Source organism: Hydrococcus rivularis NIES-593, assembly GCF_001904635.1.
In the GTDB taxonomy this organism is placed as follows: Bacteria; Cyanobacteriota; Cyanobacteriia; order Cyanobacteriales; family Microcystaceae; genus Hydrococcus; species Hydrococcus rivularis.
This window is the reverse complement of sequence record NZ_MRCB01000030.1, coordinates 1-55813: the sequence shown is the minus strand read 5'-3', so window position 1 is coordinate 55813 and position 55813 is coordinate 1. Positions and strand designations below refer to the sequence as shown.

Sequence of the window (55813 nt, the reverse complement as noted above, 5' to 3'; positions counted from 1 at the left end):
ACCCACTGCCGCCTTCCCTCTCATCATCGCTGTCCTTGCTGATGCAAAGGCGATCGCAAGGAATCGTATCTGAGAGAATGGCGCTTGCCATCATTCCCGTGTGGATTTCTAGCAAAGCTTCTGGTAGCGCTTCAAATACTAAGCGTTGTCCGGGAAAAACTACTCGTTCGAAATACCAATTTTCAACATTAGCGATGCGGGCTACTTGAATATGGCTGGTAGCGTTCACGTAGCAACAAAGGATGCTATTCCTATGTCCGTTGGGTATGGAATCGAGGATTTGAGCCATAGCAATCGGAAAAATTTTATTATTGGGTTTGTTATGTCCCCACTAAGCTAACACTCCGCGATCCCCGTTAGCTGTAATGATTATTACAATCGATCTCCATCTCAAGGTTAATTTTCAGCTCTCTCTACAATTCCACTAGATTTTAAATTATTTTTAGATTTTGCCAAATCTACAGCAACTTTATTCATTCAGGCTCTTGTTAGCTAACGATCGATCGCCATCAGACCATTCTTAACTTTTTCTTATCGACTGCCTTGATTTTTACTCATTGGTAGCTTTGGTAGATAGATCGACTAGATGACAGCCTTTACTTGTCCTATGGTTAAGTTATATTAAAATTATTATCGATAACATAACGCTTAACCCGGCGACTCCTTAAAAAAAACAACAATAGAAGCAAATATAAATAGAACTTATAAAAAGCTGTTTTGTTTTTAGCGATTCCAAACCTCTATAACAAATTTATAGAACCATGACACAGCGAATTCTCTATGTTCGTCTTCCTTGCAACCCGATTTTTCCCATCGGAGTCGTTTATCTAGCCGATCGCGTTCATAAGGTTTTTCCAGCGATCGAACAAAAAATCTTCGATTTGGGAACCGTACCGCCGCTAGATTTTAAAGGCGCTTTAGATAGCTGTATCGATGAATTTAAACCTACCTTACTCGTTTTTTCCTGGCGAGACATCCAAATCTATGCCCCAGTCGGCGGAAGAGGCGGCAACCCCCTACAAAATGCTTTTGAATTTTATTATGCCAAAAATCCTCTTATCAGATTGCGAGGCGCATTGGGAGGACTCAAAGTCACAACGGCTTACTACGGAGAACTCTGGCGCAATTTGGGCTTGATTAAGCGCGGATTCAAGCGGGCGAAAAGGTATAATAATGATGCTCGCGTCGTTGTTGGCGGCGGTGCCGTCAGCGTATTTTACGAGCAACTGGAAACGCAGTTGCCTCAAGGAACGATCGTTTCGGTAGGCGAAGGAGAAGCCCTTCTAGAAAAATTATTGCGGGGGCAAGATTTCTCAGACGAACGCTGTTATGTCGTAGGAGAAACCAAACCGCGATCGCGCATGATCCACGAAAATCCGACTCCCTTCGAGAAAACTGCGTGCGACTACGACTATATCGAAAAGATCTGGTCGGAATTTAATTATTACCTGCAAGAAAATGACTTTTACATCGGCGTACAAACCAAGCGCGGCTGTCCCCACAATTGTTGCTATTGCATTTATACTGTTGTAGAAGGAAAACAGGTACGCATCAATCCCGCCGACGAGGTAGTCAAGGAGATGCGGCAACTCTACGATCGCGGCATTCGCAATTTCTGGTTTACCGACGCACAATTTATCCCGGCGCGAAAATTTATCGACGACGCGATCGAACTCCTGCAAAAAATCGTCGATGCCCGGATGAAGGATATTCACTGGGCAGCTTATATTCGCGCCGACAATCTCACTCCCCAATTGTGCGATCTGATGGTGAAAACCGGAATGAACTATTTTGAAATCGGGATCACTAGCGGTTCGCAAGAATTAGTCCGCAAGATGCGCATGGGATACAACCTTCGCACCGTCTTGCAAAATTGTCGAGATTTAAAGGCGGCTGGATTTAACGATCTCGTCTCGGTGAATTATTCCTTTAACGTCATCGATGAAACCTTCGATACCATCCGCCAAACCATCGCTTATCATCGTGAATTAGAGCGAATTTTTGGGGTAGATAAAGTCGAACCTGCCATCTTCTTTATTGGGTTGCAACCCCATACCCATTTAGAAGACTATGCATTCAAGAATAATATTCTCAAACCGGGCTACAATCCCATGAGTTTGATGCCTTGGACGGCGAAGAAATTACTTTGGAATCCAGAACCTCTGGGTTCTTTCTTTGGCGAAGTTTGCTTGCAAGCTTGGCAACACAATCCTAATGATTTCGGGCGAGAAGTGATGAAAATTCTCGAACAAAGGTTGGGTTGCGCCGATCTAGAAGAGGCATTAACTGCACCAATAGAAGATCGGGAAAAAGCGTTAGTTGCCGTTTAATTTTTCTCTATGGTTTTGTTGAGTGGGTTGCGATCGCAAACCCACTCTTTCATCTTTCCACCTCCCTCACTGCCCCGACTGAGTGCCAATAGCGTTAACATGATAGAACAAGGGGAATCCCCTCCATTCTCATCGAGCGAAAGTTATAGTGAGAATAGAGAGGAATATAAGTTCAGTTACCTTGGAGTGCTAATGATCTTTAATTTTGACTTCTTCTCTTCCGAATCAGAGCAAGCCGAACAACAGGAATCTAATTCATTGATGCAATACCTTCAGAGACAGAATCCTGAAGTTTTAGAACGGGTTGCTCAATCGGCTAGTCCAGAAATTAAACAAATGATCGCCCAAAATGTACAAGGGCTAGTTGGGATGTTGCCTTCGGAAGATTTTCAGGTTCAAATTACGACAGATCGAGAAAATCTGGCAAATCTTCTTGCCTCAGCCATGATGACAGGTTACTTTCTCTCTCAAATAGAACAACGCCGAAATCTAGAGGCAGCTTGGTCGAATTCCGAATCTTTCAATTCTAAGCCACCCAAAAATATCTAAGGCTAGCTTCCCATCTATCTGCATTTCTACAACTCGCTTTCCCCTAGTTGCTAGTTTTAGGAGTTAGATAACCCGTCTCTCGCTCGAAAGTCGGGTTCTTTGCCCGCGTTTAAGCTTCGATCTTTTCTAGAATTAATTTGGAACGCTTGACATTTTCTGGAACGGGAATCGGATAGTCTCCCGTAAAACAAGCCGAACAAAAACTATTGGGATCTTCGCCGGTGACTTCTAACATTCCTTTCCAGCTAAGATAAGCAAGCGAATCGACCCTTAGTTGTTGAGCGATCTCTTCTACCGATTTGGTTGCCGCAATCAGTTGATCTTGCGTGTCGGTATCGATGCCATAAAAGCAGGGGTGAGTCACTGGAGGAGAAGAAATTCGCATATGGACTTCTTTGGCTCCTGCTTCCCTTAACGCTTTAACGATTTTGCGGCTAGTCGTTCCTCGCACGATCGAATCATCGACGATAATCACTCGTTTTCCGGCTAAAACATCTTTGAGAGGATTGAGTTTCATGCGAATGCCGGATTCTCTCATGTGCTGCGTCGGTTGAATAAAGGTGCGGCCGACATAGCGGTTTTTAATCAAGCCTTCGCCGTAGGGAATTCCAGAAACCTGAGAAAACCCAATCGCCGCAGGAACTCCGGAATCGGGCACTCCCATAACTAGATCGGCTTCTACATAAGACTCTCTGGCTAGTTGTTGACCCAATCGCACCCGATAGGTGTAGAGGGTTTCGTCGTGCATAATGCTATCGGGTCTGGCAAAATAAATCATTTCAAAGATACATAGCTTTCTCTCCGGTTTTGGCGACCAGTGGAAAGAAGCCAATCCCTTTTCGGTAATCCAGACCAATTCCCCAGGTTCTACATCCCGCAGGTAGTCTGCCCCGATAATATCTAAGCCGCAGGTTTCTGAGGACAAAACGTAACGCACCGGATCTTCGCCAATGGTTCCGACGACCAAGGGACGAATGCCGTTGGGATCTCGCGCGCCCATTAACCCAACAGGCGTGCCAATTACCAAACTGTACGCGCCCGAACACAATTGAAACGCACTAATTGCCGCTTCTAGCCACTCTTTACCGCGATCGACTTCTTGAGCGATCGCGACGGCAATCATCTCTGAATCTGTGGTTGTATTAAAATTACCCCCGCGCTTTTCTAACTCCTGGCGCAGCTCTGGAGTATTGACAAGATTACCATTGTGTGCCAAGGCAAGCGAACCCAAGCGCGTCTCAACGACGGCGGGTTGTGCATTTGCCCTGCGGCTCGAACCCGTAGTTGAATAGCGAGTATGTCCTACTGCCAGGATTCCAGGCATTTTGTTTAAGATAGATTCCTTAAATACTTGAGAGACAAGCCCCATGTCTTTATAGAGATGAACTTGGTCTTCCTCAAAAGTAGCGATGCCTGCCGATTCTTGTCCTCTGTGCTGTAGCGCATATAAACCAAAATAAGTTAGCTTAGCAACCTCTTCTTCTGGCGCATAGACGCCGAATACTCCGCAAGCTTCCTCGGGTTTATCGGCGGGCTGACTTTCGCAACAATGAGCGCTAGAAAGAGATTCGTCAGGGTTAGGAAGTTCTTGGGCGATCATCTGATAGTTTAGCTCCTGGTAATGGCAGTCAATCGTTGGGCAATTGGAATAGAGAGCAACTAGCAAGCCATCGATAAATGATTCAGCTCGCTTAACATTTCTTTAACCCTACCTTAGCAGGAATATAGTCAAGATTTTGAGGGATTTAGTATCAGTTTTTTTAATAAATCGCCGCTGGCTTAAATCTGTTTTAAGCGACGCTCTATAGCAGTAGCCCAACATTCCATCATGTTACTAATTGTAACGTCGATCGCCCGATGGTTATCATCCGTAGTAACCCTAAAATTATTGTCTTGGCTCGTTACCACGCCAATTTGCTGCCAATTATTGCCCAACTGTTCGTTCAGATAGGACTCCCATCCGTCTTTACATTGAGGATTGACCGAAACCACAATTCTACTAGCCGCTTCTCCAAATAAAATTTCATCAAATCGGCGATCGCTTTCTGGGAGATGAATGTCTGCCCCCAATCGACCGCTAATACAACATTCCGCCAGCGCCACGGCTAGACCGCCTTCGGCACAATCGTGCGCCGAATTTATCCATCCTTGACGAATTCCATAACGACAAGCTTCCTGGACGCGACGTTCTAGCTCAAAATCCACCACGGGCGGCTGGCCAGCAACGATTCCATGGACGGTTGCTAAATATTCCGAACCTCCTAGCGATAAATTCCAGACTCCTAATAAATAGATCGAATCTCCTTGTGCCTTCCACCCTTGCCCGCAGACCTTGGTAATGTCGGGGATGAGTCCTACCATGCCAATAACGGGAGTAGGATAGATCGGTTGGGGTTTTCCGTCTGAATCCAAGGTTTCGTTGTAGAGAGAGACATTTCCCCCTGTAACTGGCGTTTTTAGTTCTCGACAAGCTTCAGAAATTCCTCGACAAGCCGAGGCTAACTGCCAGTAGCCGATGGGATTTTCTGGGCTGCCGAAATTGAGGTTATCCGTAACGGCTAGCGGTTCGGCACCGACGCAGCTTAGATTTCGGGCGGCTTCTGCTACAGCCGCTTTTGCTCCCTCAAAGGGATCGAGATAGACATAGCGGGCGTTACAATCCGTTGTAGCTGCCACGCCAATTCTTGACGCATCCGGTTTCCCATCGACGGGACGAACTCGGATAACTGCCGCATCTGCGCCGCCAGGAACGATAACGGTATTATTCTGAACTTGATGGTCGTATTGCCGATATACCCGACGTTTCGAGGCAATGGTAGGAGTATCTAGCAGTTGCAATAAAATCTCATTCCAAGATTTTTGTCTCCAATTGGAGACAATTCCTTGGGCGTTACAGGGAGGAAGAGAATCCGCCGTCCACTCCCAAGCTTTTCTGGCATATTCTGGCGGTTCTTGTAAGAGTTCCCGATGGTAGATAGGAGTATTTTCTGCCAAAGCGGTTGCTGGGATTTCGGCAGCGACCTCTCCTTTAAAAAGAATGCGGACAATCGGTTCTTCTATCACGATTCCCGCGACGACAGCATGCAGTCCCCAGCGGTGGAAAATATCGATTAACTCCCCCTCTCGTCCTTTGTGGGCTACGAAAAGCATTCTTTCCTGGGATTCCGAGAGGAGATATTCATAGGGAATCATACCCGTTTCTCGGACGGGGATTTTATCCAAATCCAGTTCGATACCTACGCCGCCTTTGGCTGCCATTTCCGAGGTAGAACAGGTAATTCCTGCCGCACCCATATCTTGTGCGGCAACGACTGCACCTGTTTTAAAAGCTTCCAAACAAGCTTCGATGAGGGATTTTTCCAGGAAAGGATCGCCGACTTGTACCGCAGGGCGATCGTCGATAGACCGATCTGATAGTTCCGCACTGGCGAAGCTAGCCCCTCCCATGCCGTCCCTACCCGTAGTAGAACCGACGTATAAAACCGGATTGCCAACACCTGACGCGCCAGATTTGATGATTTCCGGCGTTTCCATCAATCCGAGTGCCATGGCATTGACAAGGGGATTGCCAGAGTAAGCGGGATCGAAATAAACTTCGCCGCCAACAGTGGGAACTCCCACGCAGTTACCATAGTGTGCTATCCCTTCAACTACGCCAGCAAATAGTCTGCGAGTTTTGGCATCGTCTAGGGAACCAAAGCGTAAGGAGTTCAAAATCGCAATGGGGCGCGCCCCCATGGTAAAGATATCTCTGAGAATGCCGCCGACTCCGGTTGCTGCGCCTTGGAAGGGTTCGACGGCGGAGGGGTGATTGTGGGATTCAATCTTGAAAGCTAATCTGAGTCCGTCTCCTAAGTCTACTACGCCTGCATTTTCTCCGGGTCCGACGAGAATGCGTTCGCCCGTTGTGGGAAATTGCTTCAATAGGGGTCGGGAATTTTTGTAGCAACAGTGTTCCGACCACATTACGCCAAACATTCCCAATTCAGCTTTATTGGGATGGCGACCTAAGCGTTTGACAATTTCTTCGTATTCTTCGGGCTTAATACCTTCGTCGGCGATTTCTCGATCGGAAAAGGGAGCGGACATGAGAGATTTTGACTGATGGAACAGATTTAATTGTATCTGTTTTGAAGTTTAACAAGATAAGACCGAGGTCCTTGTCCCGTCGCCTTTTGTCGTTAGATAGGCGACGGGAGGAGGAAATGGTGAGGGGTTTAAGAATTTCCTTGTGTCATTATTCTCAGACGTACCGCGCGATCGCCGGCTTCGTCTAATGAGACTTCAATGACTTCGCTAGTGAGGACTTCTAGGGTAGTAAGGAGCGATCGCAAATTTGGATTGCTTGCTCCCGTATCTACGTATAATCGGTCTGAGAGGCTGCCGAGACGCTTCCAAGTCGTGTAGAGTTTGGCTACCGTTTGTTCGAGTTGGGTTGCCTGTTTGACTAAGTCGGCTGTTGTATTCAAGCAATCTAGCCGCAACGCCTCTTCTAGTGCCATTTCCAAATCGATAGGAGAGTTTTTCAGGGTTTGGACTTGTGCCGCCGCATCGAGATATTTGGCTAAACTTCTTGCCGATGAAGTCATATGCTTGACTGTATCGAGATCGGGACTCTCGGCAATTTCTTTTTGAATGGGTTTGAGATGAATATCGGGTAACTTTTCCATCTCTTTGACGAGAGGGGCGAGGTGTCGAGGAGGAAGCGATCCTTGCGCGGCTTTCTCCTTGACTTCCTCTGGTAATAATTCCGAACTCATCGCCGTCCATTCATCGGAAAGTTGCTTCACTTCTCGACGAGTAATACGATCGCCTTTTTGTGCGGCTTCGCCGATCAGTCTTTGTACCTCTGGGGCAGATTTCGCCGTTTCTAAAAAGGCACGCTTGCTAAAGTTATTAATCGACTTAGGATCTAGCGTTCCTTCTGCCAAGAGAGTATCGGCACTATTGGCTAGTTGAATTAAGGCATATGCCTGACTTTTGGTAATTTCTCGCGCCTTTAACCAATTGAGAAACCCCGTCCCCCGTCCGTCGCCGCCTTTTTTCTCGCGATCGCGCACTGCCCGTAAAATCCGTCCTCGCCAAATGTCGGTTTGCAGATCGAAGCGATCGCAGAGTTTCCAAATCGCATCCAACTGCTGTTGAAACTCAGCTTCTTGTATCTCCTCATCTTCCGGATCGGGTAGCTGAAAGTCAAAGTCTACCGGAGTTTCTAAGGCAGCAACAATTTCGTCGGGAGAAGGAGGAGTCGCAGTCATGACAGGATGAGTTGAATCGAACAGATGAAAAAAATCGGCTCATTAATCATACCATTCGGGTTTTACGTTCATGGTGGTTGTGCCTGGGAGCTACTTCGTAAGGGACAAGCCGATTGTTAATCGCCCAAACAAATGCCTAAGCCTCTCGCTGTTTTAACTAAAGTATCTTCGGGATCGACAACCCGGTAATTTTGAATGGCTTGTGCGATTGGCACGCTTATGATTTGTCGGTTTTGCCAAGTCACGATATGGTCGTACTTGCCCTCGGCGATGAGTTCTACAGCAGCAACCCCAAAAGAAGAGGCTAAGATTCTATCGAGGGGAGAAGCGATGCCGCCTCGCTGAGTATGTCCTAAAACGGTGACTCTGGTTTCCGCACCCGTTCCTTTGGCAATGCGATCGGCTAGATACTGACCGATTCCTCCCAATCGACATTCGCCCAATGACTTGGTCTGCTCGATCGTCTCTCCCGCCTCCGTACAAACTGCTTCTGAAACGACGACAATGGAGTAATCTAGTCCTTGGGCTTGGCGTTTTTTGACATAGCGGCAGACATTTTCTATCTTATAAGCAATTTCTGGGATCAGAATAATGTGAGCGCCGCCCGCGATGCCGGCGTTGAGAGCAATATGTCCGGCATCGCGTCCCATGACTTCGACGATCATGACGCGATCGTGACTTGCCGCCGTGAAGTGCAGGCGATCGATCGCTTCTGTGGCAATATTGACGGCGGTATCAAAGCCAATGGATCGTTCGGTTATGCCGACATCGTTGTCGATGGTTTTGGGAATGCCGACGAGTTTGATGCCTCCCTGTTGTGCTAGTTTGCGAAGAATGGCTAAACTGCCGTCGCCGCCAATGCCAATGAGGGCATCTAAGTCTAGCAAATGATAGCCTTCGATAATCTCTGGAGAGCGATCGCGCACGCTACCGTCGGGCATGGAAAAGGCAAAGGGATCGCCTTTGTTTGTCGTGCCCAAGATCGTACCTCCCATCATGAGGATGGGATCGACTTTGTGTGGTTCTAGGCGCATTACCTGCGGAGGACGACTCATCAAGCCCTGAGTTGCCCTACAAATCCCGAGCACTTCCCATCCGTGAACGTCAACAGCACAGCGGGTAACGGCTCTAATAACGGCATTTAAACCAGCGCAATCGCCTCCGCTGGTGAGAATCCCTATTCGTTTTCGCTCGCCCATATCATTGCTTTTCGTGACCGACTAATCTATTGTTAGGCTCGCCGGGCGCGATCGAGTCATCGTTAAGAAATTCTCTAGAAATTTACAAAAAATAAGTATCGTGAGATCGAGGAGCATTCGGACGAGTAAAAAAAACTGAGATAGCGCTCGGTACGCCCAGCGGTTTTCCTGAAAAGTTTACACGAGCTTCATAAAGAACAACTGCATTTTTACTGAGGCTTCATGTTTGGAAAGCTCTAAATATCTAGGATGGTATTATCTTTCAAGAAAAACCCATGAGAAATCGCTTGAAAATAAACCAACAATTATTGTTGTTTTTTGCTTCAATCGTAACTGGCTCTACTGTCGCTACATTGCCCGGTTATGCTGCTATTTTTAGCGCTTCTCAAACTTATTTAAAACTCGATAATTTTAATCAAATTCCTCAAGATATTGGGGTTTTTTATGAGGATTTTAACTCAAAAACCATTTCTGATAAGGGGAAAGGAGCGGTCCAAGCCAAGCTTGATGTCGATAGTATTTTTAAGGCGGAAAATTCCCTAGTTTTTGCACAATCGAATATTCAATCTCAAGTTTTGGGATCGGGTAGCGATTACTTGGGAGATTTAAAAATATCATCCAGATTTGTCGGTCAATTCTTTATAGCAGCAGATCGGCAATTTAGCTTTGATTTTACTGCTCTTTTAGGCTTAGTTAACGCGATCGAGCGAGGACAAGATGAAGCTGCTAGTACGTATGCAGATATATCTATTCTTTTAATCGACAGCCTTAACCTGAAAGCTTTCGACTCTTTTAACCTTTTTGCTAATTTAAATACGGATTTAACCGAAATTAGCGATTCTGATTTTTTTAGCCTCACACCGGGAAATAACTTCAGATTGAATCAAGTATCTGAATTGCCCTTTTTAGGAGGGATTCAAGAATCTTATCAAGTTTTAGTTCAAGGGTCATTTCAACGTTACTTTCCAGAAAGTACCCAACTCACTTTAGTAGCTGTAACGAGGAACAAATCCTGTGGTGAGTCTTCTAAAAAGTTAAATATTTGCGTGAAAGTGCCCGAGCCCTCAAATCAGTTTGCTTTAATAGGCTTATTGGGCTTGAGTAGCGTATTGTTGCTCAGAAGAATTATGAAGTAGATAGTTTAATTCGCTCGCCAACCATTCTGCAAACATCTTGTCGATGATTTCTTGATAGATTTCAGGGGTTAGTTCGGCAGGAATGAATTCTTCTACTAAGAGTAAGTGATATCCTTGCTCGGTTTTTATGGGGTTAATGACTTCTCTGGCACGAGCATTGAATATGACAGCAGCAAGATCGGGTTTGAGGCTCCAACGATAGAGCTTTCCTTCATAACCGCACTGATGCCTGCGTCTTTCGTCTATGTCATAGAGATGAGCTGCTTGATAAAAGCTCATTTCCTCCTCTTCAATTTGATAAAAGATTTCCCAGGCAAGTCTTTCGTAGGGAACGACGAGCTGATAGAGTAAAACCTGCTCGAAATTCAGACGATTTTGGGCAAAAAGTTTCTCGACTTCCTTTGAGAAAAGAGATTCTGCTAACTTTTTAGTAAGAATGCGATCGCGAATTCCGGCTTCCCAATCTTCGGGGGTAATTTTTTCTTCCGTCAGCCACGCAAAGGTGTCAGCAGCTTTCTCCAAACGCTTTTCGCGACGTTGGCGGTTCGCCTCGGCTTGAATCTCTTCTGGCGTAACCACTAGATTTCGCTCTCGTGCAGCCCGATTAACGATCCTTTGATAAAGAATTTTATTGCAGGCTTCTTTAAGCTGGATATTTTTTTTGAGGTGATCGACAATCTCTATGAGTTCGATTGATGCTGTCAGATCGTTAGCCATAATAAACACAAAATCTCCCCGATTCGATCGTACCTAAAAAAGTAGACAAACTTCTGGGGAGCCTGAATTAGTGGATGAATTTTTATTTTTTACCCTTACTAATCAGCATCTGCCAATGAGTTTACTTTTCACCACTAAGTCCACCCTGAATTATCTCCCCTAATTCATCCCCTCCCGTGCTTTTGAGTAACGGACTCTTAAATAAAATTTTCATTTTCCCTTACGATTGGGGAAGGTGAAAAACTAGCTGGGTGTCTCCTTATTGTTTTCTTTTGACAGAAGACACCACAACTAAATGTTAGTTTAGCGGGTGTGTCTCTGTTTGAGTCTAGCCCGATGCGGTTCCAGTGCCCACTCCTATGTTGAATGAGTGACCGCCAATCGCTAGGGCGATTGCTATAGCCGAACCAGCAGCAGCTTCCCCAGATGGCTTAAAAGCAAAATCCTTAGCGAAATCAAAAGCAAATCCAAAGAAAGAGGCACTATTAATACCGCTACCTTGAATGTGTTCTTGTTCGGGCAATTCCCTTTGGCAGAAATTGAGATCTTCAATAATTAAATGACTCATTAGCTGTCTCCCTATTGTTACGAATTATGTTAAGATCCAAAACCGAAAGCGGGGAAGCTGGGTGCTAGAGCGATCGCCACAGTCTTAACATTAACGATACTTCCAGCAAAGCTCTGCCCTTGAGCGAGACTAAAGCCGAATGCGGCTATCTGAATCAAGCCACCATTAACTTGGTTGAGTTCGTCAGGCTCGGCTTTTTGTGATACAACTTCTAAATGTTCTAAATCGGAAATAATCATGCTTTGTTTACCTACCTTCAACTTGCAAGAATAACTGAGGAAGCATACGTGCAGACTACCTCCTCAGGTTTAGTAACATTGTCTGAGTCTACATTCCAAACTTTACTCGGCTTGTGCCAAGAATGAGAATTTAAGACCAGCAATATTGCTTCCTGGCGAGCTAACGGCAAGAGGCTCAAACACTGGAAACACCATAGCAGCATTATTAAATCCCAGGGCTAGACCTGTAAAACTCCCAATTCCTACGATTGCGGCTCCACCTTCAACTTCTTTTGTTTCGGCAACAACTTCTAAATGCTCTAAATCAGAAATAATCATTGTGGTTTCTCCGTGAATTTCAATAACAATCTATGTTCTTATAATATAAACAGGAAACTAGAGATAAGGTTGCCATTTTGGCATTAAATCAACTTTCGATTGTTTACTTCCCTGAAAAATTTAAATTAACCAGCCAATGAGGAAGAAGATACAAAAACTTGAGAAACCTTAATTTCAGGAAATGAAAAGACAAAGGCTTTGCTTTCAACATTGCTAAGGGATAGATTGGCTCCCCTAGCCAAAGCATTGACAGATATTTGAGCTATAGAAATTCCTCCTGATACATCGATCTGGCGATCGAGTTCTTCCCAATAGTCTAAGTTAGCAATTATCATTCTTTGCTCCTAAGCTTAATACAGGTTTATTTTATTCTAGTAGCTAGATAATTTATTCTTTATCTAAGTAGCTAAATTCCATTTCAGAAGACTGAATATTTGCATTTGTCCTCTAATATTTGGAAATACTAATTTGATTCAAAAAGAGAGCCTCTGCATTTGAGACAATAATTTAAAAATATTATTATTGTCATCTTTGCAGAGTCCTCTCTAAAATTTCTATCGAATAGAAACTATCGATCATCTAGCAATTGACATAGAAGTTGAAGATGAGCCAGATGCACTCCCAGTTTCACTCACAACTATATAGCTGTTATTTGTACCCGTTGCTGAAGCAGCTTTACTACCTATCGCCGAGGCGCCGTATAAGATACCAGAAGTACCTAAAATACTTCCTCCTAAGGCTTCGGTGTAAAATAGCATACCTGCTGCGTTAGCAACTATCATTCCTCCCCGCAAATTGGTATTTTTGGGAATGCTTTCTACGTATTCTAAATCGAAAATAATCACAGCTACCTCTCTAAGTGTTCAGAGTTTTAATTAGATTTAAAAAATGCTGGAAATCTTTTATCTCGTTAAGATTTCCAGCCTTTGCTTGGCTTTTGTCGAATAAACCTAGCGATATTCAATTGTGCAATAACCTCTAGGTTTAAGCCGCCTTCTCGACTGGTTATACGGTGGCTCCGGCGATTCCGGCAACTTGAGAACCAGAGAATTTGTAGTTGGGGAGAGCAACGCTGTCGGTTTTCAATTTGATGTCGGTGAAGCTCAACGCGGTTCCAAAAGCGGTTGAAGCGCCATTTCCAAGAGCTAAGGCAGTGAAGGTAGGAACAGTAGGAAGAGCGCCTCCTTGAACTTCGTTAGCTTCGACTGCTTCGATGTAGTTAAGATCGTTGATAATCATCGTTTTTTCTCCTTCTATTTTTGGGTTTTGAGTTCGGAAAACTCTTTAGATTTGACAATTATTTTTAGGAATGAATCCAGTCACTAATTAGTTGCCAATTTGGCACAATTATCTAGCTAACCTAGAGATTAATGTTCGAGAAATTCTTTGGTTTCATCTGTGCAATAACCTCTAGGTTTAAGCCGCCTTCTCGACTGGTTATACGGTGGCTCCGGCGATTCCAGCAACTTGGGAACCAGAGAATTTGTAGTTGGGGAGAGCAACGCTGTCGGTTTTCAACTTGATGTCGGTGAAGCTCAACGCGGTTCCAAAAGCGGTTGAAGCGCCATTTCCAAGAGCTAGGGCAGTGAAGGTAGGAACAGTAGGAAGAGCGCCTCCTTGAACTTCGTTAGCTTCGACTGCTTCGATGTAGTTAAGATCGTTGATAATCATCGTTTTTTCTCCTTTTATTTTTGGGGTTTGAGTTCTGGCAACTCGTTTGTTTTCACAATATCTAATGTAATTAATCGGATTAATAGTTAGTTGCCAATTTGGCAGAAATATCTAGCCAACTTAAAGATTAATGTTCGAGGAATGCTTTAAGTTGCATCTGTGCAATAATTTCCAGGTTGAAGAAGATTTTTCGATTGGTTACACGATTACGCTTGAAACTGCTCCAACAATAGAAGCAGAATATTTGTGATTGGGTAGAGCATAGCTTTTGGTAACTTTTTGGATATCGGTAAAGTCCCAAGCCGTTCCAAAAGCTGTTGACATACCCATACCAGTAGATAGTAAAGTAAAGATAGAAGTAGCAAGAAGGATCGAGTTTTGTTTAACTTCGTTGGCTTCAACTACTTCTATGTAGTTAAGGAAACTTTTTAGCTTTGGTAGTAGAGGCAACTAGCTCAATTAATGGTTAGTTGCCTTTTTGCTTAAGAATACCCAGCCAACCTAGAGATTGACGTTTGAGAAATTTTGCTCTTCATCTGTTCTCGCCTCTAGGTTTGGGCAGCTTTCTCGACTGGTTATACGGTTGCGCCAGCGATCGCTACAACACCAGAAGCAGACATTTTGTGATTGGGCAGAGCAAGGCTATTAGTGAGTACTGCAACATTGGTAAAGCTTAAAGCAGTGCCAAAAGCTGTTGACGTACCCGTACCATTAGCCAGTGCGGTATAGAAAGGAGGCAGAATCAAAGAACCTCCTTGAACTTCGTTAGTTTCAATAGCTTCGATGTAGTTGATATCGGCAATAATCATTGTTTTTCTCCTTCTAGTTTTTAGGTTTTGAGTTGAGGAAACTTTTTAGCTTTGACAATAAAGAGAACTAATCCAGTTAATGGTTAGTTGTTAATTTGGTAAGAATACCCAGCCAACCTAGAGATTAACGTTTGAGAAATTTTGCTCTTCATCTGTTCTCGCCTCTAGGTTTGGGCAGCTTTCTCGACTGGTTATACGGTTGCGCCGGCGATCGCTACAACACCAGAAGCAGACATTTTGTGATTGGGCAGAGCAAGGCTATTAGTGAGTACTGCAACATTGGTAAAGCTTAAAGCAGTGCCAAAAGCTGTTGACGTACCCGCACCATTAGCCAGTGCGGTATAGAAAGGAGGCAGAATCAAAGAACCTCCTTGAACTTCGTTAGTTTCAATAGCTTCGATGTAGTTGATATCGGCAATAATCATTGTTTTTTCTCCTTTTATTTTTTTGGTTTCGGGTGCAAATCCCTTTTGTTTTGACAATATCTAATGTAAACTAATCGAATAATGATTAGATGCCAAATTGGCAAAAATATTTAATTTGACGCAAGAAAACGGCAAAAATTACCAACTAAATTATTGATTATTGTTAATTAAATTTTTGATTTTTGTGTAAAGTTTTGATGCTAAATAGAATGCAGCTAGCATCAAACTACATTTGATACAGTGTGGGGAATAGGTAAGGCGATCGCAGGCAGGCGATGTTGGCGAGTCGAGCGAAAATCCTCAATTCTCCGCCACAATAGAGGAGAGTAACGATATTATTGCTAGTATGCCCAAGCTCAATCTGACTCAGGTTCTTGCTAGTGAGTTTTCTTACTCACCCCAACAGGTTGCCAATGTTCTTGACTTGTTAGCCGAAGGAGCAACCATACCCTTTATTGCTCGCTATCGAAAAGAACGGACGGGTTCTCTCGATGAAGTGCAACTGCGAAATCTATGCGATCGCTTTAATTATCTAAGCGAGTTAGAAGATCGCAAAGCCACTATCTTAGACGCGATCGCAGCGCAAAACCAGCTTACTGACGTGCTTAAGAGCAAGATAGAAGCCTGCTTGAATAAAACCGAACTAGAAGATCTCTATCTGCCTTACAAGCCGAAACGCCGAACCAGAGCCACAGTAGCGCGAGAACAAGGATTAGAACCACTCGCCGCCTTCATCGAGTCGCTCAACCGTCCAGACGCTATTATTAAAGCGCTAGAACCAGAAGCTACTCAATACTTATCTAAAGACAAAGGACTAGAGACAGTAGCAGATGTCCTCAGAGGCGCTGCCGACATCCTAGCCGAGAAAGTTGCCGAAAAAGCCGAATTACGTGCTTACTTGCGCGATTATATCCTCAAATCGGGCATGTTTGTTTCGCGCATCAAAGCCGATTATCCCGAAGGCAGCACTAAGTTTGAGCTATACCGAGATTACCAAAATAGCGTTAGTAAAATTGCCCCTCACAATCTGCTGGCGCTGTTTCGGGGAGAAGCGGAAGGAATTCTCTCGCTAGAGATTGCCTTCGATGAAGCGACAGCGTTGTCCTACTTGGAGGCGCAAGAAATTCGCACTAAAAATCCCGTTATTCGAGATTTTTACCGAGGAATGCTCAAAGATGCTTTTAATCGCTTGTTAAAGCCGTCTCTCATTCGAGAAGTGCGATCGGAACGCAAACAATGGGCAGATCTCGAATCGATTAAAACCTTTGAGGTGAATTTACGCCATCTCTTATTGTCTTCTCCTGCCGGAATGAAGCCAACACTGGCGATCGATCCCGGATTCCGCACGGGTTGCAAAGTCGCTATTCTCTCGGCAACCGGACAATTTTTGGGATATCAAACCATTTTTCCCCATTCTGGCCCGGGCGAGCGAACTAAAGCCAGTGAAGCTATCAAACAGCTTCTGAGGAAGTACCGCATCGAGTTAATCGCCATTGGCAATGGCACTGCTTCGCGGGAAACCGACGAGTTTGTTGCAGAAGTTTTGAAAACAATAGAAGAGAAGCCGATTAAAGTCATCGTTAATGAATCGGGAGCATCCGTTTATTCGGCCAGTGAAGTAGCAAGGGCGGAATTTCCCGATCTCGACGTAACCGTCCGAGGAGCAATCAGTATTGGCAGACGGTTGCAAGATCCCCTTGCCGAGTTGGTCAAAATCGAGCCTAAGTCAATCGGTGTCGGGCAGTACCAGCACGATGTCGAGCAAAAGCTCCTCAAGCAAAAATTAGCCGAGACGGTAGAAAGCTGCGTTAACTATGTGGGAGTGGATCTCAATACGGCTTCCAAAGAACTGCTGACTTATGTATCTGGGATTACGCCAACCATTGCCAACAATATTATTGCCTATCGCGATCGCAATGGTGCCTTTCGCGATCGCCAAGAACTTTTAAAAGTCTCGAAACTCGGACCCAAAGCCTTCGAGCAAGCGGCTGGTTTCTTGCGCATTCGCGATGGCGATAATCCTTTAGATAATACAGCCGTCCATCCCGAAAGTTATCCGGTTGTAGAAGCGATCGCGGCATTTCTAAAAGTTCCTCTCAAGCAAATTACCCAAGTGAGTGCGCGACTTAAATCTCTCGATCTCAAACAATTTATTACCGATACGGTTGGCTTACCTACTCTTCAAGATGTCATTAAGGAATTAGAAAAACCTGGCAGAGATCCGAGATCTGAGTTCAAATATGCCACTTTCAAAGAAGGGATTAAAGAAATCGGCGATCTTAAACCAGGAATGGAATTGGAAGGAATTGTCACTAATGTCGCCAATTTCGGCGCATTTGTCGATATCGGCGTTCATCAGGATGGATTGGTGCATATTTCGCAACTGGCGAATCGCTTTGTTAAAGATCCCAAAGAAATCGTCCAAGTGGGACAGGTGGTGAAAGTGCGCGTCCTAGAAGTGAATGAGCAACTAAAGCGGATTGGCTTATCGATGAAACAACTCAATTGTTCTTAATATTTCTTAAAATATTAACGAGAGAAATCAAGCGATCGCACTTCCCCTATGCAACCTTTAGAAACTCAGCTTAATAAACCAATTAAAGCAGCAACACCATCATGGAAAATCAAGCTGCTCTATGATGGCGAGTGCCCCTTGTGCGTACGAGAAGTTAATTTTCTCAAAAAACGAGATGCAGGTCGAGGGCTAATTGCATTTGTCAACATTGCCGACGACAATTATACTCCCCAAGAAAACGGCGGGATTGACTTTGAAACGGCGATGGGAAGAATCCACGCTCTGCTTCCCGACGGAACTATCATCAAAAACATGGAAGTCTTTCGCCAAGTTTATGAGATACTCGACATGGGCTGGGTCTATTCTTTTACTAAATTACCTATCATCGGCGCGATCGCCGATCTTATCTATGGAATTTGGGCTGACTGGCGACTTGCTCTTACCGGGCGATCGAATTTAGAAACGATTGTCGCCGATCGTCAAAAGCGTCTTGAGTGTGCAACACAAGGTCGCTGTCGCTTGTCTGAAACAGATTTCTCAATATCCCCCCCTTTTAAGGGGGGTTAGGGGGGATCAAACTTCCAAGGTTCTCACATACAATCTCAAACTCTCTCAAAACCTGCTGATTCGTAAATCTCACAACCTGTAAACCGTATTCCTCTAATTTTTGAGTTCGTGCTGCATCATATTTTTGAGCATCATTTGTAAAATGACTCTCTCCGTCAATTTCTATAACCAGCTTCAAGCTAGGACAATAAAAATCGACAATAAAATGGTCGATTGGTCTTTGTCGCAATACTCGCAATTTAAAAGTTCTCAAATACCCGTACCATAGTTTTTTCTCGGCAGCAGTCATGTTTTTGCGAAGTTGCTTCGCTCGCTCTACCAGATTTCGATTGTAGGGCAGATAAAAGTTATCATTATTGAACTTGGTCATAAAAGATTCCCCCTGCCCCCTTTTTAAGGGGTGATAGATTGTAGAGTTTTGACTTGAGTTGCGATCGTTGATGAATCATCAGAATAAATACTGATGACGGTAATGACTAAACCTAAGTATTTTAGATTTAAAAGAATGATGTAAAAAAAATATTCACATTGGAGATTGCGCTAAGCCAATGCGAAGAGCAGATCGCCGAACACCTAATGATGACAACGCTCTCAACAATCCCCGCTCTCGGAAGAAAGAGCCTATACCTCCTCGCGAACTAGAACAGCTTTTGGCGAACGTTCGGGCACAGCGAGATGAGTGGAAACAGAAGGCAAAAGAGAATGAAGAAGCTGCCACGCAACTCGTTACTTATCAATTAAAGGTTAATGAGTGGCAGGAACGTGTAACCCAGAATTATCAACTCTATATCGAGGAACAACAAAAGCATCAACAAACTCTCTGCCTTTACAATGAAGAAAAAGCCAAAGCCACTGAATGGCTAACTAAATACCAACAGGCAGACGCTCAACGGCAGCAGTATTTAACTCTGTACAACGAGGTTAAAGAAGAACTTAAATACGAACGACGCTCAAAAGCCAGCATTAAGGGATGGGAAACTCGTCGCAAGCGTGAAAACGAACGCTTGAAGAGAGAAATAGGTGAAATGACTATTGTGTTACGCGATTCCCTCGAAAGAAAGGAGGAAGCAGTAAATAATCTCTATATTCTTGCCGAGCGAATGGATCGAATTCAACAATTAGTCGATTCCGTTGAAGAAGAATCAACAAACACTCCGGTTGGTCTGCTACAAAAATTTCAACGTATCTGGTTGGCTATTAAAGAGATCCTTGCCGAATAGGAAATATGTCCATGAGTCAAGAACCAGTACCGATCGCACGTACACAACGCAAACAGAAGTTAGGCGATCGAGTTCGCAGTATTGCAGATCGACTCAAACAGGAAACCGAAGTGCAAATCAAAGCAACTTCACGCATACTGAGCGCGGCAGCTAAAATTGCCGAAAATCATGACCGACTTATTGATGAGGTTGTCGATATGGTTGAGGAAGATATAGATCGGCAAACTCAGGTGCATCAGAAAAAAATTTATACTGTTGACTTACTTAAGCAACAGTTTAAAACATTACGTGAAGCAAAAACCCATTTTAGACTAAAAGCGAGTAGCTGGGCAGAACTTGTCAAGAAACTTAACACTGTATCTGCCCCAAACCCGTTTCCCGTCGATCGCTCCAAAATTTCAGTTCCAGAACGCCTCAATGCAATTGAAAGCGAACTTAAGATTATGCGCACCGAGATTGGTGAAATACTATCCCTTTTGAAGAGACATGTTCTTAACAAAGAGTAATACTAATTCGCAATTAGTCAGCATCTCTGGGAGTAAGGCTTTTTCCTAACGTAGTGCAGCGAAGTCAAGCATCTCAGCCGATGCCGAAAAAATCGGGATTCTTCGCTCCATTTCATTGCGCGACCAATGACAAATTATACTTATCTTGGATTTTCCAAACATCCATTAAGGCGATCGCACGGCTCAACCCATTGAAGCAGTAGGGACATGGGAGTTAGAAAGCAATGCCAAGATTGGTGACTTGTTGGGGGGCTGCCGCAAGCAAATTGCGATCGCAAAAGAGAGATTAGAATTATGCAAAAAAATCGCTCAAGTTAAGGAAGTGAGCGAGCCGTTCGAATTCAGATTGTTTGCTTTAGAAAAGGTTCTTTAGAAGTTTGCGATCGCGCTCGAATATCGCTATAAATGTGAATCTTTTTTGGCGATCGGACAACAATGATAAATCGATCGATAAAAATGTTAGAAGGAGAAAACAATAAAGAATTTGCCATTGAAGACGTTAGAGAATATTGAATTTTAAAAAAACTTTTTGGGAGCGATCGTCTATTTTTGTTGCATTGATACGGTAAAATTCAAACCTAGCGTGGCATTCAACTGCTTTCATCCAGTAGATGCCAAAAATTGCAGAGTTAGACCGTACAGTTACAACGCGATCGATAGTTATGATGCATATTTTCGAGTATCTTAATTCGCTATTGACGCAATACGTCCACCTCGATAACCCGATCGATTTGGAATCGTACTAGATTATCTACAAACACTGGAAATTCATTTTGACAAAAAAGTTTGAATCCAGTCTGGTTTGTCGTTATTAATAGCCATTTTTCCGAGAAAAAGCCATGTCTATTCAATCAGTTCGCCGAAAAATATTGAAGCTAATTCCAGCAGGTGCAGTAGGTGCTTTTGTAGCAGCGTGCAGCGGTGCCGTTCAAAACGGACAAAATAAGTCTGCTCAAACCACTCAATCGACTACAAATAGTCCTGCAACCGGAGAAACGATTACTTTGAGGATGCAGAGTAGCTGGCCCGTGAAAGATATCTTCCACGAAATCTTCCTCGATTGGGGCAAGAAAGTCGAGGCAATGTCTGGCGGACGACTAAAAGTTAACATCCTACCAGCAGGATCGGTTGCCAGTGCCACTCAGTTGATAGAAGCGGTAGATAAAGGAACCTTGGATGGCGGACATGCCTTCCCAGCCTATTGGTTTGGCTTAAATAGGGCTGCGAGCTTATTTGGAACGGGTCCCTCTTTTGGGATGGATGCCGAGATGATGCTGGGGTGGATTCACTATGGCGGCGGTCAAGAGCTTTACAACGAGCTGATCCAGACAAAACTTAAAAAGAACGTTATTTCCTTTTTCCACGGGCCCGTACCAACTCAACCCTTGGGTTGGTTTAAGCAACAGGTTAAAGCGCCAGCAGATTTCAAAGGCTTGAAGTATCGTACCGCTGGCATTGCTCTCGACGTTTTTAAGGATATGGGAGCCGCATCCCAGTTTATTCCAGGCGGTGAAATTGTTTCCAGTCTGGAGCGGGGTGTAATTGACGCAGCCGAGTTCAGCAATCCCTCTTCCGATGAAGGACTCGGATTTCCAGACGTTCGCAAAGTCTTGATGTTACAGTCCTATCACCAACCCGTTGAGATGCTGGAACTTCAGATGAACAAGAGCAAGTATGACAGCCTGCCGCCGGACTTACAAGCCATTATCAAGTATGCCACCATGGCTCAGTCTGCCGACTTTACCTGGAAGATGATGGATCGCAATAGCAAAGACCTCGAAACAATTGAGAAGAATGGCGTTAAAGTCTTTATAACGCCTAAATCGATTTTGGAGGCTCAACTCCAAGCCTGGGATAAAGTGATTGCCAAAGAATCAGCCGATCCCTTCTTCAAGAAAGTCATTGATTCTCAACGGGCTTGGGCTAAGCGAGTTGCATCCAGTCGCCTAGAAATTATGGTTGAGAACAAAACTGCTTACGATCATTTCTTTAAAGAAGCGCAAGCGTAGCAAGACTCCTTGCTATCAATAAGTCAGTACGTACCTAGAACAATCGCACGGGTTGAAGGCTTAAGACATCTTCTAGGAGGCATTCGTGAGACCCTTTTTATTTTGGATCGATCGCTTGAATAGCTGGATTGGGAAACTCTTCTCCTGGTTGATTTTGACTTTGACGGTCGTGACTGCTTACAGTGTCATTGCCCGCTACGTCTTTAGGGTGCCGCTAGACTGGTCGGTAGATTCGAGCTACATCATGTACGGCACCTTTATCATGATGGGTGGAGCCTACACGTTGTCTCGCAACGGTCACGTCAGAGGGGATATGTTTCACCGCAGCCTGCCCGTGCGAGCGCAAGCCGCTTTGGATTTAGCGCTCTATTTCCTGTTCTTCATCCCCGGCGTTCTAGCGCTGGTCTGGTATGGATTCGACTTTGCCGCAGATTCCTGGAGCATTCAGGAAAAGTCTAGCGTCACGACAGTGGGAACGCCTATCTATCTCTTTAAGGCGGTTATCCCGGTGGCTGGCATTTTACTGCTTCTTCAGGGCATTGCGGAAATTATTCGCTGCATTCAAGCTCTGAGGACGGGCGCTTGGCCCGAACGCCTCGCCGATGTTGAGGAAACGGAAAGCAAATTGACCAAGGAGAGCCAGCTATGAGTCAAGAAGTTCTCGGCGTTATCATGCTAATCGTGATGGTATTGGCGATTTTGCTGGGTTTTCCTACTGCTTTTACCCTCATGGGCTTAGGCGTGATTTTTGGCTTCATCGGCGCTGGACCGCTCGTATTCGAGCTGTTGGTACAGCGTACTTATGGGGTCATGACCAACGATGTCTTGTTGGCGATCCCGCTGTTTATCTTCATGGGTTACATTATCGAGCGGGCTGGCATTTTGGATGACTTATTCAGAAGCATTCAGCTTGTGATGGGACCGATTCGGGGATCGCTTGCGATCGCAACCTTGCTGACTTGCACGATCTTTGCGACGGCGACTGGCATCGTCGGGGCTGCCGTTACTCTGATGGGCTTGCTGGCGCTACCTGCAATGCTGCGTGCCAACTACGAGGTGAAATTTTCCACTGGGATCGTTGCCGCCGGAGGAACGCTGGGAATTCTCATTCCTCCCAGCGTCTTGCTGATCCTCTACGGAGCTACTGCGGGCGTTTCCGTGCCCAAACTCTATGCGGGAGCGTTCATTCCCGGTTTATTGTTGTCGCTATCTTACTTAATCTATTTATTGGTTCGAGTCTACACGAACCCCAACTTGGGACCAGCGCTCCCTAAAGAAGAGCGCACCGTTCCCCTGCCGAAGCTTTTGCGGATGTTGGCTACCTCCTTCTTGCCAATTACAGTCCTGATTCTGTCTGTTTTAGGGGCAATTCTCTTCGGAGTCGCCACGCCCACCGAAGCGGCTGCCGTAGGCGCAATTGGTGGCTTAGTGCTAGCAGCTTTCCATCGCCAGCTAACCTTTCAAAATCTCAAAGAATCCGTCTATCTAAGCATGCGTTCTTCGGCAATGGTTTGCTGGTTATTTATCGGTTCTAGCATCTTTGCCGCCGTGTTTGCTTTGTTGGGCGGTTCGAGCGCGATCGAGCAGTTTGTGACGGGGTTGGGCTTACCGCCAACCTTATTCCTGATTGTCGTCTTGATTATTATTTTCCTACTCGGTTGGCCCCTGGAATGGACGGAAATTATCGTCATTTTCATGCCTATCTTTTTGCCCCTGCTAGATCGCTTCGATATCGATCCGCTGATGTTTGGGATTTTGAATGCACTGAATCTACAAACCTCTTTTTTATCTCCTCCTGTGGCCATGTCAGCTTTTTATCTCAAGGGAGTTGCCCCGAAACACATTACGATTAATCAGATCTTTGCTGGCATGTATCCCTACATGGCTCTACAGTTGGCAGTCATGCTTCTAGTGATGATTTTTCCCAATTTAGTCTATTTTCTGCCAAATTTACTGTTTGAGTGAGGCTGCCATAGCAGTCCTAGATAAGGGAGTTAGGGAGTGCAAGCTTCTAGCTCGCTTTTAAGGAAGTAGCGAGCTAGAAGCTCGCACTACTCGCCGAGTTTGTTTTGTCCAAAAGCGTTAAAGTTATTAATTAAGATCGCTTTGAGACATGAGGGTTCATGGAATTTGTCGGGAAACTACTCAACCAGCCTAAAAGTCGCAAAGTCGCCGTTATCCTGGCACTATTAGCGACAGTTTTGCCAATACCGATCGCGGGAGTACATAAATTTTATCTAGGACAGCCGCTATGGGGAGTAATTTATCTTCTGTTATGGAGTACGCCAATTCCGCGAATTGCTAGCGCGATCGATGCGGTATGGTATTTAGTGCAAGATTCAGAGCAATTTAATAGTCAGTTCAATAACCAACCCATCGCTAGCACTAATTTAGGCGGATTCGCTCCCTTGCAAATCGGCGCAGTTGCCGAAGCGTTGCGAGAACTCGATCGCTTGCGCGAAGATGGATTGGTATCGGAATACGAATTCGAACAAAAACGCCGCCAACTGCTCGATCGCATTGCATGAAATGGCTGAACCCGAATTGGCAAAAAATCCGCGCTAAAATTTTGAGCGATCCCTACTATCGCTTTCAATCTCTCGAAGAAGTTGCGATCGCGATCGAACTTGGCATTCAAATCGATGCCAACCATGCCAGCGTCGATGATTGGCTCAGATTGCCCGGTATTTCTATCCACCAAGCACGAACGTTAGTAGAACTTACAGGCATGGGCGTTCAGTTTCTCTGCATAGAAGATATTGCCGCAGCCATTAACGTACCCGTACAACGTCTCCAACCCCTCAAACCTATCTTATTCTTCGGCTACTCCGACACGGAGAGTCTCTTAACTCCTAGGCGCATCAATCCCAATACTGCCTCGACAGAACAACTCGAACAAATTCCTGGTCTCAAACCTTCTTTAGCTGAATTAATCGTTCAAAATCGACAAGAAAATGGCGTTTATCGCAATTTAGCCGATCTACAGCGCCGACTTGTTTTAGATGGTCGATTAATCTCTCAATTAATGCACTACTTTCAGTTCTAATACCAATTTTCAGGTTTTCGCGCTCGACATTCTTCTCCCTTCTCCCAAATAGGGAGAAGGGTTGGGGGTGAGGGCGATCGACTGTCTTTGTCATTAATGAATGAAAAATGGTATGATGTCCAAATTTCAACTGTCTTCTGGATAGCAGAGTTTTTGTTGGGATCGCGGGCGATTCTTGCCTACGAGAAATGGTTCGCGATCGCCTTCATCGATTCTCGACAACGGCGATGCACTCGATTTCTACCAAAACATCTTTAGGTAAGCGAGAAACTTCGACGCAGGCGCGTGCGGGGGCATTGCCTTCGCTGAAATACCCGCCATAAACTTGATTCATAGCGGCAAAATTCTCTAAGTCGGTTAGGAAGACGGTCGTTTTCACTACATCTTCCCAATTCGCACCCGCTGCTTTGAGAATGGCTTCCAGGTTTGCCATTACTTGTTGCGTTTGCTTGGCGACATCTCCTGCTCCTACAATATCTCCAGTTTGAGGATCGAGGGGAATTTGTCCAGCTACAAACAGCATTTGACCGCTAGCTGCGATCGCCTGATTGTAGGGACCAACGGGTGCGGGTGCATTGTCAGTGCGAATAATTTTGCGATCGTTCATTTTCCGCTGATATGTACTACAACTTCTCTATGATGGCTCCATTGACGATGCTCCCATAAGTAAATTCCCTGCCAAGTCCCTAAAACTAATTTTCCTCTAGCGATGGGAATCTGTTCTGAAGTATGGGTTAGTGCCGAGCGAATATGCGCTGGCATGTCATCGGATCCCTCAGCTTTATGAATATAAAGCGTAGGGTCTTCAGGCACTAATTTAGCAAAAAAGTTTGCCAAATCTTTCAACACGTCGGGATCGGCATTTTCTTGAATCACTAGAGAAGCAGAAGTATGCCGGACAAAAAGCGTACACAATCCCGTTTCGATTCCCGATTGAGCGACAATCGCTTCTACTTTATGGGTGATTTTATGTAGAGATTTGCCTGTAGTTTGGATTGAGAGAATTTTTTGATAGTGATTCATTTAATTTTGGATTTTCGATTTTGGATGAAAGGATTTTGGATTAATTGCCCCCCAACTCTCCCAACTCCCTTTTGTCTCCTAGTCTCCTCGTCTTAGAAGTCTCTCCTGCCTTCTGCCTTTTGCATGAAAGCCTTCTTCAATCCACTTCGTCGGACTCAGTTTTATCCGTTACTGAGTTGCCTGTTTCTGCCTCGGTAGCATTATTTAATGCTGTTCCCTCAGAAATTTCTGCTGCATTCTCAGGAGAATTCAATCCCGTTTCTTCTTGATTTTCTGACTCTTCCCAAGGAGAATCATAGCGATTCCAAGGCAAAATTGGCTTATTTGGTAGCTTATCAGTCAACACTGTAATATTTTCGGCATCGGGTTTGGGTAACTCGATGCGATTTTCCGGAGTTTCTGTTGGTGTCGATTTAACTGGTTCTACAGATACAACCTCCTCTACAGATGCAGAAGTTATCTCTTCCGATTCCTTACTAACATCTTTTTCTGAGTTGGTATGAGTAAATTTGGAAGTCATACTTATAAGCTATTCCTATCAATTTATTCTCTTAGATTCTTCGGGCAAAAGAAAATGACACCATGTGCAATAAGATTATAAAAGCTATCGTCCAAGTTACATAAGCCGAATAAGTTAAAGACTGTGAAATATCATCGAGTCGCTGTTTATTGGTGTTGTAGGTTGCTACCTGATTGACTATCATTTGCAATTTATATTCTTCGGGTGCTAAAGCAAGATATCTTTCCAAAAATTTTGTATCTCCTAAATTGGGACTAACTGCTACTTGGCGAGGCAGAAAAGCATTAATTAACAACGAGAAATTAATAAAAAATCCCAGAATTTCTCCAAAACTAAATACACTGGGTTGCAAAACCAACCGAGTAATAGTTAAACAAGTTAGTAAAGCACCATTGACAACAAATAAAATATTTAGCTTAGTGGTCAAAAGATGGCTTTGCTGTTTTTGCTCTTCGATTACAGTACGAACATCCTGAGCTGCTAATTCTAGGGTAGCAGAGGAACGAATTCCTTGTAGCTCTTCGGATTTCTTGTGTTCTTTGGACTGTTGTATTTCGTCTAACTGTTGTGCCTTTTGGGCAAAAATATGATGGATGACCGTCATTGGTTTTCGATCGCTCTACTCTTTTAATAAACCTTGCTAAAAAACTCCCATCTCTAGCTTAATCCCTATTCAGGCAAGATTAAAATAGTTGATAACGGCGCGGGCAATGACTTCCGTTCCATCAGTCGGGAGAGATGCAGATTGAAGGGGAGGATCGGGATCGCGACGGAGAAACTCCCAGCTATTTTGGAAGAATTCTTCTGGTGCAATAATTTGATGATGGGCGTAGTTCTGAATCCCGTTTAAGAGTAAGGGGGTTTCAGCAAAATCCTCTCTCGTTAAGGAAACGATAGGAACTTGCAAACATATAGCTTCGGCAAAGGTGCTATAGCCAGGTTTGGAAATGACTCGCCCGCAAAGAGGCATAAAATCGACGGGTCGATAATATTCTCCTGTAATTTTTAGTAAATTGGGCAAATCGGGAGCATTGCGATCGAAGGTAATGAATTGCCAATCGGGAAATTGTTGTAGATTTTGATAGGGAATTTGTTGCAGTCCCAGTCCGCCAAAAGAAAGCAAAATGGTTTTCTCGCGAGGTGCTTTTAAATTAAATGCTTCTCGTAGTTCGGTTTCGCTATAGCAAGGCATACCGCCCGTTAAGCCCGTATCGGTAATATTGTTAAAAGAAGTCATCGGTTCGCACATGGGAAGGCGAAAGGTGCGATCGCATTGTTGATAGCACTCGCTAATCCAATCGGCAATTTCTGTAAATTCCTCTCCCCAATCGCGATAAATAAAATCCCAGCCAAAATTGCCCATCATCCAGCAGGGAATACCTACCGCTTTCGCCATTGGTGCCGCTAAAGCTGGAATATCTGCCAAAATTAATCCGACTCGATTGGTGCGCAGAAAGTTTACCTCACTGGCAATAATCGACCTTTGTTCGGCGCGAATTTGCTTCATTTTCTCCAGGGTGGCAGCTTTATTCATGGTCAAACTATCCGATTGGATAACTCCCACGTCAAAAGCGCGTAGGCGATGAATGAAATCTCCCCGGATGTAAGAGTCTAGCAACCAACGAGGCGCAGTCGTCACCAGAACTAGGAGTATGTCGGGATAAAGCTGTTTAATCTGGGCAGCAACAGAGGAGGCGCGGACGGCATGTCCGAAACCATGGCTAGTAATGGCGAAGTAAAGAACGGGTCGAGTCATTGGGATAAGCTAAAAGAAACATCCCCAAGCAATTTTAAAATGACATTGGGTTTTTGTGTCGCGCTAGGTAATCTCAAATTGGTCTAAAAGCTAGCATTACCCGTAAAAGAAAGCTTGGAAACCTACCCTACCATAAGAAAATCAATTCAACGGAATAATATAAAAAGCCAATGCAGTTAATCTTGTATAGCAAACCCGGTTGTCATCTATGCGAAGGGCTACTGGAAAAGTTACAACAGGTAAAAGCGATCGCTTTTGAACTAGAGGTCCGAGATATCACCACTCGTCCGGAATGGTTCGAGGCATATCAATATGAAGTTCCCGTGTTGTGTCAAAATCTTTCAGGAGTCGAAAAACCGCTTCCCCGACCTTCTCCTCGCGCTTCCGTGCAACAATTGGAGCAATTGTTACAAAAATATTTATCGCCAGAGTCATAAAACTAGACGGAACTTGCACAATTCTTTAATAATCTAAAATCAAAAATCCTCACTCTGAGTCTTGCTATGATAAAGCTGCGCGATTTGTTAGCCAAGGTTTCCGGTATCTCCCAGATTCCCGAACATCCGGCACTAGATAAAGAAGTAAAAGGAATTAGTACCAACTCCCATGCTTGTCAGCTTGGAGATTTATTTATTGGCATGCCAGGAACGCGGGTAGATGGGGGAGAATTCTGGCAGAGTGCCCTAAAAGCAGGTGCGATCGCAGCATTGATTAGCCCTCAATCAGCTGCCAAATACCCGCCTACGCCCGATGCTTGCGTTATCCAAGTCGCCGATCCGGTTTCTGCTTGTGCGGACGGGTCGGCAGCTTTCTACGGTTATCCCTCCCAGCAATTAAAGATGGTTGGCGTGACGGGAACCAATGGCAAAACCACAATCACCCATTTAATCGAATTTTTCCTCAATCAGTCTCAATTGCCGACTGCCCTTTTGGGAACGCTATATACTCGGTGGGCGGGTTTTCAACAAACTGCGGTTCACACCACGCCTTTTGCTGCCCAACTGCAAGCACAACTCGCTGCCGCTAGGGATGCAGGCAATCAATATGCAGTCATGGAAGTCAGTTCTCACGCACTAGCACAAGGTCGCGTGAAAGGGTGTTCGTTTGACGTGGGCGTGTTTACCAACCTCACTCAAGATCATCTAGACTTCCATAAAGACATGGAAGATTATTTTTCTGCCAAGGCATTGTTATTTAGCCCCGATTATCTTAAAGGTCGAGCGATCGTTAACCTAGATGACCCCTATGGCAAGCGTTTGATTGAAGCGCTAGATTCGGACAAGGTTTGGAGTTATAGCGTTAGCGATTCTACTGCCGATTTTTACACCGCACAACTCAATTATGAATCTACAGGTGTAAGCGGGGTCATGCATACCCCAGTAGGTCAAGTCTCTTTTCGATCGCCCTTAGTCGGTCAATTTAATTTATCCAATCTTCTCGCTGCTGTCGCAGCAGTATTACACCTTGGTTTGAAGTTAGAAACCGTTATAGAACAGTTACCCAAGTTTCCAGGCGTTCCCGGACGAGTGGAGAGGGTACAAATTAGCGAGAACCAGGATATCGGTGTTATCGTCGATTATGCCCATACGCCCGATAGTTTAGAGAATTTACTCAAAGCGGCACGACCTTTTATTTCAGGAAAGATGATTTGCGTGTTCGGTTGTGGGGGCGATCGCGATCGCACTAAGCGTCCTATTATGGGGAAAATTGCCGCAAAACTTGCCGATGTCGCGGTTGTTACCTCTGATAATCCCCGTACCGAAGACCCCGAAGGGATTTTGCAAGATATCGTGGCAGGCATTCCCCCATCGGTTAAACCGATAGTAATTTGCGATCGCGCTACGGCAATTCATCAGGCGATTCAGGATGCCAAACCAGGCGACGGAGTAGTTATTGCCGGAAAAGGTCACGAAGATTATCAAATTCTCGGCACGGAAAAAATTCATTTCGACGACCGAGAACAAGCAAGAGAAGCTTTGTCTATAAGATTGGGCTAGTAATATCAAATCTGTTTAATTAGTCATAATAGGTAGGTAGTGCGAGCTAGAAGCTCGCCTATCATTACTGAGTCTTATTATAATAACCCCCTAAACCATTTGGAAAATTGTTAATTTTGTCTAAGTTTAGTCACTTTAACAAATTTAGAATTGGTAATTTTTAACTTTCCATTTAAATTTCTAACAGTATAGGTTCTTTGTTCTCTTTGTGTCGAACCATCCGGATAAAAATACGTGTTTTCGCCAATCAAATTAATCAAAGAATCTGTCTTTGAAATTACCTGTAGATTTTCTACTGTCACTCTTTCAAATTGAGTAAAAAAATTGGGATCGAATTGAGCAGCTAATGGAGGTCCATAGGCAAGTCTAGCTTCATCAAATCTCTTGTCTGAAAGTAGCGCATAAAGCTTCTCAACAAACTCAGCAGCTTGATTTTCCTCGATCGCATTAGTTAAATTTTCGTTGCGATCGCTGGGCGGTTTGGGAGGTAAATTATCTGTTTTTGAATTCTCGTTGCGATCGTTGGGCGGTTGAACGGGAGGGGAATTCTGAGTTATTGGTTCGCTTGGTTGTGTCGGTTGTGAAGTAGGAGAATTAACAACTTCTGGTTCGCTTGGTTGTGTCGGTTGTGCGGCAGGAGAATTAACAGCTTCTGGTTTGCTAGGTTGTGTCGGTTCAATAATAGGGGAAGTATTAACCTCTGAAGTATTTTGTTCTTGCGGTTGAACTTCAGAATTATTAGGTGAATTTGAAGAAGAGATTTGTAGTTCGGATTGACGACTGAAATAGCTATTTACGATCGAGGCTCCCATGACAAAAGAGCCGATTATACTACCAACAATAGTAGCTTTTTGCCAATCTTTCAAACCGCCAGAATTTGTATTAGTTACCGGTGAATTACTATTGCCTCTAGCAGGCGATACAACTGCTGTGGATACACCAGTAGGACTTGCAGAACTAGTTTGAATTGCTCTAACTTCATTTTTAATCGCAGCGAGCATTTCCTTTGCACTTAAGAAGCGATCGCGCGGATGGGGTTGAATCGCTTTATCTAAAATAGTCGCTAAAGCTGGACTGGTGCCCAAAGCATGCTGTCGCCATAGAATCTCCCCTGTTGCTGGATTAGTGGCGAACTCTTGGGGATATTGCCCAGTTAGCAAATAAATAGCCGTTAGGGCTAGACTATATAAATCGCTAGCATAAACGGGTCTACCTGCTATCTGTTCGCTTGGCATAAATCCAGGAGTCCCGATCGCAATTGAATAGGTACTGTGTTCAGAGGTCGTCATCACCGTACCCATCGTTTCTTTTACCGCACCAAAATCAATTAAAACGGGTTTATTGTCAGATGCACGAATAATAATATTATCTGGTTTAATATCTCGGTGGACGATATGCTGAGTGTGAATGTAATCTAAAACTGACAAAATACTGATTAAAATTTCTTTAACTACACCCTCATTCAACTTTCCTTCCTGCCGAACTTTCTCTGATAAAGTAATCCCTTCAATCCACTCTTGAACTAAATAAAATTGACCGGATTCTTCAAAGTAAGCATATAAGCTGGGAATTTGCGAACTGCCTTCGCCCAATTTTTCTAAGATAATACCTTCTCGCTGAAATCGTTCTTTAACCAACTGATAGATTTGAGGATCGTTAGCGATCGGGATAAGTTTTTTAATGACGCAGCGACGGACAGAAGGCATATCCGTATCTTCTGCTAGAAATGTTTCCCCAAAGCCCCCGCGACTCAAACTACGGAGAATTCGATAGCGATTTTTCAGAAGATCGACCATAATTTAAGTGACAATACTTTATCAAAAAATACCCAATTAATTGTTGATACTAATCTCTATCTTTACTATTTACAGCATAGTTAATTTTATGAAAAGTTGTCTCGTTTTTTAGTAAAATAAAACCAATTATAACCGATCGCTTATCAAACAAGGAACAATGGCGCGCTCGGTTGACTCTTAAAAACTATTTATCTTATCAAGCTTGAATATTAGTCATAGGCGATCGCAGTCTTGCTCGGTAAGCATCTGCTTTCAGAGACAATCCCAGAAGTTAGTTTCTCAAGAAATATCAATAAATTGATTATATGACTTTATAGCGATAAAATAAATATAGCGGCTGTCGAGGTAGCGATCGTACCTCGGACAGTAATTAAGTGACTTAAATAGAGGAAGAGTCATTCTAATTTGCAACGAGCAATTATTCACTCATGACTAAAAGTCAATCCAATTGCCGATTGTGAATTGTTTTGGCGATCTGTTTAAATTCTACAGCTCATCCCTGCGTAGATTAAAGGAGGCAACTATGGAAAATGTCAAGCAGATTAACGACCAGCTCGCTATAGCCGGACAGATTACGCCAGAGCAGTTGCAACAAGCAGCCCAGGAAGGCTTCAAATCTGTCTTCAACTTGCGATCGCCTGCCGAACAGGGTTATTGGAGCGAAGAGGGGCAACAAGCGGAAGCCTTGGGATTGCACTACGCTAACATTCCGGTGCCCAGGGCAGAGGAATTGACGGAGGAAATAACAACTCAAGTACTCCAGCAAATTGACGCGCTGCCGAAACCCGCTTTAATTCACTGCGGCGTTTCCCTGCGGGCAGGTGCCATAACATTGATGTACCTAGCGACGCGGCAAGGGCTGACTCCAGAGCAAGCTTTCGAGAAAGCAGGCGAAATTGGTTTTGATTGCAGTGCTTATCCGCAAATGAAAGCATTTTTCAAGTCTTATGTCGAAAAATACTCGCAAGCGGCTTGAATTTTCAAAAAAGGAGGAAACAAAGATGTTATTTCGACAGTTATACGACCAAGAAACCAGTACTTACACTTATTTAATCGCAGATACCGATACTAAAGAAGCCATTCTCGTCGATCCGGTACTGGAGCAAGTAGAGCGCGATCGCAAACTTCTCCAAGAACTAGGACTAACCCTGCGCTACTGCCTAGAAACTCATATCCATGCGGATCATATTACAGGAACCGATAAATTACGTCAGATGACGGGATGTTTGGGAATCGTTCCCGAACACGCCCAGGCTAGCTGTGCGGATCGCCATATTAAAGATGGAGAGACACTGCAACTAGGATCGGTGACAATCAAAGCGATCGCTACCCCAGGACACACCGATAGCCACATGGCTTATTTAGTCAACAGCGATCGCGTGTTGACGGGAGATGCCCTGTTCATTCGCGGCTGCGGGCGCACGGATTTCCAGAGTGGCGATGCAGGTACGCTCTATGACTCGGTGACGCAACGATTGTTTGCATTGCCAGATAATACTTTAGTTTATCCGGCTCACGATTACCGAGGTCATACAGTATCCACAATCGGGGAGGAAAAACGATGGAATCCCCGATTTGTAGGGCGCACTCGCGAAGGCTTTATCGAATTTATGGGCAACCTAAACTTGCCCGATCCTAAGAAAATGATGGAAGCCGTTCCTGCTAATGAGATGTGCGGTCGCTTGGCGAACCTTGCTGCTTAATAAACAAAACGTTATGAATTTTATTTTCTCCGAGAACCGACCAGTTCGAGGGAGGTAAGCAGGAGGTAAGCATGTGATTGGCTGGATTTTCGGTCATATTCTGGCAGCAGCGATTGGCATTAGCTTGGGCTTAATCGGTGGGGGCGGCTCGATTTTGGCAGTTCCTACCCTGGTATACGTGATGGGAGTACCTCCTAAATCGGCGATCGCGATGAGTTTAGCGGTTGTAGGAACGGTTAGCCTCTTAGGCGCAATTCCTCACTGGAAGCTGGGCAATGTCAATTTACGGACGGCTGCTACCTTCGGGTTGTCTACCATGCTAGGAGCTTACGGTGGGGCGCGGCTAGCTACCCTGCCGTTCGTGACTGGCACTATGCAAATGTTGCTCTTTGCCACCATGATGTTGCTGGCAGCCGTTTTTATGATTCGCAAGCGTCCCCAGGCAGAAGCGCCTCCCCCAACAACAGGTCCCGATTTAGCCCTCTATCCCAAACCGGTTTGCAAATATTGCTGGCTGTGGCTGATTACCGAAGGGTTGAGCGTAGGAGCCTTAACTGGTTTAGTCGGCGTGGGGGGTGGATTTGCGATCGTACCTGCATTGGTATTGCTGGCAAATGTCCCGATGAAACAAGCGATCGGCACTTCTTTGGTCGTGATTACCCTCAATTCTGCGGCTGGATTTCTAGGCTATCTGGGACACGTCGCCCTCAATTGGAATTTGATGGCATCGTTTGCCGTGGCTGCTAGCTTGGGAATTGTCGCCGGAGCCTATCTAGTACGATTTGTTCATGCTCGACACTTGCAAAAAGCCTTTGGCTACTTCCTGTTGGCAATGGCTGCTTTTATCCTTTGGCAAAACCGAACTGCCTTTCGTCCGTCCCAGACTTCCCGCCCCGTGCCGACAAACCAGTCATCGGCACCACCTGCTAGACGCTCAGATACGAACAGATCGAAGTCACGAATTATTGCAAGAGACATTAATCGTCTCGAATAGATAACTATATAAGAATAAAATAAAAGTAGATCGCATCGATCTTTAAAAACGCTTTTTAGGAGCTAATATTATGGCTCGCATTGTCGTCATTGGTGCTGGTTTGGGAGGATTGCCTGCCGCCTACGAACTGCGGCATTTGTTACCTCGCCAGCATCAGGTTACGCTAATTTCCGATCGCCCCAAGTTTACTTTTGTCCCTTCACTTCCCTGGGTTGGATTGGGTTTGCGATCGCTCAAACGAATTCAGTTAGATCTAGACAAATTTGTGCCTCGACATGGAATTGAGTTAATTCACGGAACAGTAACAGCCATCGTTCCCCAGTCTCGCCAGATCTCTGTAGGAAACGAGATTCTTAGCTATGACTATGCCGTAATTGCAACCGGACCCGAATTAGCACTAGATGCATTGCCCGGTTTGGGACCAGAGACGGGATATACCCAGTCCGTCTGCACTCCCGCTCATGCCCTGCTAGCTCGCGAAGCCTGGGAGAAATTCCTCCAGGAACCAGGAGCGTTAGTGGTGGGAGCCGCGCCGGGAGCCAGTTGTTTTGGTCCCGCCTATGAGTTTGCCCTGCTAGCCGATCGTGTTTTGCGGCGTAAAGGATTGCGCTCTCAGGTGCCAATTACCTTAGTAACGCCGGAACCCTACATCGGACATCTAGGCATTGGCGGGATGGCGAATTCCCGCGAATTGATGACACAGGTATTGGCGGCGCGAGAGATTGAGGTAATGGCAAACGCCGCGATCGCCCGCATCGAACCCGATACCATCCACTTGGCGGATGGGCGGACGCTACCTTTTAAGTACTCGATGCTGCTGCCGCCTTTTCGGGGACCGCGCTTCTTGCGGGAAGTACCGGGATTGACCGACCCGAAAGGATTTGTGCCCGTGCTGCCTACCTATCGCCATCCCGACTTTGACTCTATTTATGCCGTGGGAGTCGTAACCCAACTCAAGCCTTTTGAACCAACTCCAATTCCTATCGGCGTGCCCAAAGTGGGACAAATGACCGAAGAAATGGTAATGGCAGTGGCTCGCAATATTGCCCTAGAGTTGGGAGTCGTTGCAGGCGAACCTATCGTCCCGACTCTTGAGGCAGTTTGTTTCGCCGATTTTGGCGATACTGGAATTCTGTTTGTTGCCGACCCACTTCTTCCTTCTCGCACTACGGGAGGTCGCCATCGCGCCATTGCTCTCAAAGGTCGGTGGGTGTCGTGGATGAAGACTGCTTTCGAGAAATATTTCCTAGACAAGATGCGGGTGGGGTGGGCAATACCGTGGTTCGAGCGCTGGATATTGCGGGCAAGCGGACTGATGCTAGTAGAGCCTTTGCCTGCTGACTTCAGTCTCAGTCATCCAACAGCTTGATGGATAATACCATTTTTCATTCATTAATGACACAGATAGTCGATCGCGAAAACCTGAAAATTGGTATAACGCCCTACAACCTCACAAATTCCTCATTTTTCCGAGTTTCTATTGTCAGTAGATCTTAGTGAGGGACAAATTTATGAAAAGGATTGGAACTCTAATTGCAACGCTTTCGCTGGTTAGCCTGCTTGTAGCTCCAACCGTCCTCGCTCAACCTCGAATGGGCCGAGGCAGCGGGGGTTGGGGTTGGGGGGGACAGTATCAGCGCATGTATAACCCCAAAACAGTTGAAACTCTTACTGGAGAAGTGGTTGCCATAGACACCATTACGCCGATGAGGAGGATGTCTGGTGGCGTGCATTTAAGGGTACGCAGCCAAAATAATCGAGAGGTTTCCGTTCACCTCGGTCCAGCTTGGTATCTAGATAACCAGGATGTCCAGATTCAAGTCGGAGATAGGATTGAGATAAAAGGCTCCAGAGTGACGTTTTTAGGACAACCCACCATTATAGCCGCCCGAGTCAGGAGGGGCGATCGCGTTTTGACCCTGCGCGATGACAATGGCTTTCCCGTCTGGAGCGGCTGGCGCAGATGGCAGCAATCGGGAAGTTCTGGGAAGGAATTTTCAGGTTTTCGCGATCGCCCCTAAAAAATCACTCGATGGTAACGCACAGTTGCGTCCCGTCACACCAGTCCAACCAACTTGGCGCTTAACTCCCACAGGCGCTCGGCTTTAGCATCATCGCGAGCTTGGGGAGAAACCATTTGAACGAATGCCTCCTTGCGCTCTTTCTTCTGTCGATTCCCCCAACTCCAATAGGCACCGGATTGTTTGTATTCGGGATCGGCAACCACCGCCGCAACCCTATCGCCAGCTAACTCCTGAGACACATACCCTCCCGTGATGTACTTCTGGAATAACGGGAAGAGTTTCTGAAACAGAAGATAGTGGTTTCGGAATAACGGCGTATCCGCTACGCAACCAGGGTAGAGAGAGCTAAAGACAATCCCGGTGGATTCGTGATAGCGACGGTGCAGTTCCCGCATGGTCAGCACGTTGCAAACCTTGCTGTCCTTATAAGCTTTGACGGGTTCAAACTTTTTGCCGTCAATCATCGAGATCGGCGCCTGAAATCCGGCTGCAAAGCCTTCTAAATTGCCTAAGTCCGGACGCGGATAAACCTTCCCACCAAGTTCGTCTGGATTGTGGGTCACGGTTCCCAAAATGACGAGCCTTCGATCCGAGGCGGGTGAGTTTTTCAGATCCTCAAGCATGAGGTTACACAAGAGGAAATGTCCGAGGTGATTCGTAGCCATGCTCAATTCATATCCTTCTGCGGATCGCAATGGCTCCTTTAATAAAGGCATATAAATTGCAGCATTGCACACCAAAGCTTCTAGGGATCTGCCAGTTGCCCTGAAATCCTTGACAAACTGACGCACGCTCACCAAGTCGGCTAAGTCGAGACGGATTATCGTGTAGCTGTCCTTCGGCATTCCGAGAGTTTGGGCAGCTTTCTCCGTCTTCGGTAAATCCCGACAAGCCATCACTACATGCCAGCCCCTATTGACAAGTGCTTTCGCAGCGTACAAACCGACCCCTGAAGAAGCACCCGTGATTACAACCGTTTTTTGATTGGGTTCCATACCGTTCTGACTCCATCGTTCGAGTTCACTATCTCTAGGATCTCATGTCACCGAGTCTTTCGTTCTTATATTTATTTTGGAAGTTCTGGGACGATCGTGATGTTAAGAAAAGCGATCGCCAGCGGAATTATCTATCCTTCTTCGGCAACTAACAAAACAACGCTATAAGCGGCGATTCCTTCTTCTCGCCCTACGGGGCCTAGTTGTTCGTTAGTTGTCGCTTTGATGCCAATGCGATCGCGATCGATAGATAGCGTTTGCGCTAATTTATTCTGCATATCTTTAATGTGGGGCTTTAGCTTGGGACGTTCGGCAACGATTACCGAGTCTACGTTCCCGATTTGCCAACCCCGCGATCGCACTAACTGATTGACTTGTTCGAGGAGCATTAAACTATTTGCCCCTGCCCATTTGGGATCGGTTGGAGGAAAATAGTGCCCGATATCTCCCAAACTCAATGCTCCCAGCATGGCATCCATAATTGCATGGGTTAGCACGTCAGCATCGCTGTGTCCTAGTAGTCCGACTGTATGAGAGATTTCTACGCCGCCGAGAATTAACGGTCGTCCTTCTACGAGTCGGTGAATATCATAACCATTACCAATACGAATATTTATCATTTAGTGAAAAGGTTTATAGAAAGAGTACGACTTTTCAAACCACAATTTGCGTTCGACATATATCTTTGCATCGGGAAACAATCGTCTCATCGAACTTTTAGATATAACCCTTAATTCTTCAATCATTTTTGTCCAGGCGGGCAATTTTGTCTTCCACGATCGGATTAAGCGATCGCGTATCCAATGAGGCAGCTGCCAATAAAAGGGAACGCCAGTATGCACCTCGATAGGAAAGTTATCGCTCGGTGTTTGCACCCAGTAAGCGTTAGCCAATCTATGAACTTCTGCCGCGAAAGCCGCTTGTTTTTTTTCATCGCCAACATGTTCGATGACGGAGTTGCTGAATACGATATCGAAAGATTTGTCGTCAAACAGACTGATAAGATTGGTTGCATCGCTTTCGACATAAGTATAACCCCGTACCTTGTCAGTTTGCCGAATCGCACCAGGTAAGTTGACGAGAGTAACATTGAAGCCGCAATCGAGCAACTCCCACATGTAAGGAGTTCCTCCTAAGTCGATAATCCGAGCGCGATTAGGCGGTTTGACCAGTGACAAGAATTGCTTTAAACGCCTATAGCGCCACTCTTTGACAAACGAATTATTGCTGTACAACCATGACGAAGTTTGTCGGAGCAGGATTTGCAATTGTGACATTGCAGTTAAACAAACTCAAGTTACTGACATACTATCTTATTACCATTTCTAAAAAAGAACGCTACAGATGATCGAGGAACAAGCCTTATCCCCAGAGCCGTTGACTAATTGCGAACTGATAATTGCCAACCGACGCGGACTCCCACGAAGTGGAGGAGCATCGGCGAATTGTGAATTGCCAATTGCGGATTGGTATAAGATGTTTCGCTTCGCGATCGCTCCGCTCAACATGACATACTATATACTTTTGGGACAACCTGTTAGTTGACTGGTTCGACCTGTCCGTAAACTTTTTGGTAATAGGTTTGGTATTCTTGAGAGAGCAGGGGTTGCCACCAATTGCGGTTATTTAAATACCATTCGATAGTTTTTCGCAAACCGCTTGAAAGCGTTTCTTGAGGAGTCCAACCCAATTCTTGTCTCATCTTAGTCGCATCGATCGCGTAGCGGCGATCGTGTCCGGGACGATCTTTAACAAAGGTAATCAATTGTCTAGAAGGTCGCATGGGCAATTCGGGGGCGAGTTCGTCCATCAGTTCGCACAAGCGATAAACGAGATCGATATTTTTGACTTCATTGTTTCCCCCAATATTGTAGGTTTCGCCCGGTCTACCTCGGTGTAAGACTGTATCTAGGGCGCGGCAGTGATCGCCTACATACAGCCAATCGCGAATATTCTGTCCGTCGCCGTATACGGGTAGGGGTTTGCCTAACAGAATATTGATGCACATTAGGGGAATTAATTTTTCTGGGAAGTGGTAGGGGCCATAGTTATTAGAACAATTGGTAATAATCGTCGGCAAACCGTAAGTATGATAGTAGGCGCGAGCGAGGTGATCGCTTCCGGCTTTCGAGGCAGAATAGGGACTATTGGGCGCGTAGGGCGTAGTTTCTCTGAAAGGCGGATCGTCGGGTTCGAGACTGCCGTAGACTTCATCGGTGGAAACGTGAAGAAAGCGGTAGGTTGCTGGTTGTTTCTCTTCTATCCAATGGTGGCGAAAACTTTCTAGTAGGGTAAAAGTTCCGACGACATTGGTTTGAATGAAGGCATCGGGTCCTAAAATCGAGCGATCTACGTGGGATTCTGCCGCCAAATGAGCAACCGTATCGATCTTTTCTTCTCGAAGTAGGGAATCGATTAGGGCGCGATCGCAGATATTGCCACGAACGAAGCGAAAGTTGGCTTTTCCTTCTAAGGAGGCTAGATTCTGGCGATTGCCCGCATAGGTGAGGGCATCGAGAACGACGACGCGATCGCCTTCGTAATTAGTACACCAGTGATGGACGAAATTAGAACCAATAAAACCCGCCCCACCCGTAATTAAAATTCGACGAGGTTTTCTAGATTGAGTTCGTTCCTGTTGAGAATCAGTCATTGTTTAATATCTTGGCGATCGCTATTTTGTAGCAACTTCAACAATTTTCCTGTCGCAATCCCAATAAAATTGAGCTAGAGAGAGCTTCGATCTTCATTATTTCAAAGTTTTAGACAATCATCAAACGATTTGAGGGCGATCGCCTTTTGATAAATTTCTAATACTTTGTCCACCTTAATCTCCCAATCGAAACAGTCAACGATTTTTTGTTTCCCCGCCTGACCCATTTGTCGCGCTAATTCTGGATGGATTGCTAATTTAACCATTGCTGTTGCCAATCCATCGATAAATCCTTCGCGCGAGCTAGGTTCGACCAGGATCCCGCAAGATTCATCTAAATAGTCTGTCGGTCCTCCCCAGTTAGTAGCAATGACCGGGATCCCTATTGCCATCGCTTCTAAAATCACCGCTCCCCCACACTCGCATAGGCTTGGCAGAACTAGGGCATCAGCCGATTTAAGCCGTTTGGCACAATCGAGCTGAGACAGCCAACCCAGAAAATGAACCGAACCCGATTGTAGCAAACCCAGTTTTTTAGCTTGTTCTTGCAAAGCGGCTTTTTGATTACCATCGCCAATAATTTCTATTTCTACTGAGACTTGCTTGAGTACTTGCTTGAGAGCGATGAGGAGGAGATCGACGGCTTTCAAATCTACCAGCCTGCCAATATAAATAAATTTCGTCAGTCGTGGTTGGCTCGGTTGAGAATCGATCGCTTCGTTGTCTGCTAACGAACGAGTCGGGTCTTGATTTTGCCAAATCGACAGATCTACTCCATTTTCGACTAATTCAACGATTTTGCGCTCGTCGAACACGCTCTTTGGCAATGCCCTCTTGGTGCGAGCGTTAGCCACCAGTAGAATGGTAGCCCGGCGCTTGCCGGGAATCAAAAGGTTGAAAAAATTAGAGAGAAAACGACCAACGATAAACATCAGAGATTCTAGAGGATTTTGCCGTCTCTGAAAAGCGGGGGGATAATCCATGCCTCCATTCATCGGACCGATGACAACTGGTACGCCCATGCCGAAAATCGTCGATGGTTCTCTAGGGGAAACGGGAATTGGCTGGTGAACGATATCGATATTTTTTTCTTTGATGATTTGCTTAGCAAGGCGACGCTGAAGGATCTGGGTGAGAAATCGCATGACGAACCCCGTGGTGAAGTTACCCAGTTGACCGGGAAGCAGTTGGCAGACTTGCCATAAGAATTTATGCCAAATCGTATCGGCGATAAAGTAAATGCGATCGCATTCTTGGGGAAAGAGGGATTTTAGTTCGTTGCGAGTTCGTTCGTGAACGACTAACCAAGTTTCAATACCGCGTTGGCGCAAAATTCGGAAGTAATGCAAGGGGAGTGCTGCTTCGCCCCCTAGTTTGAAAGAGGCATGTTCGGCTACGATGAGGACTCTCAGGTTAGCAGTGGACATAGATATTTTTACAAAGCCGTAAATCCGAGGTAACGATCAAACTAACTCGATATGGGAATCGTCCCCGATGAGCAAACGTAAAGCTTTCGGTCGTGGCGGCGCGATTTCTAGCTTGGCACGCTGTCCGATAGCGCTGTCTACAATTCTTTGGTGAATGCCGGTGACTTTAGCATCTTGTAAGATAACGCTATGCTCTATGTCTGCCTCGATCAGCGTAACGCGATCGGCGATGCTGGTATAGGGACCGATAAAGCAATTTTCTATATGACAGTCGTTGCCAATAATGACCGGTCCTCGAATCGTGCTGTTGATGATTTTGGAGTTAGCCCCGATCTGAACGCGCCCGCTTACTTGACTTTGAGCATCTACCTGTCCGTCAACGGCAATCTGCAAGCAGGTATCGAGAATAATGCGATTGGCTTCTAGCAGGTCGTCTTTCTTGCCGGTATCGAGCCACCATCCTTGAAGTTGCAGGGCTTCTACGGGTTTCTCGCGATCGATGAGGGATTGAATGGCATCGGTAATTTCCAACTCCCCTCTAGCAGAGGGTTGAATAGATGCGATCGCGCCGTGAATGGCGCTAGAGAAAAAGTAAATTCCTACCAAAGCTAGATTAGACGGGGGATTTTTGGGTTTTTCTACCAACTGCAAGACGCGCCCTTTCTCGTCTACTTTAGCTACGCCAAAGGCAGTAGGGTTGCTGACTGTGCGCAAGAGAATCAGTGCATCTAAATGTTCCTTGGCAAATTCGGCTAGAAAAATATCGAGACTGTCTTGAATCAAGTTATCTCCCAAATACATAATAAAGGGAGAATTTTCTAAAAAGGGTTGGGCGACTTTGACCGCATGAGCCAAACCCAGCGGTCGATCTTGCAGGATATAGGTAATCTTGGCTCCAAAGCGATCGCCATTGCCAGTTTTAGCCTGGATTTCTTTGCCAGTCTCCGGGCTGATGATAATGCCAATATCCGTGATTCCTGCGGCGACAATCGCTTCAATACCGTACCAGAGAATGGGTTTGTTTGCCACGGGAACTAACTGCTTTGCCCCTGTATGCGTTAGGGGACGCAATCTCGTTCCTTTACCGCCTGAGAGAATCAGTGCTTTCATAAATTCAGTATTGGGAGTTAATGAAAGTATTCTATTAGTGAAGCATACTCGATTCGAGAGCCATCTTCCTCATTGCCACCCGTTTTAGATGAGAAATCCGTGCTTCCCAGGTCTTTTCAAAGGTATGCTGGCGGGCAAACTCTAAGGCTTTTAGGGACATCGCTTTAATCGAATGGCGATTTTGACTCAAAGCTGCCAATTGCTGCGCCATTAGCTTGGGTCGATCCATGGGAATCAGCCATCCTGCTTGCGAATATTTCACCACTCCCTCAAAAGCTTCGTTAGCATATCCCACAATCGGCACGCCACACGACATCGTTTCTAGATAGGTGCAGGAGGGATCGCCTTGTGGGTGACAACAAACAAACAGATCTACATTGGCTTTAGCAAACGGAATTAACTCTGTCTTAAAATCGAGCACTCCCATCATTTTGACGCGATCGCTCAGTCGGGTAGCAACGATCTCGCGTTGCATTTTCTCTCTCAAGTCGCCATCTCCACAAATAAACATCTCAAACTGAATTCCCAAGCGCTTAAGTTCTCGCGCTACATCCAGCAAGCGATCGGCTCCTTTCATTTTGATAAGCCGTCCCGAAAAAAGCAATCGCAACGGACTATCTTCCTGGCAGTTGAGGAAACGCTTTTCGATCTCCTCCTCTGTGGCTAGCATCGCTTCGGTTACGCGACCATCAAAATAGAGGAGTGGATTGCGATTGATGGTACGATAGGCTTCATAGGTTGGCGTCCCATTACACTGCACTCCCTCTGCCAGTGCTATTGCCTTGCGCTGCTTCCGTTCCTGATTTTCTTCCCATAGATTTCTGCGCAAGCGAAGCAATGGGTTATTGGTGTTGGCAGCGATTATCTGTTTCCTAGTTTGTAGGCTGTACTCGGTGATGTAGATACACGGGAGATTAGCTGAGTGACAAACTTGACTGAGGTGGTTTTTTCGATAATCTGCACTAGCTAGAACGACAGAAATCTTATTTTCCAACAGTTTTTGCGGAGTGATTTCTTCGGGAGCAATAATTTCCAATTTGAATGGCAATTCGTCTCGTTTGAAGATTTTTTTATGAAAATTTTGATCCCGGTCGGGGTTTTTCTCCATCAAAACTGTAACAGAGCCAGGCCACAAACCATCGTACTTGAGGATTCCCTCTAAAAATTTTTGCTCGATCGCAACTCGATCGCCGGGCAATAGTTCGACTTTAAGGTTTGGAATTACGGCTAAATTCAACTGTTTAGACATCAAATTTGGCTTAGGTTTTGGACTTCAGAAGCTGGACTTTTCTACAAGGCTGAAGGCTTCCATTCCCGATAAATTACTTTAGCCGTTTTGATGGGCGAGTAGCTTTGCCATAAAGAGCGATAATAAAATTGGATTGGCGTGGCTCGGCATTTATCAAGCTTGAGAAGCAAGTTGTTCGAGCATCTGTCTGAGAGAGTCTCGCCAGTAAGGGGGATGACTTCCCAGAATGGCTGAGATTTTTTGACTCGAAAGAACTGAATAGGCAGGACGTTTGGCAGGCATGGGATATTCAGCAGTCGTAATCGGGACGACTTGTCGGATTTTGAGCGGGAAACCAAGTTGTCTTGCCTCTTCAAAAATAGCGATCGCAAAATCGTACCAACTGGCAACGCCACTATTGGTAAAGTGATAAATCCCCCTCGTCGCTTCGCTCATTTTGTCTGAAGAGAGAACGAGTTTAGCAATCGCTTGGGCAATATCTAGCGCCCAGGTGGGACTGCCAACTTGGTCGGCAACGACTCGGATTTCTTCTCGTTCTTTGCCGAGGCGCAGCATGGTTTTGACAAAGTTACCTTTGCCATACGTCCCGTAAACCCAAGCCGTTCTTAGAATGATATGAGATTGGCAAGCTTGCGCGATCGCCGCTTCTCCTGCTAGCTTGGATTTGCCATAAGCACTCAGAGGATTGGGACTATCTTCTTCGACATAAGGCGTATTTTTCTTGCCGTCAAAGACATAATCGGTAGAAACGTGAAGCAGAGTTACTCCTAGCTTCTGGCATTCTTGTGCCATAATGGCAGGCGCGATCGCATTGATAGTGTTAGCCAGTTCTACTTCGGTTTCGGCTTTATCCACTGCTGTATAGGCAGCCGCATTGACGATGAGATCGGGTTTTGCTTCGGCAATAGCTTGACGAATCGCATTCGCCTGAGTCAAGTCCATCGTTTCGCGTCCCACCCCAATCACTTCTCCTAATGGGGCTAGGGTTTGTTTTAACTCTTGCCCTAATTGTCCGTGAATTCCCGTCACTAAAATGCGTTTGGTCATTTGTCATTCGATTTTAGATTTTAGATTTTGGCGAAGCCGCCGCACGCTCCCGGAACCACTTCCGGGAGAACGGCGGATTTTGGATTGGGGACTCAAATAATTGTTAGTGGTTAATTGTCTCCCCGTCTTTCCTTGTCCCCTGCTCCCACACTCCCCGTCCCCCACTCTCCCCTTCTGCCCATCTTTAAAGTTACAGAAAAACTTCAGCTTGCTTGAGGGGTTGACCTGCTCGATCTTTGGTCGATAGGATGGGTTCGGCTTTTAGGTGCCAGTCGATCGCAAGATCGGGATCGTTCCACAGTAAAGTTCGCTCGTATTGAGGTGCGTAGTAATTGGTGGTTTTATACAAAAATTCTGCTACTTCCGAGAGGACTAGAAAGCCGTGGGCAAATCCTTCTGGAACCCAAAATTGTCGCTTATTTTCCGCACTTAGAAGGCAACCTACCCATCGTCCGAAGGTGGGTGAAGTTTTTCTGAGATCGACGGCAACGTCAAACACTTCTCCTACAACAACTCGGACTAGCTTGCCTTGCGGCTGTTGAATTTGATAGTGCAACCCCCGCAAGACGTTTTTGAGAGAACGAGAATGATTATCTTGAACAAAATGTGCCGTTATGCCAGTTTTTTCAGCGAATTCCCGTTCGTTATAACTTTCGTAGAAAAACCCGCGTTCGTCTCCAAAAACGCGGGGTTCTAGGATTAAAACTTCAGGAATTTCTGTGGGAATGATATTCATCAGAGTTATTATCTATGGCGATCGCCCCAACAGATAAGATAGTTTCGTAAGTTAGTGTAGCTTTAAATGGACTTTTTCTCCTAGTTTTTGCAACTGTAACAAACAAGCCCAAGCGCGATCGCCAATTCCTCTGTGCCAGAACCTATTCCCAGGCAAACACATCTGCTAAAACTCCGGCAGGTTCGATAATTCTCTTCGAGTCGGGCGAATCGTAGACGACTAAGACAGCTTTAGACGAATTAGCATGAGGAAATGAGGTTAACCCTTCAGCGCGATCGCTGCCGCTAGTATAAGGAATATCAAATATTCTAACCTATCTCCAACCAAAGGAATTCGAGCGAGAAGATAGCGATTTTTATCTTGTTTAATTGTCTGAAGTCTATTGATATTGTCTGGTTTCGCTTTTTTTCGTTTGCTACTGTGAGATCCGATTAACCAAAGATAGTTTCCATCATAATCCATTCCTTCGATATCGACCTCTTTTTCCTCATCATTAAAATCATTTAGCAATTGCGATAAATAAAAAGATTGATGTTCTCCAAAAGTTTTCCTATCAACCTTTTTTAGTCGCTCGATCGCATTTATTTCATCGGAGGCAACCCAAAGCGTATCTGGCGAGGTAAATACAACTGCGGATAAATCTTGATGGATAGATTTTGAAGGATTTACGTCGTTAAAGTCGAGTTTGACTTGCTCAATTAATTTAGTAGCTATCATTGGTTTGAGGGGTTTTGTCAGTCAGTTTGATAATGGCATGATTTTGCCATTAAAGCTTCAAACCTAGATTTTTGGCGTAAATCGTCAAAAATTACGTTGGAATGAGCTAATTCGATATAAATTTCTGGATAAAGGTCGATCGCCTTTTCTAAGCTATCGAGAGATTCATTAACCTTACCTAGTGCCGCCTGACAGCAGGCTTGGTTATAGTAAGTATAGTCGTCTTCTGGTTCGACTTCTAAGGCGTGCTGGTAGCATGAAATCGCTTCGCCGTAGCGCTGTAGCTGCTGTAGAATAACGCCCTGCTGATACCAAGCCCAATAATCTTGGGGTTTGCTTTCTAACGCTTTTTGATAGTTCGTCAAGGACTCTTCTAGTTTGCCCCAACTGCGAAGGGCGTCGCCGCGACGATACCAACTCCAATAGTCGTTTGGTCGTTTTTCTAAGGCTCTATCGTAACAGGCGATCGCGCTTTCATAGTTGTCGGCAAAGCGATAGGCTTCTCCTTGGCGATAGCGGGCCCAGTAATCATTGGGATAGGCTTCTAGTGCTTTGTCAAAACAGGAGATCGCGCCTTCGTAATCCTCTAACTTTTCTAGGCACAGACAACCTCGATCGTACCAAGACCAGTAATTATTGGGTTGTACTGTTGAGGCGATTTCGTAGCTAGCAGCTGCCTCTTCGTAGCGTCCCAATTCTTCTAGCGTCATACCGTGCTTATACCAAGCCCAGTAATCTCTGGGATAATATTCTATTGCCTTTTCATAGCTAAGTAACGCTTCTTTATGATTCCCCTGCAAGCGCAAGGCATCGCCCATACGATACCAGTCTTGATAGTTATCTGGACGACATTCTAAGGCTTTATAAACTGTAAAAGGCTGTTTCTTTTGCATATTTATTTCTTAAATTATAATCCAAACTAAGTTGCCAAGCTATCGGTATCCGGCAAGAAAAACTCGAACGCCAACTTTGAGAAGCCTATCGCGTCAAGCAGCACTCTGCTTCCTCCGTTAAGCAGAATTTTTCAACTTTTGAAGTCATTAATTCCATCAAGCCCTACCTTTTGCGATCGCAAGTCATCGCATGCACCCATAATTCAATTATGAATTATTTTATCTAGAGCGATTTGTTGCAAGTGTCGGTAGTTTACTTTACCTTGCTGGTTGCGAGGAATATTTTCTACTGGAATCCAATATTTGGGTTGTTTAAATTTAGCGATCTTATCTGCGATCGCAATTTTAAGTTCTTTGAGAGATAAATTCTTCTGTTTGGGAACATAGATAGCAGTTACTACTTGTCCCCATTGGCAGTCCGATAAACCGATTACGACGACATCTGTAACTAATTGAGTTGCTAAAATAGCGGCTTCTACTTCTTTGGGAAAGACATTTTCTCCACCCGTAATAATTTTCTGACTGCTACGTCCGACAATATGCAAGTTCCCTTTTTCATCAAAATATCCTAAATCGTCGGTTTGAAAAGATTTGCGATCGCGATCGATCTCTGGATAATAACCTAGAAAAAGAGACTCTGCTTCTACAGTAATAATACCCGTTTGCTTGGGTTCTAATAACTCATTGCGATCGCTACAAATAGTAACTTTCGCATGAGGTAAAACTTGACCGCTACTATTATTGCCACTTAAAAATCCTTCGGGTTTAAGCGTAACAATTTGGGAGGCAGTTTCTGTCATTCCATAGGTTGGTGCTAGTTTAATTCGATACTTTCTAGCAGTTTCTAAAAGAGATTGCCATGCAGGAGCACCTCCTAGTAGTACAGTATGGAATTGTGATAGCCAATCTGGCTTAGATTCCAAGAGAAATTGGAACTGCGTTGGCACTAATGAAATAAAAAAATCTGAGGGATTTATATCAATACTTTCTCCTGCTTTCAAAGCTTTATATGGCAGAATGGCTAATTTCCCTTCCGTTAGAAAAGAACGGATAAATTGCATTAAACCACCGACGTGATAAAGTGGTAGAACGCAAAAAGAATTGATAGTATCGATATTAAAGTAGTGGCAAAAGCCTTTTACTGAAGCTGTCAGTGTCTCCCAGGTATGAATAGCAAAACGAATTTTTCCTGACGATCCTCCAGTTGGAATCATAATTTTTTGTCCTTGCTCATTTGTCCTTTGTCTTTTGTGAATATATAATAATGACGAAATAGCGGCAACCGATGACGATTTTCCTAAGATTAAATCGGGTTGAACTAGATCGAGAACTTGCTGCCATTCTTGTTGTTGCCAATCTCGATTGCAGAGAAAAATGTGACAGTTAGCAGCAACAGCAGCAAGCAAGGCAGAAAGAAATTTGTAGGGATCTTCTTCTGCTATAAGAATATTTGGCAATTTTTTTTCTGTTGAAAGTTGAGTTAATTGAATCAAGAATTGTTCTACAAGTAAATAAAAATTTTGACTATCATAACCAATAAGCCAATCTTCTTTAGTGCGTTGTTTTAAATATTCTAAGAAATACTCAGGATTAGGGTGATTTCCATGCATGATTAGTCAGAAGAAAGCCAGAGAATCAATTCTCTGTCTAATACCTTAAGTCCTATAAGACGGACTTAAATTTTGAGCTAAGAAATTCATTTCTTGGTTAACTGCAATCAGAATGAAATAACCCTGACTTACTATGAATTCGCAAGTAATCTATAGCATATCCTTCAACAACAAAATTAAGTCGTCGAAGCAATCTACCGCTGCACTCATTAGTAGGACTATAGTTAGCCATGATACGATGCATATTTAGGTCGTTAAAAACAAAATTTATTGCCAGTTTTAGTGCCTCAGTCATTAGTCCTTTCTCTCGTGTTGTTTCAGTTAAACCATATCCTAAAATACAAGCATGAAATGCACCACGAATAAAAGAGAAAAAGTTTATAAATCCAACAATATTATTAGTGAGGTCAAAAATAAACAAATTACAAGCCTTATCATTTTGATAGTCTTGTTGAGAGGTAATAATTGTATTCTTCCAAAATTCAAGGGTATAAAATTCATGAGGTTTCGCAGAAGCAACCTTTTCAAAATGAGCAGCATTATTTTGATAGAAAGAGATAATTTGAGGAATGTCATCTACAGTTGCTAGCCTCAAAAAAACTCTCTCTCCTTGTAAATAAGGAAACACTTGAAATCCCTCTTGATTTATCTCAGAATCCATCATCTTCTTCAAACCAATGATCTATCCCAAAACCTATAGCGCGATTTGGGTTAGAAAGTTCTGCTGCGAGGCGCAATACTGCTTCTCTACCAATTTTAGTTTCAAAGACTGAAGAGAATACGGCATCAATTTTATACTGCTGACAAAACTGACGAAGGCGTTGAGGAGAACCCGCGATCGCAGCTTTAATAATATATATCCCTCGCCATCCTTTTTGATAGCAATTCTCTAATTGTTGTAGAGTAGCAACAGATTCATCTAGTGCGATCGCAGTAGAATAATTGGCACTTAAATCTAACATTAAATCGAACTCTTGAGGCGATAAAGGTTGTTCGATAAACTCAACAATCTGCGTCTCATCAGCTACTTCTAACCAAGCTTTTGCTTCTTCTATACTCAATCCCCCATTAGCATCCAATCGTAACTTTGCCCCTGCTGGTAATGCGCGAACTAGCTTCTTAAATATTGTAATTTCCTCTGCGATCGCGATCGCGCCAATTTTCCATTTGAAGGTAGTTGCTGACTGAAGAATTTCCCACGCTTGTAAAGCATCTTCCCCAGCAGGCAATAGATAACTCAAAGAAAGTCTCCCTCTCTCCCCCTCTGCACCAAATAAATCCTCCAACGCCGACTCAAACCCAAACTGGCAAGCAGGTAAACCCTCTGGAATCGCTTGTATTGTTGCTTGTGTTAATTTTTCCTTCAATTGCTTGCAAAATGCCAACGCCTGTGCAAAAGTCTCCGAACCGAACCAAGGCAAAGGGGCAATCTCGCTACAACCCATCCTACCTGTCTCATCAGTCAAACGAAGAATAATGCCTTCTCTAATTTCCCAAATCCCGCGACTGGTTTTCAAAGGTTGACGGAAACGGCGTCGATAGGGACGAAATTCAAAATGATAGTACATCTTCTATGAAGGTCTGGCATAAGGCATAATTGTAAAAAATTATGTAGGATAACAAACCCTCTGTCATCCTCCTGACCAATGCGATCGCGAATAATGGCAAAACAGCGAGTTTTATCTGGGGTTCAACCCACGGGCAACTTACATTTAGGCAACTATCTAGGGGCAATTCGTAACTGGGTCGAGATTCAGAGCAATTATGACAATTACTTTTGCGTAGTAGACCTACACGCCATTACAGTACCACACAATCCCAAAACCCTAGCCCACGATACCTATACCATCGCCGCACTCTATTTAGCTTGCGGCATCGACTTACAGTACTCTACTATTTTCGTCCAATCCCACGTGAGCGCGCACAGCGAACTTACATGGCTGCTTAACTGTATCACACCTCTAAACTGGTTGGAGAGGATGATCCAGTTCAAAGAAAAAGCCGTCAAACAAGGCGAAAACGTTAGCGTTGGTTTATTGGATTATCCCGTCTTGATGGCAGCCGATATTTTACTTTATGATGCCGATCGAGTTCCTGTCGGCGAAGATCAAAAGCAACACTTGGAACTGACGCGCGATATTGCCATACGAGTTAATGATAAATACGGTAGCAAAGAAAAACCCGTCCTGAAACTTCCCGAACCTCTCATTCGCCAAGAAGGGGCCAGAATAATGAGTCTGACGGATGGCACAAGCAAGATGTCTAAGTCAGATCCTTCGGATATGAGTCGGATCAATCTTCTCGATCCGCCAGAATTGGTTGAGAAGAAAATTAAGCGCTGTAAAACCGATCCTATCAAAGGTTTGACTTTTGACGATCCAGAACGCCCCGAATGCAATAATTTATTAACTCTTTACACGATCTTGTCAGGAAAGACGAAACAAGAGGTGGCAGTAGAATGTCGGGATATGGGTTGGGGACAGTTTAAGCTATTGCTTGCTGAAGTTACCATAGAAGTTCTCAGACCGATCCAAGACAAATATAAAGAAATTATGGATAATAGGGACTATTTAGACTCTATATTGCGAGAAGGTCGCCAAAAAGCCGAGGCGGTTGCCAATAAAACCCTAGAGCGAGTTAAAAATGCCCTTGGTTATCTACCACCCCTTTAGTTATAGAACGGGGATTGTGGGAGGAAGTGGGAGGGTGGGAAGACAAGAGAGAAAACTAACCACCAACCACTAACTACTAACTAATCTCCAATTCTTTCATTCAAAATCCTTTCATCGAATCACTAATGACAACTAGATTTCGTCGTGCCGTTCAAGATAGAGAATTTTTGATTACTGCTGAGGTGACTCCTCCGAAAGGGGGAAATCCAGTGCGAATGCTGGAAATGGCAAAACTGCTCAAAGATCGAGTTCATGCCTTGAACATCACCGATGGAAGTCGCGCTGTCGTGCGAATGTCTTCGATCGCAGCATCAGTAATTTTATTGCAGCATGGCATCGAACCTATCTGTCAGATTGCCTGTCGCGATCGCAACTGCATTGGACTAGAAGCAGATTTAATGGGCGCACATGCTTTGGGAATCCGCACTATTCTGGCGCTAACAGGCGATCCGGTTAAAGCAGGCGATCGCAAAGAATCGAGGTCGGTGTTTGAATTGGAATCGGTTAGACTCCTCAAATTAATTGCCAACCTCAACAGTGGCTTAGATTTCAAAAATCAACCCCTGCCCGACGAACCGCTAGATTTATTTGCAGGCGCTGCCGTCGATCCGCAATTAAAGAGTTGGTCGAGTTTGCAGCAACGATTCGATCGCAAAGTAGAAGCTGGGGCGCAGTTTTTCCAAAGCCAATTGATTACGGATTTCGAGCGACTGGATAAGTTTATGAATCAAATCGCTGCCGGAAGCAACAAACCTATTTTAGCAGGAATTTTCTTGCTCAAATCGGCTAAAAATGCTCAATTTATCAACAAAAATGTTCCAGGCGTTCAGATTCCAGAAGACATTATTAAACGCTTAGCCGATGCGCCCGATCCTCTTCAAGAAGGCGTAAACATTGCCGCCGAACAAGTGCGCTTAGCCAAGCAACTCTGCCAAGGCGTTCATCTGATGGCAGTTAAGCGAGAAGATTTAATTCCTCAGATCCTCGATCTCGCTGGAATTCCTCCTATAGAAAAGCCCGAGTTAAATCCTGTTTAGGTGTCCTCGGTTTTCGCGATCTACAACCCAACCCAGATACTCAACTTACACCCGAAAATATCGATCCCCAAAGCTAACTACTCTTGCAAGACAGTTTAGACTTCCCTTCTTTGTCGCCGAGCTTCGTACAATAATAAGGCTGCCGCGATCGCAACATTCAACGATTCTACTCCTTCACCCAGAGGAATTTTTACTTGCAAGTTGGATAGGGAAACCAACTCTTGTGTCAGTCCTGCCCCTTCATTTCCCAATAAAATTAGAGTTGGGCAGGTAAAATCGATTTCCCAATACAATTTCTTGGCTGTAGGCAGCGTCGCGACTATTTGTACTCCCCGCGATCGATAGTCTGCTACGATTTCGGTTAAATTGAAACTGACGATAATTGGCAAGCGAAACCACGCCCCGGCAGACGAGCGCAAAACTTTTGGATTATCGACATCGACGCTATCGTCGCTTAGCCATAACCCATCTGCCCCGGCAGCAACGGCGGTACGAATAATCGTTCCCAAGTTTCCAGGATCTTGCAATCGCTCTAAAACTAATCCCAATTTTAGATGAGCTAGCTTTGCGGGTCGATCTATTATGCGTAAAGCAGTGGCAACTACTCCATCGGGATGAACCGTCGTTGCGATCGCGCCTAAAACTTCTGGGGAGACTATCTCCACTCTTTGAGCTTGCTTAGACGCTTTTTCCCATAATTGTGGGTAGCGATCTCGCCATTGCTCGGTGCAACAAACTGCTGCTAAGGAACAATTGCTCTCGAACGCCGTCTCTAGCAAATGAGTTCCCTCTAATAAAAACAGATGTTGCTCGCGCCTACCTTTGGAGGAGTGTAGCTTGCGCATCTGTTTGACGAGAGGATTCTGAAGACTCGTAATCATGTTTTGAGTAATAAGGAAGCAAAAATAAAAGGTTAAAAAGTTGCACTTTTGCCTTTTACCTTTTTACTTTTACCTTGCCAATGCGGAACCCGGGACTTGAACCCGGAAGTCTTTGCAGACACTAGAACCTGAATCTAGCGCGTCTACCAATTCCGCCAGTTCCGCAAATAGAACGCCCGATCTCTTATTATGATTCACCGAATAAGATTCGTCAACCATTGACTGGAAACATTATTAATGGTCTATGTCCTTAATTTGAAAGCCAATTAATTAATCGGGATCTTTACAATCTTTTCGGTAAAATCTAATAGGCAAAATGTACGTCCCAAAAAACATTAAGATTTCCCAATATTTGGAGGATAAAGCCATAAACTCCCTGCATAGTTCCAATCATCCCCTCTCCCAGCCCGAAGACGAGCAACCCATTTTACAGATCTGGGGTAGAGCGTCTCTCGAAGGAGAAGTCCGAATTAGCGGTGCCAAAAATTCTGCCCTAGCGATCATGGCAGGGGTACTCCTATGTTCCGATGAATGCCGGCTTCAGAATGTGCCGATCTTAGTAGATGTGACGCGGATGGAGCAAATTCTGGAAGCTCTAGGAGTCAAGCTCAACAGGCAGGGCAACATTTTAGATGTGGATGCTAGCAATATCGGGAAATCCCAAGCGCCTTACGATCTCGTCTCTCAAATGAGAGCTAGTTTTTTTGTCATCGGTCCTTTGTTGACTAGACTAGGCGTTGCTAGCGTTCCACTGCCAGGGGGATGCGCGATCGGAGCGAGACCTGTCGATCTCCACGTTCGCGGTTTGCAAGCGATGGGAGCAGACGTTTGCATCGAACACGGCATGGTTCATGCTTGCGTCAGAGGAAGAAGAAGCAGATTGCAGGGAGCAAAAATTTACTTAGACTATCCCAGCGTTGGCGCTACAGAAACGCTGATGATGGCAGCCACTTTAGCGGAAGGCGAAACCATCATTGAAAACGCCGCTCAAGAGCCAGAAGTCGAAGATTTGGCTAACTTCTGCCGAGCAATGGGAGCGCAAATTAGCGGCGCTGGCACCAATACGATTCTCATTTCTGGAGTCGATCGCCTGCACGAAACGGATTATTCTATTATCCCCGATCGCATTGAAGCGGGAACTTTTCTCGTAGCTGGAGCGATTACTGACTCAGAAATTAGCCTATATCCCGTCATTCCCGAACACTTGGCTCCCGTAATTGCCAAATTGCAAGAGATTGGCACTCAAATCGTTACAGATGCCCCCAATCGCCTGCGCGTCGTACCTGGCGCCCTGCGTGCGACTGATATCGAAACGCTTCCCTATCCAGGATTTCCCACGGATATGCAAGCACAGTTTATGGCACTTCTCGCCATTGCTGAAGGAAACAGCGTCATTAGCGAGACGGTGTTTGAAAACCGCCTGCGCCACGTGGCAGAATTAAATCGCATGGGAGCCGACATCCGCGTTAAAGGAAATCACGCGATCGTCAAAGGCGTGCCCAGGTTATTGGGCGCTCCCGTCATGGCAACCGATTTACGCGCTTCAGCCGCTTTGGTACTAGCAGGTTTAGCCGCCGAAGGCAAGACAATCGTTCAAGGATTGCATCATTTAGACCGAGGGTACGACAATCTAGAAGGAAAGCTAAGTCAGTTAGGAGCCAAACTTCGCCGAGTTACGCCTCAGACACAGACTTCAGCCAAGAGTTCGCCAATTGGTCAGCCCAATTCGCAATTATCGGTTTGCACTTCGCAATTATCACCTCATCAATAAATTGTTTAGCACTCCGACAACAAATTTAGAACTAAATGAATTAGACTTACTAAAACAGTTTGAATTGGGAGCATCCCACTTTCGCAATGAGTAAAAATGCTTAGAGTATTATGGTGTTAA

The 55813-nt window shown here is 44.9% G+C and carries 61 protein-coding genes and 1 tRNA gene (1 of these 62 cut by a window edge); 22 read left to right on the top strand and 40 right to left on the bottom strand.

Annotation, left to right across the window (positions count from 1 at the left end):
- On the bottom strand, positions 1-289 hold the 5' portion of the coding sequence (locus NIES593_RS18955; RefSeq protein ID WP_073601065.1) for a DUF1830 domain-containing protein. Its footprint begins 104 nt before the window's first position; 289 of the gene's 393 nt are visible here — the first part of the coding sequence; it begins with the start codon at positions 287-289; its stop codon lies off the left edge, out of view.
- 472 nt (positions 290-761) lie between these two features.
- Here NIES593_RS18955 and NIES593_RS18950 point away from each other — a divergent pair, with 472 nt between their 5' ends.
- Together NIES593_RS18950 and NIES593_RS18945 are read left to right on the top strand one after the other, a co-directional pair.
- Positions 762-2330, top strand: a complete 1569-nt coding sequence (locus NIES593_RS18950; RefSeq protein WP_073601064.1) for a photosystem II high light acclimation radical SAM protein — start codon at positions 762-764, stop codon at positions 2328-2330.
- A 192-nt stretch (positions 2331-2522) separates the two neighbouring features.
- Positions 2523-2879: a DUF760 domain-containing protein gene (locus NIES593_RS18945; RefSeq protein WP_073601063.1), complete on the top strand. Its 357-nt coding sequence runs from the start codon at positions 2523-2525 to the stop codon at positions 2877-2879.
- A 109-nt stretch (positions 2880-2988) separates the two neighbouring features.
- On the opposite strand, the gene purF is transcribed toward NIES593_RS18945, so the two are convergent.
- The 4 genes from purF to NIES593_RS18925 form a co-directional block, all read right to left on the bottom strand.
- Positions 2989-4479 carry an amidophosphoribosyltransferase gene (purF, locus tag NIES593_RS18940; RefSeq protein WP_073601062.1) on the bottom strand — a complete coding sequence of 497 codons (1491 nt, stop codon included), beginning with the start codon at positions 4477-4479 and terminating at the stop codon, positions 2989-2991.
- 179 nt (positions 4480-4658) lie between these two features.
- Complete coding sequence (gene purL, locus NIES593_RS18935; protein WP_073601061.1) at positions 4659-6968, bottom strand: phosphoribosylformylglycinamidine synthase subunit PurL; 2310 nt, start codon at positions 6966-6968, stop codon at positions 4659-4661.
- Positions 6969-7096: 128 nt separating this feature from the next.
- Positions 7097-8137, bottom strand: coding sequence for a hypothetical protein (locus NIES593_RS18930; RefSeq protein ID WP_073601060.1), 1041 nt, complete (start codon positions 8135-8137; stop codon positions 7097-7099).
- A gap of 116 nt (positions 8138-8253) precedes the next feature.
- Positions 8254-9336 carry an ATP-dependent 6-phosphofructokinase gene (locus NIES593_RS18925; RefSeq protein WP_073601059.1) on the bottom strand — a complete coding sequence of 361 codons (1083 nt, stop codon included), beginning with the start codon at positions 9334-9336 and terminating at the stop codon, positions 8254-8256.
- A gap of 275 nt (positions 9337-9611) precedes the next feature.
- Here NIES593_RS18925 and NIES593_RS18920 point away from each other — a divergent pair, with 275 nt between their 5' ends.
- Positions 9612-10472, top strand: a complete 861-nt coding sequence (locus tag NIES593_RS18920; RefSeq protein WP_073601058.1) for a hypothetical protein — start codon at positions 9612-9614, stop codon at positions 10470-10472.
- Here the strand turns inward: NIES593_RS18920 and NIES593_RS18915 are convergent.
- The 11 genes from NIES593_RS18915 to NIES593_RS18865 all read right to left on the bottom strand — a co-directional run bounded on the left by NIES593_RS18915 (position 10425) and on the right by NIES593_RS18865 (position 15219).
- On the bottom strand, positions 10425-11189 hold the full coding sequence (locus NIES593_RS18915) for a peptidylprolyl isomerase (protein ID WP_073601057.1): 765 nt from the start codon (positions 11187-11189) through the stop codon (positions 10425-10427). The genes NIES593_RS18920 and NIES593_RS18915 overlap by 48 nt on opposite strands.
- A gap of 328 nt (positions 11190-11517) precedes the next feature.
- Positions 11518-11757 (bottom strand): hypothetical protein, encoded by a 240-nt coding sequence (locus NIES593_RS18910; RefSeq protein WP_073601056.1) that lies wholly within the window; start codon positions 11755-11757, stop codon positions 11518-11520.
- Positions 11758-11786: 29 nt separating this feature from the next.
- Entirely contained in the window at positions 11787-11996 is a 210-nt protein-coding gene (locus tag NIES593_RS18905) for a hypothetical protein (protein WP_015143698.1), read from the bottom strand.
- Positions 11997-12098: 102 nt separating this feature from the next.
- Positions 12099-12314: a hypothetical protein gene (locus NIES593_RS18900; RefSeq protein ID WP_073601055.1), complete on the bottom strand. Its 216-nt coding sequence runs from the start codon at positions 12312-12314 to the stop codon at positions 12099-12101.
- A 125-nt stretch (positions 12315-12439) separates the two neighbouring features.
- On the bottom strand, positions 12440-12649 hold the full coding sequence (locus NIES593_RS18895; protein WP_073601054.1) for a hypothetical protein: 210 nt from the start codon (positions 12647-12649) through the stop codon (positions 12440-12442).
- A gap of 240 nt (positions 12650-12889) precedes the next feature.
- The gene (locus tag NIES593_RS18890; protein WP_073601053.1) at positions 12890-13159 is read right to left on the bottom strand and encodes a hypothetical protein; all 270 of its coding nucleotides are present in this window, start codon (positions 13157-13159) and stop codon (positions 12890-12892) included.
- Between the two features lie 160 nt (positions 13160-13319).
- Positions 13320-13553 carry a hypothetical protein gene (locus tag NIES593_RS18885; RefSeq protein ID WP_073601052.1) on the bottom strand — a complete coding sequence of 78 codons (234 nt, stop codon included), beginning with the start codon at positions 13551-13553 and terminating at the stop codon, positions 13320-13322.
- 198 nt (positions 13554-13751) lie between these two features.
- On the bottom strand, positions 13752-13985 hold the full coding sequence (locus NIES593_RS18880; RefSeq protein WP_073601052.1) for a hypothetical protein: 234 nt from the start codon (positions 13983-13985) through the stop codon (positions 13752-13754).
- Positions 13986-14183: 198 nt separating this feature from the next.
- On the bottom strand, positions 14184-14309 hold the full coding sequence (locus NIES593_RS25300) for a hypothetical protein (RefSeq protein WP_281250766.1): 126 nt from the start codon (positions 14307-14309) through the stop codon (positions 14184-14186).
- Between the two features lie 251 nt (positions 14310-14560).
- Positions 14561-14794 (bottom strand): hypothetical protein, encoded by a 234-nt coding sequence (locus tag NIES593_RS18870; protein ID WP_073601050.1) that lies wholly within the window; start codon positions 14792-14794, stop codon positions 14561-14563.
- Positions 14795-14985: 191 nt separating this feature from the next.
- Entirely contained in the window at positions 14986-15219 is a 234-nt protein-coding gene (locus NIES593_RS18865) for a hypothetical protein (RefSeq protein WP_073601079.1), read from the bottom strand.
- Positions 15220-15565: 346 nt separating this feature from the next.
- Between NIES593_RS18865 and NIES593_RS18860 the strand changes: the two genes are divergently transcribed.
- Both NIES593_RS18860 and NIES593_RS18855 read left to right on the top strand, forming a co-directional pair.
- Positions 15566-17734 (top strand): Tex family protein, encoded by a 2169-nt coding sequence (locus NIES593_RS18860; RefSeq protein WP_073601049.1) that lies wholly within the window; start codon positions 15566-15568, stop codon positions 17732-17734.
- A 48-nt stretch (positions 17735-17782) separates the two neighbouring features.
- Positions 17783-18301 (top strand): thiol-disulfide oxidoreductase DCC family protein, encoded by a 519-nt coding sequence (locus NIES593_RS18855; protein ID WP_073601048.1) that lies wholly within the window; start codon positions 17783-17785, stop codon positions 18299-18301.
- On the opposite strand, the gene NIES593_RS18850 is transcribed toward NIES593_RS18855, so the two are convergent.
- Complete coding sequence (locus NIES593_RS18850) at positions 18288-18671, bottom strand: endonuclease domain-containing protein (RefSeq protein ID WP_073601047.1); 384 nt, start codon at positions 18669-18671, stop codon at positions 18288-18290. The genes NIES593_RS18855 and NIES593_RS18850 overlap by 14 nt on opposite strands.
- Before the next feature lie 178 nt (positions 18672-18849).
- On the opposite strand from NIES593_RS18850, the gene NIES593_RS18845 reads away from it, so the two are divergent.
- The 7 genes from NIES593_RS18845 to NIES593_RS18815 all read left to right on the top strand — a co-directional run bounded on the left by NIES593_RS18845 (position 18850) and on the right by NIES593_RS18815 (position 25082).
- Positions 18850-19521 (top strand): hypothetical protein, encoded by a 672-nt coding sequence (locus NIES593_RS18845; protein ID WP_073601046.1) that lies wholly within the window; start codon positions 18850-18852, stop codon positions 19519-19521.
- Between the two features lie 11 nt (positions 19522-19532).
- Positions 19533-20027, top strand: coding sequence for a hypothetical protein (locus NIES593_RS18840; protein ID WP_073601045.1), 495 nt, complete (start codon positions 19533-19535; stop codon positions 20025-20027).
- A gap of 839 nt (positions 20028-20866) precedes the next feature.
- Positions 20867-22036: a TRAP transporter substrate-binding protein gene (locus NIES593_RS18835; protein WP_073601044.1), complete on the top strand. Its 1170-nt coding sequence runs from the start codon at positions 20867-20869 to the stop codon at positions 22034-22036.
- 85 nt (positions 22037-22121) lie between these two features.
- Complete coding sequence (locus tag NIES593_RS18830) at positions 22122-22685, top strand: TRAP transporter small permease subunit (protein WP_073601043.1); 564 nt, start codon at positions 22122-22124, stop codon at positions 22683-22685.
- Positions 22682-24001, top strand: a complete 1320-nt coding sequence (locus NIES593_RS18825) for a TRAP transporter large permease (RefSeq protein WP_073601042.1) — start codon at positions 22682-22684, stop codon at positions 23999-24001. Before NIES593_RS18830 ends, NIES593_RS18825 begins: the two co-directional genes overlap by 4 nt.
- A 158-nt stretch (positions 24002-24159) precedes the next feature.
- Positions 24160-24564 (top strand): NINE protein, encoded by a 405-nt coding sequence (locus tag NIES593_RS18820; protein ID WP_073601041.1) that lies wholly within the window; start codon positions 24160-24162, stop codon positions 24562-24564.
- On the top strand, positions 24561-25082 hold the full coding sequence (locus tag NIES593_RS18815) for a ComEA family DNA-binding protein (protein ID WP_073601040.1): 522 nt from the start codon (positions 24561-24563) through the stop codon (positions 25080-25082). The genes NIES593_RS18820 and NIES593_RS18815 overlap by 4 nt, the downstream gene beginning before the upstream one ends.
- 205 nt (positions 25083-25287) lie before the next feature.
- Here the strand turns inward: NIES593_RS18815 and NIES593_RS18810 are convergent, their stop codons facing one another.
- The 5 genes from NIES593_RS18810 to NIES593_RS18790 form a co-directional block, all read right to left on the bottom strand.
- Positions 25288-25689, bottom strand: coding sequence for a RidA family protein (locus NIES593_RS18810; protein ID WP_073601039.1), 402 nt, complete (start codon positions 25687-25689; stop codon positions 25288-25290).
- Positions 25686-26105, bottom strand: coding sequence for a secondary thiamine-phosphate synthase enzyme YjbQ (locus NIES593_RS18805; RefSeq protein WP_073601038.1), 420 nt, complete (start codon positions 26103-26105; stop codon positions 25686-25688). The genes NIES593_RS18810 and NIES593_RS18805 overlap by 4 nt, the downstream gene beginning before the upstream one ends.
- Before the next feature lie 136 nt (positions 26106-26241).
- A complete protein-coding gene (locus NIES593_RS18800; protein WP_073601037.1) occupies positions 26242-26625 on the bottom strand; it encodes a hypothetical protein in 384 nt (127 codons plus the stop codon).
- A 31-nt stretch (positions 26626-26656) separates the two neighbouring features.
- The gene (locus tag NIES593_RS18795; protein WP_073601036.1) at positions 26657-27229 is read right to left on the bottom strand and encodes a hypothetical protein; all 573 of its coding nucleotides are present in this window, start codon (positions 27227-27229) and stop codon (positions 26657-26659) included.
- 69 nt (positions 27230-27298) lie between these two features.
- A complete protein-coding gene (locus NIES593_RS18790) occupies positions 27299-28381 on the bottom strand; it encodes a glycosyltransferase family protein (RefSeq protein WP_073601035.1) in 1083 nt (360 codons plus the stop codon).
- 170 nt (positions 28382-28551) lie between these two features.
- Between NIES593_RS18790 and NIES593_RS18785 the strand changes: the two genes are divergently transcribed.
- Positions 28552-28818 (top strand): glutaredoxin family protein, encoded by a 267-nt coding sequence (locus tag NIES593_RS18785; protein ID WP_073601034.1) that lies wholly within the window; start codon positions 28552-28554, stop codon positions 28816-28818.
- Between the two features lie 66 nt (positions 28819-28884).
- Positions 28885-30378 (top strand): UDP-N-acetylmuramoyl-L-alanyl-D-glutamate--2,6-diaminopimelate ligase, encoded by a 1494-nt coding sequence (locus NIES593_RS18780; RefSeq protein WP_073601033.1) that lies wholly within the window; start codon positions 28885-28887, stop codon positions 30376-30378.
- Positions 30379-30488: 110 nt separating this feature from the next.
- Here NIES593_RS18780 and NIES593_RS18775 read toward each other — a convergent pair whose 3' ends face one another.
- The gene (locus NIES593_RS18775; protein ID WP_073601032.1) at positions 30489-32174 is read right to left on the bottom strand and encodes a serine/threonine-protein kinase; all 1686 of its coding nucleotides are present in this window, start codon (positions 32172-32174) and stop codon (positions 30489-30491) included.
- Between the two features lie 523 nt (positions 32175-32697).
- Between NIES593_RS18775 and NIES593_RS18770 the strand changes: the two genes are divergently transcribed.
- The 5 genes from NIES593_RS18770 to NIES593_RS18750 all read left to right on the top strand — a co-directional run bounded on the left by NIES593_RS18770 (position 32698) and on the right by NIES593_RS18750 (position 36892).
- On the top strand, positions 32698-33150 hold the full coding sequence (locus NIES593_RS18770) for a protein tyrosine phosphatase family protein (protein ID WP_073601031.1): 453 nt from the start codon (positions 32698-32700) through the stop codon (positions 33148-33150).
- Positions 33151-33175: 25 nt separating this feature from the next.
- Positions 33176-33877: an MBL fold metallo-hydrolase gene (locus NIES593_RS18765; protein ID WP_073601030.1), complete on the top strand. Its 702-nt coding sequence runs from the start codon at positions 33176-33178 to the stop codon at positions 33875-33877.
- A gap of 73 nt (positions 33878-33950) precedes the next feature.
- Positions 33951-34871 carry a sulfite exporter TauE/SafE family protein gene (locus tag NIES593_RS18760; RefSeq protein ID WP_073601029.1) on the top strand — a complete coding sequence of 307 codons (921 nt, stop codon included), beginning with the start codon at positions 33951-33953 and terminating at the stop codon, positions 34869-34871.
- Between the two features lie 70 nt (positions 34872-34941).
- A complete protein-coding gene (locus NIES593_RS18755) occupies positions 34942-36240 on the top strand; it encodes an NAD(P)/FAD-dependent oxidoreductase (protein ID WP_073601028.1) in 1299 nt (432 codons plus the stop codon).
- 142 nt (positions 36241-36382) lie between these two features.
- A complete protein-coding gene (locus NIES593_RS18750; protein WP_073601027.1) occupies positions 36383-36892 on the top strand; it encodes a MamS/MamX family magnetosome protein in 510 nt (169 codons plus the stop codon).
- Positions 36893-36927: 35 nt separating this feature from the next.
- On the opposite strand, the gene NIES593_RS18745 is transcribed toward NIES593_RS18750, so the two are convergent.
- The 15 genes from NIES593_RS18745 to NIES593_RS18670 all read right to left on the bottom strand — a co-directional run bounded on the left by NIES593_RS18745 (position 36928) and on the right by NIES593_RS18670 (position 50900).
- Positions 36928-37890 carry a protochlorophyllide reductase gene (locus NIES593_RS18745; RefSeq protein ID WP_073601026.1) on the bottom strand — a complete coding sequence of 321 codons (963 nt, stop codon included), beginning with the start codon at positions 37888-37890 and terminating at the stop codon, positions 36928-36930.
- 131 nt (positions 37891-38021) lie between these two features.
- Entirely contained in the window at positions 38022-38507 is a 486-nt protein-coding gene (gene ispF / locus NIES593_RS18740; RefSeq protein ID WP_073601078.1) for a 2-C-methyl-D-erythritol 2,4-cyclodiphosphate synthase, read from the bottom strand.
- 3 nt (positions 38508-38510) lie between these two features.
- On the bottom strand, positions 38511-39167 hold the full coding sequence (locus NIES593_RS18735; RefSeq protein ID WP_073601025.1) for a class I SAM-dependent methyltransferase: 657 nt from the start codon (positions 39165-39167) through the stop codon (positions 38511-38513).
- A 260-nt stretch (positions 39168-39427) separates the two neighbouring features.
- Positions 39428-40543, bottom strand: a complete 1116-nt coding sequence (gene rfbB / locus NIES593_RS18725; protein WP_073601023.1) for a dTDP-glucose 4,6-dehydratase — start codon at positions 40541-40543, stop codon at positions 39428-39430.
- A gap of 101 nt (positions 40544-40644) precedes the next feature.
- Positions 40645-41970, bottom strand: coding sequence for a glycosyltransferase family 4 protein (locus NIES593_RS18720; protein ID WP_083602490.1), 1326 nt, complete (start codon positions 41968-41970; stop codon positions 40645-40647).
- 36 nt (positions 41971-42006) lie between these two features.
- Positions 42007-43080: a glucose-1-phosphate thymidylyltransferase gene (locus tag NIES593_RS18715; RefSeq protein WP_073601022.1), complete on the bottom strand. Its 1074-nt coding sequence runs from the start codon at positions 43078-43080 to the stop codon at positions 42007-42009.
- A gap of 34 nt (positions 43081-43114) precedes the next feature.
- Entirely contained in the window at positions 43115-44329 is a 1215-nt protein-coding gene (locus tag NIES593_RS18710; RefSeq protein ID WP_073601021.1) for a glycosyltransferase family 4 protein, read from the bottom strand.
- A 153-nt stretch (positions 44330-44482) separates the two neighbouring features.
- A complete protein-coding gene (gene rfbD / locus NIES593_RS18705; RefSeq protein WP_073601020.1) occupies positions 44483-45376 on the bottom strand; it encodes a dTDP-4-dehydrorhamnose reductase in 894 nt (297 codons plus the stop codon).
- Between the two features lie 190 nt (positions 45377-45566).
- A complete protein-coding gene (rfbC, locus tag NIES593_RS18700) occupies positions 45567-46112 on the bottom strand; it encodes a dTDP-4-dehydrorhamnose 3,5-epimerase (RefSeq protein ID WP_073601019.1) in 546 nt (181 codons plus the stop codon).
- 142 nt (positions 46113-46254) lie between these two features.
- Positions 46255-46410 carry a DUF3616 domain-containing protein gene (locus NIES593_RS25825; RefSeq protein WP_425432551.1) on the bottom strand — a complete coding sequence of 52 codons (156 nt, stop codon included), beginning with the start codon at positions 46408-46410 and terminating at the stop codon, positions 46255-46257.
- Positions 46371-46829 carry a DUF3616 domain-containing protein gene (locus NIES593_RS18690; RefSeq protein ID WP_073601018.1) on the bottom strand — a complete coding sequence of 153 codons (459 nt, stop codon included), beginning with the start codon at positions 46827-46829 and terminating at the stop codon, positions 46371-46373. The genes NIES593_RS25825 and NIES593_RS18690 overlap by 40 nt, the downstream gene beginning before the upstream one ends.
- A 17-nt stretch (positions 46830-46846) precedes the next feature.
- On the bottom strand, positions 46847-47722 hold the full coding sequence (locus NIES593_RS18685) for a tetratricopeptide repeat protein (protein ID WP_073601017.1): 876 nt from the start codon (positions 47720-47722) through the stop codon (positions 46847-46849).
- Between the two features lie 203 nt (positions 47723-47925).
- The gene (locus NIES593_RS18680) at positions 47926-49332 is read right to left on the bottom strand and encodes a 2-succinylbenzoate--CoA ligase (protein WP_073601016.1); all 1407 of its coding nucleotides are present in this window, start codon (positions 49330-49332) and stop codon (positions 47926-47928) included.
- Between the two features lie 97 nt (positions 49333-49429).
- A complete protein-coding gene (locus NIES593_RS18675) occupies positions 49430-49996 on the bottom strand; it encodes a GNAT family N-acetyltransferase (protein ID WP_083602489.1) in 567 nt (188 codons plus the stop codon).
- Positions 49983-50900, bottom strand: coding sequence for an o-succinylbenzoate synthase (locus tag NIES593_RS18670; protein WP_073601015.1), 918 nt, complete (start codon positions 50898-50900; stop codon positions 49983-49985). Before NIES593_RS18670 ends, NIES593_RS18675 begins: the two co-directional genes overlap by 14 nt.
- A 93-nt stretch (positions 50901-50993) precedes the next feature.
- On the opposite strand from NIES593_RS18670, the gene trpS reads away from it, so the two are divergent.
- Both trpS and NIES593_RS18660 read left to right on the top strand, forming a co-directional pair.
- Positions 50994-52004 carry a tryptophan--tRNA ligase gene (gene trpS / locus NIES593_RS18665; protein ID WP_073601014.1) on the top strand — a complete coding sequence of 337 codons (1011 nt, stop codon included), beginning with the start codon at positions 50994-50996 and terminating at the stop codon, positions 52002-52004.
- 125 nt (positions 52005-52129) lie between these two features.
- Positions 52130-53041, top strand: a complete 912-nt coding sequence (locus NIES593_RS18660; RefSeq protein ID WP_073601013.1) for a methylenetetrahydrofolate reductase — start codon at positions 52130-52132, stop codon at positions 53039-53041.
- Positions 53042-53136: 95 nt separating this feature from the next.
- On the opposite strand, the gene NIES593_RS18655 is transcribed toward NIES593_RS18660, so the two are convergent.
- Both NIES593_RS18655 and NIES593_RS18650 read right to left on the bottom strand, forming a co-directional pair.
- Positions 53137-53922 (bottom strand): TrmH family RNA methyltransferase, encoded by a 786-nt coding sequence (locus tag NIES593_RS18655; protein WP_073601012.1) that lies wholly within the window; start codon positions 53920-53922, stop codon positions 53137-53139.
- Between the two features lie 81 nt (positions 53923-54003).
- Positions 54004-54087 (bottom strand) — tRNA-Leu (locus NIES593_RS18650).
- Positions 54088-54238: 151 nt separating this feature from the next.
- Between NIES593_RS18650 and murA the strand changes: the two genes are divergently transcribed.
- The gene (gene murA / locus NIES593_RS18645; protein WP_139253746.1) at positions 54239-55693 is read left to right on the top strand and encodes a UDP-N-acetylglucosamine 1-carboxyvinyltransferase; all 1455 of its coding nucleotides are present in this window, start codon (positions 54239-54241) and stop codon (positions 55691-55693) included.
- The last annotated feature ends 120 nt before the right edge of the window (positions 55694-55813 follow it).

Bases quoted from the DNA above. Each gene is read 5' to 3' on its own strand.
- NIES593_RS18950 (WP_073601064.1), top strand. From the start codon at position 762: ATGACACAGCGAATTCTCTATGTTCGTCTTCCTTGCAACCCGATTTTT.
- NIES593_RS18945 (WP_073601063.1), top strand. From the start codon at position 2,523: ATGATCTTTAATTTTGACTTCTTCTCTTCCGAATCAGAGCAAGCCGAA.
- purF (WP_073601062.1), bottom strand. From the start codon at position 4,479: ATGATCGCCCAAGAACTTCCTAACCCTGACGAATCTCTTTCTAGCGCT.
- purL (WP_073601061.1), bottom strand. From the start codon at position 6,968: ATGTCCGCTCCCTTTTCCGATCGAGAAATCGCCGACGAAGGTATTAAG.
- NIES593_RS18930 (WP_073601060.1), bottom strand. From the start codon at position 8,137: ATGACTGCGACTCCTCCTTCTCCCGACGAAATTGTTGCTGCCTTAGAA.
- NIES593_RS18925 (WP_073601059.1), bottom strand. From the start codon at position 9,336: ATGGGCGAGCGAAAACGAATAGGGATTCTCACCAGCGGAGGCGATTGC.
- NIES593_RS18920 (WP_073601058.1), top strand. From the start codon at position 9,612: ATGAGAAATCGCTTGAAAATAAACCAACAATTATTGTTGTTTTTTGCT.
- NIES593_RS18915 (WP_073601057.1), bottom strand. From the start codon at position 11,189: ATGGCTAACGATCTGACAGCATCAATCGAACTCATAGAGATTGTCGAT.
- NIES593_RS18910 (WP_073601056.1), bottom strand. From the start codon at position 11,757: ATGAGTCATTTAATTATTGAAGATCTCAATTTCTGCCAAAGGGAATTG.
- NIES593_RS18905 (WP_015143698.1), bottom strand. From the start codon at position 11,996: ATGATTATTTCCGATTTAGAACATTTAGAAGTTGTATCACAAAAAGCC.
- NIES593_RS18900 (WP_073601055.1), bottom strand. From the start codon at position 12,314: ATGATTATTTCTGATTTAGAGCATTTAGAAGTTGTTGCCGAAACAAAA.
- NIES593_RS18895 (WP_073601054.1), bottom strand. From the start codon at position 12,649: ATGATAATTGCTAACTTAGACTATTGGGAAGAACTCGATCGCCAGATC.
- NIES593_RS18885 (WP_073601052.1), bottom strand. From the start codon at position 13,553: ATGATTATCAACGATCTTAACTACATCGAAGCAGTCGAAGCTAACGAA.
- NIES593_RS18880 (WP_073601052.1), bottom strand. From the start codon at position 13,985: ATGATTATCAACGATCTTAACTACATCGAAGCAGTCGAAGCTAACGAA.
- NIES593_RS25300 (WP_281250766.1), bottom strand. From the start codon at position 14,309: ATGTCAACAGCTTTTGGAACGGCTTGGGACTTTACCGATATCCAAAAA.
- NIES593_RS18870 (WP_073601050.1), bottom strand. From the start codon at position 14,794: ATGATTATTGCCGATATCAACTACATCGAAGCTATTGAAACTAACGAA.
- NIES593_RS18865 (WP_073601079.1), bottom strand. From the start codon at position 15,219: ATGATTATTGCCGATATCAACTACATCGAAGCTATTGAAACTAACGAA.
- NIES593_RS18860 (WP_073601049.1), top strand. From the start codon at position 15,566: ATGCCCAAGCTCAATCTGACTCAGGTTCTTGCTAGTGAGTTTTCTTAC.
- NIES593_RS18855 (WP_073601048.1), top strand. From the start codon at position 17,783: ATGCAACCTTTAGAAACTCAGCTTAATAAACCAATTAAAGCAGCAACA.
- NIES593_RS18850 (WP_073601047.1), bottom strand. From the start codon at position 18,671: ATGACCAAGTTCAATAATGATAACTTTTATCTGCCCTACAATCGAAAT.
- NIES593_RS18845 (WP_073601046.1), top strand. From the start codon at position 18,850: ATGCGAAGAGCAGATCGCCGAACACCTAATGATGACAACGCTCTCAAC.
- NIES593_RS18840 (WP_073601045.1), top strand. From the start codon at position 19,533: ATGAGTCAAGAACCAGTACCGATCGCACGTACACAACGCAAACAGAAG.
- NIES593_RS18835 (WP_073601044.1), top strand. From the start codon at position 20,867: ATGTCTATTCAATCAGTTCGCCGAAAAATATTGAAGCTAATTCCAGCA.
- NIES593_RS18825 (WP_073601042.1), top strand. From the start codon at position 22,682: ATGAGTCAAGAAGTTCTCGGCGTTATCATGCTAATCGTGATGGTATTG.
- NIES593_RS18820 (WP_073601041.1), top strand. From the start codon at position 24,160: ATGGAATTTGTCGGGAAACTACTCAACCAGCCTAAAAGTCGCAAAGTC.
- NIES593_RS18815 (WP_073601040.1), top strand. From the start codon at position 24,561: ATGAAATGGCTGAACCCGAATTGGCAAAAAATCCGCGCTAAAATTTTG.
- NIES593_RS18810 (WP_073601039.1), bottom strand. From the start codon at position 25,689: ATGAACGATCGCAAAATTATTCGCACTGACAATGCACCCGCACCCGTT.
- NIES593_RS18805 (WP_073601038.1), bottom strand. From the start codon at position 26,105: ATGAATCACTATCAAAAAATTCTCTCAATCCAAACTACAGGCAAATCT.
- NIES593_RS18800 (WP_073601037.1), bottom strand. From the start codon at position 26,625: ATGACTTCCAAATTTACTCATACCAACTCAGAAAAAGATGTTAGTAAG.
- NIES593_RS18795 (WP_073601036.1), bottom strand. From the start codon at position 27,229: ATGACGGTCATCCATCATATTTTTGCCCAAAAGGCACAACAGTTAGAC.
- NIES593_RS18790 (WP_073601035.1), bottom strand. From the start codon at position 28,381: ATGACTCGACCCGTTCTTTACTTCGCCATTACTAGCCATGGTTTCGGA.
- NIES593_RS18785 (WP_073601034.1), top strand. From the start codon at position 28,552: ATGCAGTTAATCTTGTATAGCAAACCCGGTTGTCATCTATGCGAAGGG.
- NIES593_RS18780 (WP_073601033.1), top strand. From the start codon at position 28,885: ATGATAAAGCTGCGCGATTTGTTAGCCAAGGTTTCCGGTATCTCCCAG.
- NIES593_RS18775 (WP_073601032.1), bottom strand. From the start codon at position 32,174: ATGGTCGATCTTCTGAAAAATCGCTATCGAATTCTCCGTAGTTTGAGT.
- NIES593_RS18770 (WP_073601031.1), top strand. From the start codon at position 32,698: ATGGAAAATGTCAAGCAGATTAACGACCAGCTCGCTATAGCCGGACAG.
- NIES593_RS18765 (WP_073601030.1), top strand. From the start codon at position 33,176: ATGTTATTTCGACAGTTATACGACCAAGAAACCAGTACTTACACTTAT.
- NIES593_RS18755 (WP_073601028.1), top strand. From the start codon at position 34,942: ATGGCTCGCATTGTCGTCATTGGTGCTGGTTTGGGAGGATTGCCTGCC.
- NIES593_RS18750 (WP_073601027.1), top strand. From the start codon at position 36,383: ATGAAAAGGATTGGAACTCTAATTGCAACGCTTTCGCTGGTTAGCCTG.
- NIES593_RS18745 (WP_073601026.1), bottom strand. From the start codon at position 37,890: ATGGAACCCAATCAAAAAACGGTTGTAATCACGGGTGCTTCTTCAGGG.
- NIES593_RS18735 (WP_073601025.1), bottom strand. From the start codon at position 39,167: ATGTCACAATTGCAAATCCTGCTCCGACAAACTTCGTCATGGTTGTAC.
- rfbB (WP_073601023.1), bottom strand. From the start codon at position 40,543: ATGACTGATTCTCAACAGGAACGAACTCAATCTAGAAAACCTCGTCGA.
- NIES593_RS18720 (WP_083602490.1), bottom strand. From the start codon at position 41,970: ATGTCCACTGCTAACCTGAGAGTCCTCATCGTAGCCGAACATGCCTCT.
- NIES593_RS18715 (WP_073601022.1), bottom strand. From the start codon at position 43,080: ATGAAAGCACTGATTCTCTCAGGCGGTAAAGGAACGAGATTGCGTCCC.
- NIES593_RS18710 (WP_073601021.1), bottom strand. From the start codon at position 44,329: ATGTCTAAACAGTTGAATTTAGCCGTAATTCCAAACCTTAAAGTCGAA.
- rfbD (WP_073601020.1), bottom strand. From the start codon at position 45,376: ATGACCAAACGCATTTTAGTGACGGGAATTCACGGACAATTAGGGCAA.
- rfbC (WP_073601019.1), bottom strand. From the start codon at position 46,112: ATGAATATCATTCCCACAGAAATTCCTGAAGTTTTAATCCTAGAACCC.
- NIES593_RS18690 (WP_073601018.1), bottom strand. From the start codon at position 46,829: ATGATAGCTACTAAATTAATTGAGCAAGTCAAACTCGACTTTAACGAC.
- NIES593_RS18685 (WP_073601017.1), bottom strand. From the start codon at position 47,722: ATGCAAAAGAAACAGCCTTTTACAGTTTATAAAGCCTTAGAATGTCGT.
- NIES593_RS18680 (WP_073601016.1), bottom strand. From the start codon at position 49,332: ATGCATGGAAATCACCCTAATCCTGAGTATTTCTTAGAATATTTAAAA.
- NIES593_RS18675 (WP_083602489.1), bottom strand. From the start codon at position 49,996: ATGATGGATTCTGAGATAAATCAAGAGGGATTTCAAGTGTTTCCTTAT.
- NIES593_RS18670 (WP_073601015.1), bottom strand. From the start codon at position 50,900: ATGTACTATCATTTTGAATTTCGTCCCTATCGACGCCGTTTCCGTCAA.
- trpS (WP_073601014.1), top strand. From the start codon at position 50,994: ATGGCAAAACAGCGAGTTTTATCTGGGGTTCAACCCACGGGCAACTTA.
- NIES593_RS18660 (WP_073601013.1), top strand. From the start codon at position 52,130: ATGACAACTAGATTTCGTCGTGCCGTTCAAGATAGAGAATTTTTGATT.
- NIES593_RS18655 (WP_073601012.1), bottom strand. From the start codon at position 53,922: ATGATTACGAGTCTTCAGAATCCTCTCGTCAAACAGATGCGCAAGCTA.
- murA (WP_139253746.1), top strand. From the start codon at position 54,239: ATGTACGTCCCAAAAAACATTAAGATTTCCCAATATTTGGAGGATAAA.